The sequence below is a fragment of the Kitasatospora sp. NPDC089913 genome (assembly GCF_044748625.1).
Classification (GTDB): domain Bacteria; phylum Actinomycetota; class Actinomycetes; order Streptomycetales; family Streptomycetaceae; genus Kitasatospora.
This window is the reverse complement of the sequence record NZ_JBIVGI010000016.1, coordinates 139676-194872: the sequence shown is the minus strand read 5'-3', so window position 1 is coordinate 194872 and position 55197 is coordinate 139676. Positions and strand designations below refer to the sequence as shown.

Annotated in this window: 52 protein-coding genes, 1 pseudogene and 1 riboswitch (2 of these 54 only partly in view); of the genes and pseudogenes, 20 read left to right on the top strand and 33 right to left on the bottom strand. The window is 74.4% G+C overall.

The window, feature by feature from the left end; translation table 11 throughout:
• The 3 genes and pseudogenes from ACIPYS_RS24460 to ACIPYS_RS24450 form a co-directional block, all read left to right on the top strand.
• Nucleotides 1-1471, top strand: partial view of an FAD-binding and (Fe-S)-binding domain-containing protein gene (locus ACIPYS_RS24460; RefSeq protein ID WP_400749465.1) — the 3' end only. 1481 nt of this gene lie to the left of the window's left edge; 1471 of the gene's 2952 nt are visible here — the last part of the coding sequence; the start codon falls outside the window, past its left edge; the stop codon is at nucleotides 1469-1471.
• A 121-nt stretch (nucleotides 1472-1592) separates the two neighbouring features.
• On the top strand, nucleotides 1593-2003 hold the full coding sequence (locus ACIPYS_RS24455) for a PaaI family thioesterase (RefSeq protein WP_093863152.1): 411 nt from the start codon (nucleotides 1593-1595) through the stop codon (nucleotides 2001-2003).
• A 115-nt stretch (nucleotides 2004-2118) separates the two neighbouring features.
• Nucleotides 2119-3396: pseudogene (locus tag ACIPYS_RS24450) on the top strand (SulP family inorganic anion transporter); the annotation flags it as partial.
• Between the two features lie 103 nt (nucleotides 3397-3499).
• On the opposite strand, the gene ACIPYS_RS24445 reads toward ACIPYS_RS24450, so the two are convergent.
• The 3 genes from ACIPYS_RS24445 to ACIPYS_RS24435 all read right to left on the bottom strand — a co-directional run bounded on the left by ACIPYS_RS24445 (nucleotide 3500) and on the right by ACIPYS_RS24435 (nucleotide 6531).
• Nucleotides 3500-4606, bottom strand: a complete 1107-nt coding sequence (locus tag ACIPYS_RS24445) for a hypothetical protein (protein ID WP_400749461.1) — start codon at nucleotides 4604-4606, stop codon at nucleotides 3500-3502.
• Nucleotides 4607-4982: 376 nt separating this feature from the next.
• Complete coding sequence (locus ACIPYS_RS24440; RefSeq protein WP_093863149.1) at nucleotides 4983-5450, bottom strand: CBS domain-containing protein; 468 nt, start codon at nucleotides 5448-5450, stop codon at nucleotides 4983-4985.
• A 31-nt stretch (nucleotides 5451-5481) separates the two neighbouring features.
• Nucleotides 5482-6531, bottom strand: coding sequence for a slipin family protein (locus tag ACIPYS_RS24435; RefSeq protein WP_400749515.1), 1050 nt, complete (start codon nucleotides 6529-6531; stop codon nucleotides 5482-5484).
• A 136-nt stretch (nucleotides 6532-6667) separates the two neighbouring features.
• Here ACIPYS_RS24435 and ACIPYS_RS24430 point away from each other — a divergent pair, with 136 nt between their 5' ends.
• A complete protein-coding gene (locus ACIPYS_RS24430; RefSeq protein WP_400749457.1) occupies nucleotides 6668-7456 on the top strand; it encodes a uracil-DNA glycosylase in 789 nt (262 codons plus the stop codon).
• 35 nt (nucleotides 7457-7491) lie between these two features.
• Here ACIPYS_RS24430 and ACIPYS_RS24425 read toward each other — a convergent pair whose 3' ends face one another.
• The 3 genes from ACIPYS_RS24425 to ACIPYS_RS24415 form a co-directional block, all read right to left on the bottom strand.
• Nucleotides 7492-8370, bottom strand: coding sequence for a CHAD domain-containing protein (locus ACIPYS_RS24425; protein WP_093863146.1), 879 nt, complete (start codon nucleotides 8368-8370; stop codon nucleotides 7492-7494).
• Between the two features lie 136 nt (nucleotides 8371-8506).
• Complete coding sequence (locus ACIPYS_RS24420) at nucleotides 8507-8893, bottom strand: hypothetical protein (RefSeq protein WP_400749452.1); 387 nt, start codon at nucleotides 8891-8893, stop codon at nucleotides 8507-8509.
• Entirely contained in the window at nucleotides 8890-9081 is a 192-nt protein-coding gene (locus tag ACIPYS_RS24415; RefSeq protein WP_093863144.1) for a hypothetical protein, read from the bottom strand. Before ACIPYS_RS24415 ends, ACIPYS_RS24420 begins: the two co-directional genes overlap by 4 nt.
• A gap of 734 nt (nucleotides 9082-9815) precedes the next feature.
• Here ACIPYS_RS24415 and ACIPYS_RS24410 point away from each other — a divergent pair.
• The 3 genes from ACIPYS_RS24410 to ACIPYS_RS24400 all read left to right on the top strand — a co-directional run bounded on the left by ACIPYS_RS24410 (nucleotide 9816) and on the right by ACIPYS_RS24400 (nucleotide 12254).
• Nucleotides 9816-10493, top strand: coding sequence for a hypothetical protein (locus ACIPYS_RS24410; RefSeq protein WP_400749449.1), 678 nt, complete (start codon nucleotides 9816-9818; stop codon nucleotides 10491-10493).
• Between the two features lie 195 nt (nucleotides 10494-10688).
• Nucleotides 10689-11513 (top strand): thioredoxin domain-containing protein, encoded by an 825-nt coding sequence (locus ACIPYS_RS24405; protein ID WP_093863141.1) that lies wholly within the window; start codon nucleotides 10689-10691, stop codon nucleotides 11511-11513.
• 63 nt (nucleotides 11514-11576) lie between these two features.
• A complete protein-coding gene (locus ACIPYS_RS24400) occupies nucleotides 11577-12254 on the top strand; it encodes a vitamin K epoxide reductase family protein (protein ID WP_093863140.1) in 678 nt (225 codons plus the stop codon).
• Nucleotides 12255-12291: 37 nt separating this feature from the next.
• On the opposite strand, the gene ACIPYS_RS24395 is transcribed toward ACIPYS_RS24400, so the two are convergent.
• The 3 genes from ACIPYS_RS24395 to ACIPYS_RS24385 form a co-directional block, all read right to left on the bottom strand.
• Nucleotides 12292-13434: a serine hydrolase domain-containing protein gene (locus ACIPYS_RS24395; protein ID WP_400749445.1), complete on the bottom strand. Its 1143-nt coding sequence runs from the start codon at nucleotides 13432-13434 to the stop codon at nucleotides 12292-12294.
• 100 nt (nucleotides 13435-13534) lie between these two features.
• The gene (locus ACIPYS_RS24390; protein ID WP_400749442.1) at nucleotides 13535-14077 is read right to left on the bottom strand and encodes a GNAT family N-acetyltransferase; all 543 of its coding nucleotides are present in this window, start codon (nucleotides 14075-14077) and stop codon (nucleotides 13535-13537) included.
• 24 nt (nucleotides 14078-14101) lie between these two features.
• A complete protein-coding gene (locus ACIPYS_RS24385) occupies nucleotides 14102-14506 on the bottom strand; it encodes an ankyrin repeat domain-containing protein (RefSeq protein WP_093863137.1) in 405 nt (134 codons plus the stop codon).
• Nucleotides 14507-14861: 355 nt separating this feature from the next.
• On the opposite strand from ACIPYS_RS24385, the gene ACIPYS_RS24380 reads away from it, so the two are divergent.
• From ACIPYS_RS24380 to ACIPYS_RS24370, 3 genes are all read left to right on the top strand, one after another.
• Complete coding sequence (locus ACIPYS_RS24380; RefSeq protein ID WP_030306123.1) at nucleotides 14862-15056, top strand: hypothetical protein; 195 nt, start codon at nucleotides 14862-14864, stop codon at nucleotides 15054-15056.
• A 177-nt stretch (nucleotides 15057-15233) separates the two neighbouring features.
• Nucleotides 15234-16871, top strand: a complete 1638-nt coding sequence (locus ACIPYS_RS24375) for a hypothetical protein (protein WP_400749439.1) — start codon at nucleotides 15234-15236, stop codon at nucleotides 16869-16871.
• Nucleotides 16872-17159: 288 nt separating this feature from the next.
• A complete protein-coding gene (locus ACIPYS_RS24370) occupies nucleotides 17160-17534 on the top strand; it encodes an RNA polymerase-binding protein RbpA (protein ID WP_030396357.1) in 375 nt (124 codons plus the stop codon).
• Between the two features lie 213 nt (nucleotides 17535-17747).
• On the opposite strand, the gene fxsA is transcribed toward ACIPYS_RS24370, so the two are convergent.
• The 5 genes from fxsA to ACIPYS_RS24345 all read right to left on the bottom strand — a co-directional run bounded on the left by fxsA (nucleotide 17748) and on the right by ACIPYS_RS24345 (nucleotide 23085).
• The gene (gene fxsA / locus ACIPYS_RS24365) at nucleotides 17748-18329 is read right to left on the bottom strand and encodes an FxsA family membrane protein (protein WP_093863136.1); all 582 of its coding nucleotides are present in this window, start codon (nucleotides 18327-18329) and stop codon (nucleotides 17748-17750) included.
• Between the two features lie 129 nt (nucleotides 18330-18458).
• Nucleotides 18459-20111 (bottom strand): apolipoprotein N-acyltransferase, encoded by a 1653-nt coding sequence (lnt, locus tag ACIPYS_RS24360; protein WP_400749435.1) that lies wholly within the window; start codon nucleotides 20109-20111, stop codon nucleotides 18459-18461.
• 201 nt (nucleotides 20112-20312) lie between these two features.
• Entirely contained in the window at nucleotides 20313-20771 is a 459-nt protein-coding gene (locus ACIPYS_RS24355) for an N-acetyltransferase (RefSeq protein WP_400749432.1), read from the bottom strand.
• Nucleotides 20772-20967: 196 nt separating this feature from the next.
• A complete protein-coding gene (locus tag ACIPYS_RS24350; RefSeq protein WP_400749429.1) occupies nucleotides 20968-22614 on the bottom strand; it encodes an amidohydrolase in 1647 nt (548 codons plus the stop codon).
• Nucleotides 22615-22644: 30 nt separating this feature from the next.
• Entirely contained in the window at nucleotides 22645-23085 is a 441-nt protein-coding gene (locus ACIPYS_RS24345) for an Lrp/AsnC family transcriptional regulator (RefSeq protein ID WP_030396362.1), read from the bottom strand.
• 276 nt (nucleotides 23086-23361) lie between these two features.
• On the opposite strand from ACIPYS_RS24345, the gene ACIPYS_RS24340 reads away from it, so the two are divergent.
• Nucleotides 23362-23814 carry a hypothetical protein gene (locus tag ACIPYS_RS24340; RefSeq protein WP_159425077.1) on the top strand — a complete coding sequence of 151 codons (453 nt, stop codon included), beginning with the start codon at nucleotides 23362-23364 and terminating at the stop codon, nucleotides 23812-23814.
• Between the two features lie 150 nt (nucleotides 23815-23964).
• Here ACIPYS_RS24340 and ACIPYS_RS24335 read toward each other — a convergent pair whose 3' ends face one another.
• On the bottom strand, nucleotides 23965-25128 hold the full coding sequence (locus ACIPYS_RS24335; protein WP_400749424.1) for an acyl-CoA dehydrogenase family protein: 1164 nt from the start codon (nucleotides 25126-25128) through the stop codon (nucleotides 23965-23967).
• A gap of 305 nt (nucleotides 25129-25433) precedes the next feature.
• Here ACIPYS_RS24335 and ACIPYS_RS24330 point away from each other — a divergent pair, with 305 nt between their 5' ends.
• Nucleotides 25434-26063, top strand: a complete 630-nt coding sequence (locus ACIPYS_RS24330) for a uridine kinase (protein ID WP_400749513.1) — start codon at nucleotides 25434-25436, stop codon at nucleotides 26061-26063.
• Between the two features lie 363 nt (nucleotides 26064-26426).
• The gene (locus ACIPYS_RS24325; RefSeq protein ID WP_400749511.1) at nucleotides 26427-28655 is read left to right on the top strand and encodes an AAA family ATPase; all 2229 of its coding nucleotides are present in this window, start codon (nucleotides 26427-26429) and stop codon (nucleotides 28653-28655) included.
• A gap of 79 nt (nucleotides 28656-28734) precedes the next feature.
• On the opposite strand, the gene ACIPYS_RS24320 is transcribed toward ACIPYS_RS24325, so the two are convergent.
• The 10 genes from ACIPYS_RS24320 to ACIPYS_RS24275 form a co-directional block, all read right to left on the bottom strand.
• The gene (locus ACIPYS_RS24320; protein ID WP_400749421.1) at nucleotides 28735-29718 is read right to left on the bottom strand and encodes an NAD-dependent epimerase/dehydratase family protein; all 984 of its coding nucleotides are present in this window, start codon (nucleotides 29716-29718) and stop codon (nucleotides 28735-28737) included.
• A gap of 148 nt (nucleotides 29719-29866) precedes the next feature.
• Entirely contained in the window at nucleotides 29867-30913 is a 1047-nt protein-coding gene (locus ACIPYS_RS24315) for a hemolysin family protein (RefSeq protein WP_093863129.1), read from the bottom strand.
• On the bottom strand, nucleotides 30910-32262 hold the full coding sequence (locus ACIPYS_RS24310) for a hemolysin family protein (protein WP_093863128.1): 1353 nt from the start codon (nucleotides 32260-32262) through the stop codon (nucleotides 30910-30912). Before ACIPYS_RS24310 ends, ACIPYS_RS24315 begins: the two co-directional genes overlap by 4 nt.
• A gap of 336 nt (nucleotides 32263-32598) precedes the next feature.
• A complete protein-coding gene (locus tag ACIPYS_RS24305; protein ID WP_231977941.1) occupies nucleotides 32599-33033 on the bottom strand; it encodes a PH domain-containing protein in 435 nt (144 codons plus the stop codon).
• Nucleotides 33034-33205: 172 nt separating this feature from the next.
• Nucleotides 33206-34054, bottom strand: coding sequence for an ATP phosphoribosyltransferase (hisG, locus tag ACIPYS_RS24300; RefSeq protein WP_093863126.1), 849 nt, complete (start codon nucleotides 34052-34054; stop codon nucleotides 33206-33208).
• 156 nt (nucleotides 34055-34210) lie between these two features.
• Nucleotides 34211-34483, bottom strand: coding sequence for a phosphoribosyl-ATP diphosphatase (locus ACIPYS_RS24295; RefSeq protein WP_030306151.1), 273 nt, complete (start codon nucleotides 34481-34483; stop codon nucleotides 34211-34213).
• Nucleotides 34484-34589: 106 nt separating this feature from the next.
• On the bottom strand, nucleotides 34590-35060 hold the full coding sequence (gene ribH, locus ACIPYS_RS24290; RefSeq protein ID WP_093863125.1) for a 6,7-dimethyl-8-ribityllumazine synthase: 471 nt from the start codon (nucleotides 35058-35060) through the stop codon (nucleotides 34590-34592).
• A 116-nt stretch (nucleotides 35061-35176) separates the two neighbouring features.
• Entirely contained in the window at nucleotides 35177-36490 is a 1314-nt protein-coding gene (locus ACIPYS_RS24285) for a bifunctional 3,4-dihydroxy-2-butanone-4-phosphate synthase/GTP cyclohydrolase II (RefSeq protein ID WP_400749415.1), read from the bottom strand.
• Nucleotides 36487-37143 carry a nicotinamide mononucleotide transporter family protein gene (locus ACIPYS_RS24280; RefSeq protein WP_093863123.1) on the bottom strand — a complete coding sequence of 219 codons (657 nt, stop codon included), beginning with the start codon at nucleotides 37141-37143 and terminating at the stop codon, nucleotides 36487-36489. Before ACIPYS_RS24280 ends, ACIPYS_RS24285 begins: the two co-directional genes overlap by 4 nt.
• Nucleotides 37140-37889, bottom strand: coding sequence for a riboflavin synthase (locus tag ACIPYS_RS24275; protein WP_400749411.1), 750 nt, complete (start codon nucleotides 37887-37889; stop codon nucleotides 37140-37142). The genes ACIPYS_RS24280 and ACIPYS_RS24275 overlap by 4 nt, the downstream gene beginning before the upstream one ends.
• Nucleotides 37890-38109: 220 nt before the next feature.
• A riboswitch (FMN riboswitch) is annotated at nucleotides 38110-38237 on the bottom strand.
• 407 nt (nucleotides 38238-38644) lie between these two features.
• Here ACIPYS_RS24275 and ACIPYS_RS24270 point away from each other — a divergent pair.
• Complete coding sequence (locus ACIPYS_RS24270; protein ID WP_093863121.1) at nucleotides 38645-38893, top strand: SCO4226 family nickel-binding protein; 249 nt, start codon at nucleotides 38645-38647, stop codon at nucleotides 38891-38893.
• A 282-nt stretch (nucleotides 38894-39175) separates the two neighbouring features.
• Here ACIPYS_RS24270 and ACIPYS_RS24265 read toward each other — a convergent pair whose 3' ends face one another.
• Nucleotides 39176-39481 carry an antibiotic biosynthesis monooxygenase gene (locus ACIPYS_RS24265; RefSeq protein ID WP_159425076.1) on the bottom strand — a complete coding sequence of 102 codons (306 nt, stop codon included), beginning with the start codon at nucleotides 39479-39481 and terminating at the stop codon, nucleotides 39176-39178.
• 128 nt (nucleotides 39482-39609) lie between these two features.
• Between ACIPYS_RS24265 and ACIPYS_RS24260 the strand changes: the two genes are divergently transcribed.
• Entirely contained in the window at nucleotides 39610-40305 is a 696-nt protein-coding gene (locus tag ACIPYS_RS24260) for an MSMEG_1061 family FMN-dependent PPOX-type flavoprotein (protein WP_093863119.1), read from the top strand.
• Between the two features lie 161 nt (nucleotides 40306-40466).
• On the opposite strand, the gene ACIPYS_RS24255 is transcribed toward ACIPYS_RS24260, so the two are convergent.
• Nucleotides 40467-40727, bottom strand: a complete 261-nt coding sequence (locus tag ACIPYS_RS24255) for a DUF1508 domain-containing protein (protein WP_231977940.1) — start codon at nucleotides 40725-40727, stop codon at nucleotides 40467-40469.
• Nucleotides 40728-40813: 86 nt separating this feature from the next.
• Between ACIPYS_RS24255 and ACIPYS_RS24250 the strand changes: the two genes are divergently transcribed.
• Nucleotides 40814-41227 carry an HIT family protein gene (locus tag ACIPYS_RS24250; protein ID WP_093863118.1) on the top strand — a complete coding sequence of 138 codons (414 nt, stop codon included), beginning with the start codon at nucleotides 40814-40816 and terminating at the stop codon, nucleotides 41225-41227.
• 64 nt (nucleotides 41228-41291) lie between these two features.
• Here the strand turns inward: ACIPYS_RS24250 and ACIPYS_RS24245 are convergent, their stop codons facing one another.
• The gene (locus tag ACIPYS_RS24245; protein ID WP_400749508.1) at nucleotides 41292-42815 is read right to left on the bottom strand and encodes an alkaline phosphatase family protein; all 1524 of its coding nucleotides are present in this window, start codon (nucleotides 42813-42815) and stop codon (nucleotides 41292-41294) included.
• 255 nt (nucleotides 42816-43070) lie between these two features.
• Nucleotides 43071-43844 (bottom strand): GntR family transcriptional regulator, encoded by a 774-nt coding sequence (locus tag ACIPYS_RS24240; protein WP_093863117.1) that lies wholly within the window; start codon nucleotides 43842-43844, stop codon nucleotides 43071-43073.
• Nucleotides 43845-44221: 377 nt separating this feature from the next.
• On the opposite strand from ACIPYS_RS24240, the gene ACIPYS_RS24235 reads away from it, so the two are divergent.
• From ACIPYS_RS24235 to ACIPYS_RS24225, 3 genes are all read left to right on the top strand, one after another.
• Nucleotides 44222-45139 (top strand): glycoside hydrolase family 19 protein, encoded by a 918-nt coding sequence (locus tag ACIPYS_RS24235; protein ID WP_093863116.1) that lies wholly within the window; start codon nucleotides 44222-44224, stop codon nucleotides 45137-45139.
• 106 nt (nucleotides 45140-45245) lie between these two features.
• A complete protein-coding gene (locus tag ACIPYS_RS24230; RefSeq protein ID WP_400749403.1) occupies nucleotides 45246-46421 on the top strand; it encodes a serine hydrolase domain-containing protein in 1176 nt (391 codons plus the stop codon).
• 517 nt (nucleotides 46422-46938) lie between these two features.
• Complete coding sequence (locus ACIPYS_RS24225; RefSeq protein ID WP_093863114.1) at nucleotides 46939-50667, top strand: SpoIIE family protein phosphatase; 3729 nt, start codon at nucleotides 46939-46941, stop codon at nucleotides 50665-50667.
• 44 nt (nucleotides 50668-50711) lie between these two features.
• On the opposite strand, the gene ACIPYS_RS24220 is transcribed toward ACIPYS_RS24225, so the two are convergent.
• The 4 genes from ACIPYS_RS24220 to ACIPYS_RS24205 form a co-directional block, all read right to left on the bottom strand.
• The gene (locus tag ACIPYS_RS24220) at nucleotides 50712-51128 is read right to left on the bottom strand and encodes a peptidoglycan-binding protein (RefSeq protein ID WP_093863113.1); all 417 of its coding nucleotides are present in this window, start codon (nucleotides 51126-51128) and stop codon (nucleotides 50712-50714) included.
• Nucleotides 51129-51202: 74 nt separating this feature from the next.
• A complete protein-coding gene (locus ACIPYS_RS24215) occupies nucleotides 51203-51694 on the bottom strand; it encodes a MarR family winged helix-turn-helix transcriptional regulator (RefSeq protein ID WP_400749398.1) in 492 nt (163 codons plus the stop codon).
• Nucleotides 51691-53469, bottom strand: a complete 1779-nt coding sequence (locus tag ACIPYS_RS24210) for an MFS transporter (RefSeq protein ID WP_231977938.1) — start codon at nucleotides 53467-53469, stop codon at nucleotides 51691-51693. Before ACIPYS_RS24210 ends, ACIPYS_RS24215 begins: the two co-directional genes overlap by 4 nt.
• A gap of 111 nt (nucleotides 53470-53580) precedes the next feature.
• Entirely contained in the window at nucleotides 53581-54522 is a 942-nt protein-coding gene (locus ACIPYS_RS24205) for a pseudouridine synthase (RefSeq protein WP_093863111.1), read from the bottom strand.
• A gap of 321 nt (nucleotides 54523-54843) precedes the next feature.
• Between ACIPYS_RS24205 and ACIPYS_RS24200 the strand changes: the two genes are divergently transcribed.
• Nucleotides 54844-55197, top strand: the 5' portion of a protein-coding gene (locus ACIPYS_RS24200) for a PP2C family protein-serine/threonine phosphatase (protein ID WP_400749393.1). Its footprint extends 762 nt past the window's final position; 354 of the gene's 1116 nt are visible here — the first part of the coding sequence; its start codon is at nucleotides 54844-54846; its stop codon lies beyond the right edge, outside the window.

The following is a 55197-nucleotide window of genomic DNA, read 5'->3' as shown; positions in this document are numbered from 1 at the left end:
GCTGCCGCGCATGTACCCGCCCGAAGTCATCGACCTGTTCCGCGAGTTCAAGCACATCTGGGACCCGGAGAACCTGCTCAACCCCGGCACCGCGGTCGACCCGCGTCCGCTGGACACCGACCTCCGCTTCGGCGGGCGGCCGGTGCGCGAGCTGCCGCTCGCCCTGCCGTACGAGCGGGACGACGGCAGCCTCGCCAAGGCGGTCCGCCGCTGCGTGGGGGTCGGCAAGTGCGTCGACCCGACCACTGGCGTGATGTGCCCGAGCTACATGGCCACCGGCGAGGAGCGGCACTCGACCCGCGGGCGGGCCCGGCTGCTCGCCGAGATGCTGCGCGGCGCCGGGGAACGCCCCGGTGCCGGGGCCGCGATCACGGACGGCTGGCGGTCCGCCGAGGTCCGTGAGGCACTGGACCTCTGCCTGGGCTGCAAGGGCTGCGCGAGCGACTGCCCGGTCCAGGTCGACATGGCCACCTACCGGAGCGAGTTCCTGTACCAGCACTACCGGCACCGGCCGAGGCCCGCCGCGCACTACGCGATGGGCCGGCTGCCGCTGTGGCTGCGCGGCGCCGCGCTCGCACCCGGCCTGGTGAACGCGATCACCCGCTCACCGGCCGCCCCGCTGCTCAAGCGGCTCGGCGGCATCGACGGACGCCGGGCACTGCCGGTCCTGCCGCCGGAGACCTTCACCCGCTGGTTCCGGCGGCACCGCGCCGGGCACCCGGCCCCGGCGGGCGCCCGGCCCGTCCTGCTCTGGCCGGACACCTTCTCGGACCACCTCCAGCCGGAGGTCCTGCGCGCGGCCGTCGAGGTCCTGGAACACCTGGGCTTCGACGTCCGGCTCCCGTCCGGCCCGGTCTGCTGCGGTCTGACCTGGTACTCCACCGGCCAACTCCCGGGCGCCCGGCGGACGATGCGCCGGAGCCTGGCCTCGCTCGCCGCCACCGGCCTGCCCGCCGCCACACCCGTCGTCGGGATGGACCCGAGCTGCACCGCCACCCTGCGCGAGGAGGTGCCGCGCCTGCTCGGCGCCGAGGGCCGCCCGCTGGCCGAACGCACCCGCACCTTCGCCGAGTTCGTCGACGAGTACGCGCCGGACGCGCCGCTGCCGCGGCTGCGGGTGGACGCCGTCACCCAGACCCACTGCCACCAGCACGCGGTGCTCGGCAGTGCGGCGGACCGCCGGATCGAGCGGCGGATGGGCGTCGAGAACCGGGTCCTGGACTCCGGGTGCTGCGGGCTCGCGGGCAACTTCGGCTTCGAGCGCGGGCACTACGAGATCTCGGCGGCGATCGCCGAGCGGGTGCTGCTGCCGGAGGTCCGGGCCGCCGGACCGGACACCGTGGTCCTCGCGGACGGCTTCAGCTGCCGCACCCAGATCGCCCAACTGGCCGACGGCCGACGGGCCCTGCACCTGGCGGAGCTGATGGCCCGGGCCTTGCGGGAGCGGCCGGACGGGCCCTCGGCGCGGTAGCCGGCGCGCCGTCCTCCGCCGCCCGGGTGCGTCGTCCGCCGCCGCCCGGGCGCGCCGTCCTCAGCCGCCCCGACTCCCCGACACCGCTGACACCGCCCGCGGTGGCCACCACAATGACGGCATGACCCTCACCACCGCCGAGGCGGACAAGATCCTGGCCGACAACTTCGCTCCCTGGGTGCAGGCGCTCGGCCTGTCGGTGACCGCGACCGGGGAGCGCCACGCCGTGCTCCGGCTGCCGTGGTCCGACCAGCTCGCCCGGGAGGGCGGCGGCCTGTCCGGCCAGGCGCTGATGGCGGCGGCGGACACCGCCAGCGTGATCGCGGTGTCCGCCGCCCGGGGCGGCTTCGGCCCGATGACCACCGTCCAGCAGTCCACCAGCTTCCAGCGCGCCGTCGTCGGACAGGACGTCCTGGTGCACGCCCGGGTCACCAAGCTGGGCCGGCGGATCGCCTTCCTGGACATCACCCTCACCGCCGAGGGCGAGGAGGAGCCGGCCGCCCACGCCACCACGGTCTACGCCCTGGCCTGAGCCCCCGCCCGGTCCCGCGACCGGTCCCGGCCCTGCTCCCGGCCCGGTGACCGGCCCGGGAGCAGGGCCGGGAGCAGGGTCGGGAGCAGGGCCGGGCCTTGGCGGGATGCCGTCCGCAATGATCTCGGCCGCCACCGGCGCGGTGGCGCTGGTGATCGGGCCGCTCAACCGCGAGCACGGGTTCGGGTACCTGGTGGCCGCCGTCGTCCTGGCCGGCGTGTTCCAGATCGCGCTGGGCGCGCTGGGGGTGGCGAAGCTGCTGCGGTTCGTGCCGCGCGCGGTGATGGTCGGCTTCGTCAACTCCCTCGCGATCCTGGTGTTCGTCGCGCAGCTGCCGGAACTCGGGCGGGTGCCGTGGGCCGTGTACCCGCTGTTCGCGGGCGGTGTGGCGCTGCTGGTGCTGCTGCCGCGGGTGAGCACGGTGGTGCCGGCGCCGCTGGTGTCGATCGCCGTCCTGACCGCGATCACCCTGGGCGCCGGGATCGCGGTGCCGACCGTCGGCGACAAGGGCGCGCTGCCGACCTCCCTTCCGGTGCCGGGACTCCCCGACGTGCCGTTCACGCTCGGGACGCTGACCACGATCGCGCCCTACGCGCTGGCGATGGCACTGGTGGGCCTGATGGAGTCGCTGATGACCGCCAAGCTGGTCGACGACATCACCGACACCCGCTCGAACAAGACCCGGGAGTCGATCGGGCAGGGCATCGCCAACATCGTCACCGGGCTGTTCGGCGGCATGGGCGACTGCGCGATGATCGGGCAGACCATGATCAACGTCAAGGTGTCCGGGGCCCGCACCCGCCTGTCGACGTTCCTGTCGGGCGCCCTGCTCATGGTGCTGTGCGTCGTCCTCGGGCCGGTGGTGTCGGACATCCCGATGGCGGCGCTGGTCGCCGTGATGGTGATGGTGTCCTTCGCGAGCTTCGACTAGCACTCGATCGCCCCCGCGGCGCTGCGCCGGATGCCGCTCGGCGAGATCGCGGTCATGGTGATCACGGTCGTCTGCGTGGTCGCCACCCACAACCTCGCGATCGGGGTCGTCGTCGGCTCGGTCACCGCCATGATGGTCTTCGCCCGGCGGGTGGCCCGGCACGCGGACGTCACCGCCGTCACCGACCCGGACGGGACGCAGGTGGTGTACGCCGTGACCGGGGAGCTGTTCTTCGCCTCCAGCAACGAGCTGGTCGGGCGGTTCGACTACGCGAACGATCCGGACGACGTGGTCGTCGACCTCAGCGGCGCGCACGTCTGGGACGCCTCCTCGGTCGCGGTCCTGGACACCGTGACGGCCAAGTACGCCCAGCGCGGCAAGACCGTCCGGATCACCGGCCTCAACGAGCCCAGCGCCGAACTCCACGGCCGCCTCACCGGCGAACTCGTCGCCGGCCACTGACCCGCCCCCTGGCAGGCCCTGCCCCGGGGGGCCCGGGCATGACCGCTGCCCCACTCACTCACGGACTTCGGGCGGCCGGCCCGAGCGCGCCGCCCGGGCCCGGCTACACCATCGAGCCCTGTCCCTGCTCCATCGCGACCCAGGCGCGGGCGATCGCCTGCACGCAGATCTCGCGCATCCGGTCGAAGGCCCCCAGCGGATCGTCGTAGTCGCGCCACGGGCCGTCCACCTCCCGGCCCATCACCTGGAACAGCTCCAACGCGTCCACCGTCCGGGCATTCATGACGAGCCCCCAGGCCGCCCAGCCCCGGGCCTGCTGGAGCCGCGGATGTGCCGGGTCGGCCTGCGCCAGGTCGGCCAGCAGGGCGTCCACGGCCGCAGTGAACTCCGGCGTCCGGTAGGCGGCGGCCGGTGCCTTGTCCCGGGAGACCTTTTCGAGAAACGCCCGTATCCGCAGAACGGGCAGCAGGCTGCCGGCCGGCGCGCCGGCGAGCGCGGTGTCCACGAAGGCGTGCATCAGCTCGTGGCTGCCGTGCCACTTGGCGCACCAGTACTGCAGCGCACCCTCGTGCGCCCCCAGGTGGTGCGGGTCACGGGCCACCACCTCGGCCCAGAGACTGCCGAAGTCCTCGCGCGACCAGCTCATGCCCATGGCGATGGCGATCTGCGCCACCCAGGGGTTGGGGTCCTCGGCCGGCGCCGTGTCGACGGCCTGCTGCGCGACCTGCTCCGCCTCGCGCAGTACCTGGCGGAACCCCCGGAACTGCTCCTCGCTCACCTCCGAGGCGAACTTGCTGGTGCGGATCTCCCAGGCACGATCGACCAGTACCAGGCTCTGCACCAGAGCGGCCGCCGCACTGCGCGGGTCCTCCTCGCGCCACTGCCGCAGCCAGCGGTCGTCCTCGGCCGCCACCTTGCACCAGGGCCCCAGCCGCGCCCAGCGCCAGGACGCGTCGGGGTAGCCACCGACCTCGGCCAGGTACCCGGCCGCCGGACGCCAGTCACCGGCCCGGGCCGCGTCGAGCGCGGCGGCCAGCTCGGCGGGCGGTTCCTCACCCTTCAGCACGAGCTGCTCGCGCGGGACGAGGGTCGCCCGCAGCTCATCCTCCCGGCGGCTCTGCCGCCCCTTGGCGAGCAGCGGCGGAACGACTTTGACCGCACCGGCGACCACGAGCACGACAGCGGTCAGAAGGACGGAAACGAGGATCATGAACTGCTTTCCTGGCCGGCGAGGCAACGACAAACCGTCCGGATCCGGGCGGTCACGGGTGGGCACCGGGCGCGGCGAGGGACATCGTGCGGACGCGCCGCGCCAGCCCTGGCCCTCGCACCCGTGTGCACGGCGAGGAGGATCGTACCGGCACCACGCGGCGCCCTCCCGACCGAGGCCGGACCTGCCCTGACCGGCCGACAGGTTCGTCCCCTTCGGCCGGACATGTCCTCGGCCCAGCGAGCGTCCGATGCCGATCCGGGCCACCGTGGACCCCACCGGGTCGGCCCGGGGCGTGGCCCCGGGCCGACCCGCACCCCCGCCGCTCCCTCGTGCACCTGCCCCGCCCCGCACCCCCTCGCTTTCCCCTCCCCCGTCACACGCCCTGCGGCGTGTCCAGTACCTCCTTCGAGCGGGGCGGGTCCTCGGCGCAGACCGCCGTCACGAACTCCGCCAGCCGCGTCTGCGGCATGCCGCGCGCGATGTCCGCCTCGCTGATCATTCCGACCAGCTCGTGCTCCGGGTGGTTGATCACCGGCAGTCGCCGCACCCGGTACTGCTCCATCACCCGCAGCACCTGTTCGACGTCCTCGTCCGCCTCCACCGTCATCGGCCGCCCCTGGGCCACCTCGCCCGCCGTGACCTGCTCCGGGTCGAGGCCCTCCGCGACGCACTTCAGCACGATGTCCCGGTCGGTGAGGATCCCCAGGAGCTTCTGCCGCTCACCGCAGATCGGCAGCGCCCCGACGTCGCGTTCCTTCATGAGCCGGGCCGCGGTGGCGAGCGTCTCGTGCTCGCGCACGCACTCGGCCCCCTGATGCATGATGTCGCCCGCACTGGTCATGATCGGCCTCCTGACCTGCCTGCCACTCCCGTCACTCCATCGTGGTCCGGCCGCCGGGGCCCCGCCACCGGGCCTGCGCGGCGGCTCCCCGCCCACCCCCGGGGCCCTCCGACGACTCGGCCGGGTCGTCGGCCGGAACCTCGCCCGGCACGTCGAGCGGCGAGCTCTCCAACACCTCTTCCAACGGCGGGAGCTCGTGCACCTCGGCAGCACGCACCGGAGGGGTCCCGCCCTCCGCACCCGGGACCTCGGCCGACTCCCCGGCCCCCGACTCCCCCGGTCCCGCGCCGGCGGCCGTGCCCGCGGCCCGCCGATGGGTCTCCGCCGCGCTGTCCAGGAACCGCAACAGCTCCACCGGGAACGGCAGCACCAGCGTCGAGTTCTTCTCCGCCGCGACCTCCACCACCGTCTGCAGCAGCCGCAGCTGGAGCGCCGCCGGGGTCGCGCTCATCACCGCCGCCGCCTCCGACAGCCGCGCCGACGCCTGGTACTCGCCGTCGGCCGTGATGATCCGCGCCCGCCGCTCCCGCTCGGCCTCCGCCTGCCGCGACATCGAGCGCTTCATCGACTCCGGCAGGGCGACGTCCTTGATCTCCACCCGGTCGATCTCGATGCCCCAGCCGAGGGCCGGGCTGTCGATCATCAGCTCCAGCCCCTGGTTGATCGGTTCGCGGTTGGCCAGCAGGTCGTCCAGCTCGCTCTTGCCGATGATCGACCGCAACGAGGTCTGCGCGACCTGGGAGATGGCGAAGTTGTAGTCCTGCACATTGATGATCGCCTTCACCGGGTCCTCCACCCGGAAGTACACGACCGCGTCCACCCGGACGGTCACGTTGTCACGGGTGATGCCCTCCTGCGCCGGGATCGGCAGCGTCACGATCTGCACGTTCACCCGGCGCAGCCTGTCCGCGACGGGTATCAGCGTGACCAGCCCCGGCCCGCGCACCTCGTCGCGCACCCGGCCGAACCGGAAGACCACACCCTGCTGGAACTGCTGCACCACGCGGACGCTCAGCCCCGCCACCACGGCCGTCAGCATCAGCACGACGACGACCACCGCTATCACCACATCGACGACCATCACGGCCTCCTCGCGCGGCAGCGAGCCCCGGCCGTCGCCGACCCAGCCGGCCGACGGCAGCCGGAACAGCTGGTTCCACGCTACGCCTGCCCCGTCCTGGCCGGGACGAACCCCGCGCAGCCCTAGGATCGTCGCCATGCCGCAGCCCCCCGACGAGTACGCGGACACCCCGGACCACCCGCGGCACCCCGCCGCGGCCGCCGCCCGGGCGCCCGACCTCGCCGCCCTCGACCGCGTCGTCACCGGCTGCCGGGCCTGCCCCCGGCTGGTCGAGTGGCGCGAGGAGACGGCCCGGGTCAAACGCCGCGCCTACCTGGACTGGGACTACTGGGCCCGCCCGATCCCCGGTTTCGGCCCGCCCGACGCCCCGCTCGTCCTGGTCGGCCTCGCCCCCGCCGCGCACGGCGCCAACCGCACCGGCCGGATCTTCACCGGCGACCCCTCCGGCGACCTGCTCTACGCGGCCCTGCACCGCCTGGGCCTCGCCAATCGCGCGCTCTCCGTCCGGCACGGCGACGGCCTCGCGCTGCACGGTGTGCGGATCACCGACCCGGTGCGCTGCGCGCCGCCCGACAACCGGCCGAGCACCGCCGAACGCGACACCTGCCGGCCCTGGATCGCCCGCGAGTTCGAGCTGCTCCGCCCCACCGTGCGCAGCGTGGTGGCGCTCGGCGGGTTCGCGTGGCAGACGCTGCTCCCGGTGCTCGACGCGGCGGGCTGGACCGTTCCGCGTCCCCGGCCGCGGTTCGGCCACGGCGCGCACGTCACCCTGGCCGCCCGTGACGGCGGGCCGCCGCTGGAGCTGTACGGCTGCTACCACGTCAGTCCGCGCAATACGAACACCGGCCGGCTCAGCACCGTGATGCTGCGCGAGCTGCTCCGCACCGCCGCCCGTTCCGCCGGGCTCGACCCGGCGGAGGAGTGACGGCGCGGAGCGTCGGTCGTGCTCCGGGCCTCGGCTCAGCCGAAGCGGGCCAGCTTCGGCCGGGCCGCCCGCTCCCACACCTCCGGCAGTGCGCGCCGCGCCCGCTCCGCCTCGGCCAACTGCTGTCCGTACAGCACGCCGTAGCCGAAGGGCTCCTTCGAGGCCCGTGCCTGCTCGCGCAGCGCGGTCGAGGCCACCACGGCGTCCTGGTGCTCGCCGAGGACCTCCTGGACGGCCTTCATCCGGGAGACGTACCGCTCGGCCGCCCGGCCCGCCACCGGCAGCGCCGTCTCGCCCGCGTACCGGGCGCGTTTGGCGGCCTTGCGGGCCTCGTGCAGCGCGATGTCCTGTTCCGTGCCCTCGTCGGCCAGCGCGGTGCGGATCCGGTCGGCGGTGCGCCGCTGTTCCTTCGCCGCGACGCGGCTCAGCTCGGGGCCGGCCGCCCGGTCCGCCCGGCCGCGCAAGGGCGGGTCGGTGAGCAGTGCGGCGAGTCCGTCGGCGAGTGCCCGGCGGCGCGGGCTGTCCAGGGCGGCGACGACCTCCGGCCAGACGCGGCGGTACTCGGTCTTCCCCCGGCGTTCCAGTTCGGCGGCGACCTGTTCGGGTCCGCATTCCGCGGGCAGTTCGCGGGCCCGCGCCGCCAGCCGTTCGCCGAGGACCTCCTGGTCGCGGGCCCGGCCCAGCGCGGCCGCGAGCCAGCGCAGCTCGGCCACCAGTTCGTCGGTCGCTCCGGGGGCCAGCAGTCGCCGGTAGGTCCGGAACGCGCTGCGCAGGCGTCGACAGGCGACCCGCATCCGGTGCACGGCGTCCGGTTCGTCGGCGCGGACGGCGTCGTCCAGTCCGGCCAGTACCTCCGTCTGCGCCCGGATCCGTCCGAGCACCACCTCACCCACGGTGACCATGTCATCGGCCATCCGTCTGCACCCCCTTCCGGGGCGTCCGGGAATCGCTCCCCAGGCTAGCCCGCACCCCGGCCCGGGGCAGCGCACCTTTGCGCCACCCGCCGCACCCGTCCCGGCCCCCGCCCCCACCGCCGCAGCGCGGCGGCGCTCAGGGGCGCAGCTGGATGGCGAGGCACAGGGTGTAGCCGACGAGGGCGGCGAAAAAGACGACAGCTGTGGTGTAGCGGGGGACGAAGGGGAGGCCGGCGAGGGCGGGGTAGAGGAGGACGGCGATGCCGGCGGCGACGTCGGCGAGGTAGAGGCCGCGGGGCGGCAGGACGCCGGTGCTGCGGGCGGCCCAGCCGGTGGCGACGAGGAAGCCGGTGAGCAGCATGAAGCCGGAGAGCAGGCCGGAACCGATGCTGGAGAGGACGGGGTGGGGCTCGGGCGGGAGTTCGCCCTCGGGGACGGCGGGGCGCAGTCGGTGGGCGATGGCCAGGGCACCGACGGCGAGGGTCACGCAGGCGGCGGCGCTGAGCAGGGGGAGGGGGTTCATCGGCGGCTCCGGGAGCTGGTGCGGTGGTGGCCGAGGGCTGCGGCGAGCGCGGCCGGGACGAGGACGGTGAGGAGGAGGACGGTCGTCCAGGTGGTGGGGTCGAGGCCGGCGGTCGGGGGCGCGGCGGGGGGCGGGGGTGCGGCGACGACGGCGGTGAGGGTGGCGGTCGGAGCGGGGGGCGGCGGCATGGGCGGGGGCTGCGCCGTCCAGTCGGGCGGAGCCTGTGGGTGCGGGCCCTGTGGGTGCGGGGGCGAGGGGTGTGCTCCGGGTCCCGGCCGGAGGGTGACGGGGCCGTGCGGCGGGAGCGGTGGCGGGGCGGGTTTCGCGGGCTGCCGGGTGACGGCCGGGGCTGCGGGGTCGGTCCGCACGGGCGACGGCGCGGACAGTTCGGGGGCGGCGGAAGGCTCGGGGTGTGCGGTCGCGGCCGGGGTCGGGACGGGCGACGGTACGGCCGGCACCGACGGGGACGGCGAGGGAGGGAAGGTCGGCGCGGGCGTGGGCGTCGGCAGCGGGGTGGCGGAAGGCGAAGGCGACGGACAGGGCGTCGCGGAGTGCGAAGGGTGCGGGGGATGCGAGGGGTGCGGGGGCTGCGGGGTGTGCGGCGGGAACCACGGCCATGGCGGCCACGGCGGCGACGGCACCGCGGGCGCCCCCGGCACCTCCGGCCCCTCCGGCACATCGGGCGCCCCCGGCCCCGGGCCATGGGCATAGTCCATCGCCCGATTGTCGGACCGTCCCACCGCCCCGTCAGCCGCTGACGGCCCCTCACCCGCCGCCGCGCCGTCAAACCCATCGCCCCGGTGAACTCCCCGCCCCCGGACCGCGAACGAACGACCGATGCGGGACAATCTGTGCGCCGATCCGGCCGCCGGCCCCGACGCACCCTCGTGCCCGGCGTAAGGGCCGTGACATACTCCCGAGCGTGACGACCTCCACCCACGCGACGAGGGCCCTGCGGGCCGCGGTGTTCACCGCGCTCGCCGTGCCGCTGTCCGCGCTGGGCCAGGTGGTGATCACCGGTCGCCCGCTGCCGCTCACGCTGGTGGCGGTCGCGACCGCCGTCGTGTTCCTGGTCGCGGCCGCGCTGGCCGGCGGGGAACGACGGTTGACGCAGATCGCGGCCGTGATGGTCCCGGTCGAACTGCTGCTCAACACGACGTTCAACCTGGGCCAGACCAGTTGTGGTCCGGTCCTCGGCGCCGACCTCCCCGCCCGCGGCATGAACCTGCTGGTCTGCGGCGGCGGCTCGGTGGACGGGTCGTCGTTGCTCTACGGCCAGTTGGGGCACTCCGGGCGGCTGGCGCCCGCGGCCACCCAACTGCTGCTCCTGCTGGTGCACCTGGTGATCGCGCTGGCCGCCGCGGCCTGGCTGCGGCTGGGTGACGCGGCGCTGTCCGGCCTGGTGCGGGCGCTGCGCGCGCTGCGCCTGGCGGTCGCGGCGCCGCTGCGCGCGCTGGTCGCGCTGCTGGTCCCGGCGCCGGTCCGACCGGTGCTGCGGGTGCCGCTGCCGGTTCCGGACCGTCGCCGCCCGCGCCGCGAGGACGTGGTGCTGAGTCCGGCGCCGCGCCGCGGTCCGCCGCTGCCGGCGCCTGCCTGCTGACGACGTCCTGAGGACCGCCCCGTAACGGGCTCCCGGGTGTCCGGCGGGCGGTGCGCGACTCCGCCCCCGTCCAGCAGTCCCCTCCGGCCCGTACCTTGCGCCGGCGCCCCCGCGCGCCCGTGCCGTACGCCGCGTGCCGGGGTGGGGACACCTCCGCGCGCCCCTCGGCGCGCCCCATTACGGAGTTGGTCCGACATGACTCACCCCAACCAGAAGCCGTCCCGCAAGCAGGCCCAGAAGATCAGCGCCCGTGAGCGCATCCAGGAGGCGCAGCGTCTGGAGAAGCAGGCGAACGCGCGCCGTCGGCGGATCGTCGTCGGTGTCTCGCTGGCCGTCGGTCTCGCCCTGGTCGGCGGCACCGCGCTGGCGATCAGCACGGCCGGCGACAGCAAGTCCTCGTCGGCGGACGCGGTCGAGCCGACCGCGATGGTCGTGCCGGCGAACACCTCGGGTGCGGACGGCACGGTCATCACGTACGGCAAGGCGGACGCCGCGCACACCCTGCAGGTGTTCGAGGACTTCCGTTGCCCGGTGTGCAAGAACTTCGAGGCGGCGAACGGTGACGCGGTCCGCAAGCTGACGGAGGACGGCACGGTCAAGGTCGAGTACCACCTGGCCGCGTTCCTGGACAAGAACCTCGGCGGCAAGGGTTCGCGCACGGCGCTGGCGGCGATCGGCGCCGCGGTGAACGAGGGCGTGGACAAGTTCAAGGCGTACCACGACGTGCTGTACGCCAACCAGCCGGACGAGCGCGAGGACGCCTTCGGCGACGTCAACCACCTGCTGGAGCTGGCCGACAAGGTGCCGGGGCTGAAGACGGACGCCTTCGTCAAGGCGGTCACGGACCGGACGTACGCGCCGTGGGCGAAGAAGGTCGCGGACGCGTTCAACGACAGCGGGGTGACCGGTACGCCGACGGTGAAGGTGGACGGCAAGCCGCTCACGCTGTTCAGCGGCAACAAGGCGCTGACGGCGGAGCAGTTCACCGCGCAGGTGAAGCAGGCCGCGGGCTTGCAGTGAGCACCACCGGCCCGGCCGATTCCCGGCCGGGCCGGCCCTTCCTCACCCACGGAGTGCTCTGCCATGACCGCATCGACCGCTCTGCCGTCCCACTCCTCCTCCCGTCCCGGCGCCGCGGGTCCCGCCGGTGCGTCCGGGCCCGCTCCCGGGCCGGTCGGCGCGGGCCGCGCGTTCTCGCTGTTCGTCCTGCTGGCCGCGCTGGTCGGGCTGGCCGCCTCGGCGGTGCTGACCTTCGACAAGCTGCGGATCCTGGAGGATCCTTCCTACATACCGAGCTGCAACATCAATCCGGTGATCAGCTGCGGTTCGGTGATGCGCACCGCGCAGGCCGAGGTGTTCGGCTTCCCCAACCCGCTGCTCGGGCTGGCCGCGTTCGGTGCGCTGGCGGCGGTGGGCGCGGGTCTGCTGGCGGGGGCCGCGTACCGGCGCTGGTTCTGGCTGGGGCTGCAGGCCGGGACGTTGTTCGGGGTGGGGTTCACGCACTGGCTGATCGTGCAGGCGCTGTACGACATCGGTGCGCTGTGCCCGTACTGCATGGTGGTGTGGGTGACGGTGGTGGCGCTGTTCTGGTACACGACGCTGCACAATCTGCGGTCGGGGGTGGTCCCGGTGGGGCCCCGGCTGCGGCCGGTGGTCCGGGAGGCCGCCCGCTACCACTGGGCGTTGCCGGTGCTGTGGGCGGCGGTGATCGCGCTGCTGGTCCTGAACCGCTTCTGGTCGTACTGGTCGACGCTGATCTGACGCCCGGCACCGCCGCGCGCACGCCCCCGCCGGGCCGTCAGCCGAGGACGGCCCGGCGGAAGGCGTTGCGCAGGTCGGTGAGCGGCTGGAAGTCGCGGTCGTAGTGGACCTTGTTGGTGAGCAGCAGTGCCCAGCGGCCGCGGCGGCGGGAGACCCAGATGCCGGTGCCGGTGAAGCCGTAGTGGACAAAGGTGCCGGCGGCGGGGTCGGTGCCGGCGGCGCAGAGCCAGGAGAGGCCGCGGGCGGGGGCGAGTCCGCCGGTGTGGACGCGCAGGGACTCGGTGATCCACGGTTCGCCCCAGGGGAGTCCGGTGGGCGGGGCGAGCAAGGCGGTGAGGAAGCGTTCCAGGTCGTGGGCGGTGGAGAAGGCGCCGGCATTGCCGGAGACGCCGCCGAGCAGCCGGGCCGAGGGGTCGTGGACGGTGCCGCACAGGATGCCGTCGGCGCTGCGCTCGTACTCGGTGGGCGCGGTGCGGTGGGCGGTGTCCGGGCCGAGCGGGCCGTAGCAGGTGTCGGTCATGCCGAGCGGCTGCCAGACCTGCCGGGCGGCGAGCCGGTCGAGCGGTGCGCCGGCGAGGTCCTCGACGAGGTGGCCGAGCAGGACGGCGGCCCGGTCGGTGTATTCGACGGCGAGGCCGGGCGGGCGGTGCAGCGGCGCGGCGAGGACGCCGGCCCGGATCGCCGCCGGGTCGTCGCCGTAGAGTTCGGCGAATCGGGTGCGCAGCGGCAGCCCTGCGGTGTGGGTGAGGAGTTGACGGGCCGTCACCGTGCCGACGGGGTGCCGGGCGGCCGGAGCCCAGTAGTCGGCGAGGGGGCGGTCGAGGGAGAGCCGGCCGGCCTGCCGGAGGGCTCCGGCGCACGGCCAGAGGGCGACGATCTTGGTGATGCTGGCCAGGTCGAGGAGGGTGTCGTGGTCCATCTCCGTTGCGGCCCAGGGGCCTTGGCCGAGGGGGCCGGTCCGGCCGCGGGCCCGGACGCCGCCGGCGTCGCCGACCGACCAGACGCCGCCGGTCCCGGCGGTGCGCAGGCCCCCGGTGACCAGTCGGGCCAACGGGCCGTCCGGGTCGGCGAGTTCCCCGAGTCCGGCGGGCCCGGCAGGACCGGCGGGGTCGGCAGGACCAGCGCGTCCGTCAGGTGCGGCGCGTCCGGCAGGCGCGGCGGGCAGTACCGGTCCGGTCATCCGCGGTTCTCCCCCGCCCGTCGCCGGCCGTCGTCGGCCGGCGCCCCTCCCGAGGGGTCCGGTCGGTCCCCCTCGGGAGGCTACCCGGCCCGGGCGCGGGTCAGGCGGCGGACGCGCCGTCGAACTCCTTGCCCAGGCAGATGCTCTGCGGGTGCTCGCGGTAGATGCCGAACTTCTCGATCGCCGCGTAGCCCTCGGAGGCGTACAGGGCGATGGCCTCGGGCTGCTCGGTGCCGGTCTCCAGGACGAACCTGGTCCGGCCGGCGTCGGCGGCGGTCCGTTCCAGGTGGCGCAGCAGTGTGCGGGCCAGGCCGCGGCCGCGCGCCTCGGGGCGGACGAACATCCGCTTCAGCTCGGCGTCGCCGTCGCGGATGCCGAACGGGGCCGCCGACTTGGCGCGCCAGCCGCCGCAGGCGACCGGCCGGCCGTCCAGGTACGCGATGACGAAGAGGCCCGCGGGCGGCTCGAAGTGGTCGGGGTGCAGGTGGGTGATGTCGCCCTCGCCGTAGCGGACGACGTACTCCTGCTGGACCTCGGCCGCGAGGAGCTGGGCGTCGGGGTGTCCGAAGCCGGTGACGCGCAGCTCGACGCGGTCGCCCTTGCGGTCGTGTGCGAAGGTTCCGCCGGTGGTGGTGCTCTCCATGGTCGTCAAGCCTACGGCGCCCGCTCAGCCCGCCTCCGGTCGGCCCTCGAACCGTGCGACCAGTGCCGTCTTCTCGAACATCCGGGCGGTGTCGACGGCGGACGGGGTGCCGGCGGCGGGGTCGGCGCCGCCGGCGAGCAGGGCGTCGAGGACGTCGTCGTTGCCCTTGAAGACGGCGCCGGCGAGCGGGGTCTGACCGCGGTCGTTGGCCCTGTTCGGGTCGGCGCCGCGCTCCAGCAGGGCGGTGACCGCGACGGCGTGGCCGTGGTAGGCGGCGAGCATCAGCAGGGTGTCGCCGCGGTCGTTGGTGAGGTCGGCCGGGGCGCCGGCGTCGACGTAGGCGGCGAGGACGGCGGAGTCGCCGGCCCGGGCGGCGTCGAAGAGCTTGCCGGCCAGGGCGATCACGTCGGCGTCGGGGGTGTCGGTCATGTCTCGGCCTTTCTCCACGGCGCGGCCCGGGTCGGGGCCGTGCCGGTGCGGTCGGTGGTCGCGCCGGACGCACCGTAGCGCACGACACGGGGGCGGGAAGGTTGCGCGCCCGTTCGGGGGAACTTCTCCCCACCCCGGGAAACTTCCCGCCCGGGCGGCGGGAATGGCTCGGCACGCCGGAAATGCGGCACCCACGGGCCCCGGCGGGCTCGGTTCGCACACCGCCGTCCGGGTCACGGAATGGCGCATCTCCGAAGATCCACCCATTTGCACCGTTCCATCATCTATTACTTTTTGTCACGATTGTGGCACTTTCCGTGACACTGTCCCCGTCCCCTCCTCCGAGGAGCAGAACGTGATCCTCTCGATTTCCGGCATCGTCCTGTTCGGCACCATCACCTTCCTCTTCTTCCGCAGGGACGGACTCAAGGTCTCCCATGCGATCGTCTGCGCCCTCCTCGGTTTCTACATCGCCGGCTCCTCGATCGCGCCGAGCATCACCGCGGGCGGCGCGACCCTCGCCAGCCTGCTCGGCGGCATCAAGTTCTAGCGGGCCTCCCCCGCCCCACGGGCCCGGGTGCGGATCCCACCGCCCCGGGCCCGGTCGTTCCCGCCCCACCCGGCCGTTCCCGCCCGACCCGGCCGTTCCCGCCGGAGCCGCCACCGGACCGGCCGCCGCCGCGAAACCCGTTCCACCCGACCGTCCCACTCGCCCGGGGAGCCAGGAATGCCGCTCAACCGCCACCACCTCACCAAGGGCCGCGACCTCGTCCGCACGGCCGGCGACCACGCCTCCGACATGTTCGCGCCGCTCACCGTCGTCGGCCGGGGGCTGCGCCACCACGCCGGCTGGGCCAGGGACCGCTGGCAGGCCACCCCGAAGGAGCGGCGCGGGCCGACGGTGTTCCTGGTCGCCGCGATGCTGGTCGGGATCTTCCTGCTGCCGCACGGCCTGCTGTTCGCCCTGGTCGCGCTGATGGCCAGCGCCGCCTGGGCCGGTCGCGCGCCCAAGGCCCCGCCGGCCCCGCCCGAGCCGGACGTCGCCGAGGTCAAGCTCACCGCCCTGTACGCGGCCCTCACCCCGTACCTGGCCGGACCGGACGAGCTCGTGCCGCTCTACCGCCACGAGGGTGACTGGAAGAACGTCTTCTCCGGCTGGGAGTTCGACACCGGGGGCCGGCTCTCCCGACTGGAGATCGCCTACCCCGCGTACTTCACCGACACCGAGCCGGCCGCCCGGGCCCGGATCGAGCAGGTCGTCCAGGGCAAGGCCGGCCGGGCCCGCGAGTACCGCTTCGACTGGGACGAGGAGTCCAACCGGCTCCGGATCGCCGCCCTGGCCCCGCTGCCCACCGACATCGCCGCCCAGCGCTTCGTGGCCGCGCCCGGCGAGATCGTGCTCGGCTTCACCGACGAGGACGGCAGCGCCAGGACCATCCCGGTACAGCAGGGCGGCGCGCCCGCCCAGCAGCCGCCGGTGGTCTGGCGGACCGGTCCGCGCTCGGCCGAGCCGCACCTGCTGGCGCTCGGCGTCAGCGGCTACGGCACCTCCAGCCTGATCCGCTCGATCGCCCTCCAGGTCCTGCCGTACGCCGATCTGATGGTGATCGACGGCGCCGGTACCGGCGAGCACGCCTGCCTGGTCAACCGGCCCGGCGTGCACACCGTGGAGACCAGCCTGCACGGCGCGCTGGCCGCGCTGCACTGGGCGGCCCAGGAGACCGAGCGCCGGCTCACCGCGCTGAACGCGGCCCGGCACGCCGGCACCGCGCCGCCCGCCGACGTCACCCGGCCGCTGTGGCTGCTGCTCGACCACCCGACCGAGCTGACCGAACTGGCCCACGCCGAGGGCCGCCCGGACCCGCAGGACCTGCTGGAGCTGCCGCTGCGGCACGGCCGCGCCGCCCGGGTCACCGTGGTGGTCGCCGACGACATCGAGGCCCGGGACCGGATCTCGCCGAGCGTCCGGGCCACCGCCCGGGCCCGGGTCGTGCTCGGCCCGGCCGGTCCGGAGGAGAGCCACGCCGCCCTCGGGGTGCCGCTGGACATCGTGCCCGCCGCGCACGCCCCGGCCGGGCGCGGCTACGCCCGGATCGGCACCGGCGCCCCGGTCCGGCTCCAGCTGCCGGCCACCGTCGACCCCCTGGACGAGGAGGCGCCGGCCGCGCTTCGGGACGCCGTGATCGCCCTGCTGCCGCACCGCGACACCCGCACCGAGGCGCCCGCGCCGGTCCCGTCGGCGCAGCCGCTGCCCGCGCACCAGGACGGCACTCCGACCGTCCCGGTGGAGCTCGGTCCGGCCGCGCACGCCGGGGTGGACCTCGCCAAGGGCCCGGCCGCGCTACGCTTCCGCCCACTCGCCTGACCGGCGGCCATGCATCCGAAGGGGAGGGGCGGCTCCCACCGTCGAATCCCGGCCCGGTACGCTCGTCCGGGAAAGGCCGACCGATCACCAGATGTGAAATAGGTGACACCTGGGGTGATATCACCGGCCAGATGTGACAAATCGGGCGCCGGTGGGTACAAACAGGGACGGCACAACAGACGACGCATGTCCCGGGACGGGAATCTTCGTCGGAGGCCGCGCGTTGACCGAACGACGAAGAACAGCGACCACTAGTCCTGTGGGCCATAAGCCCGGGAGGCACGATTCATGAGCGAGCGAGCTCTCCGCGGCACGCGACTCGGGGCCACTAGCTACGAGACCGACCGCGGTATCGATCTGGCTCCCCGCCAGACCGTCGAGTACGCATGTCAGAACGGACACCGATTCGAGGTTCCTTTCTCGGTCGAGGCCGAGATCCCCTCCGCCTGGGAATGCCGCTTCTGCGGCCAGGAGGCGGTACTCCTCGACGGTGACGAGCCCGAGGAGAAGAAGACCAAGCCGACGCGTACCCATTGGGACATGCTGATGGAGCGCCGGACCCGTGAGGAGTTGGAGGAGGTGCTGGCCGAGCGGCTGGCCGTGCTCCGCTCCGGTGGGATGAACCTCGCGGTGCACCCGCGGGACACCCGCAAGAGCGCCTGACCCCGCTCCCGCCGGCCGGCGGGGGCACGCGAAAAGGGACCCTGGTCACCAGGGTCCCTTTCGCGTTCCCGCTCGCTCCGGGGCCGGGCGGAGACGGCTTCGGCCCGGCCGACACGCCCGGCCGACAGGAGCCGCCGACAGGAGCGGCTTCCGCCCGCGGGCCCGCCCCACCCGGTCGGGAGGGACGGGCCCGGTCCGCCGTCGGCGCGCGGGTCAGCCGTTGAGGGGCGGGCGGTAGCCGGTGTCCGGGCCCTGCGGTCCGGCGGCCGGACCGGCGCCCGGCTCGACCACCTCGCCCTGGATCACCTTGCCGTCCGGGCGGTGGATCCGCAGCTGCTCCTGCAGCCGCATCGCGTCCGCCAGCGGGTCGGCTCCCACGGTCGCGGTGGAGCGCAGCACCTTGTCGGCCGCCCGGCGCCCGGCCGCCCGCCACAGCGCGCGGGTCGGCGGGAACAGCAGGGTCAGCGCCACCGCGTCGGAGAGGAAGCCCGGCAGGATCAGCAGCAGGCCGGCCAGCACGGTCAGGCTGGTCCCGGTCTGCGGCTGCTCGGGCCGCGGGTCGCGGGTCTGCTCGAAGGCCGCCGACAGGGCGCGCGCGCCGGCCCGCTTGATCAGCGAGCCGCCGATCAGCGCGCCCGCGATCAGCAGCAGCACCACGGTCAGGCCGCCCAGCCAGGAGCCCACCTGCACCAGCAGCCAGATCTCCAGTACCAGCCAGGCGGTCAGCAGCAGCGGCAGCGCGCGCCGCAGCTTCGAGCGCGGGGCCGGACGGGTGGGGGTGTCTTGCCGGGTCACGGTACGAATCCACTCCAGGCGGTGCTCTGCGCGCCGCACGGGAGGTCCGGGCCGGCTACGGCACCACCTGGTCCAACGGCCGGCCGGCGGCCGGTGTTCCGCCGGGCGCGGGCCGGGCGGAACACCGGGTCACTCGCCCGGGGCGGGCGGGCCGCCGGGAGCGGTGGCGCCGGCGTCCGCGGGGGCCGTCGCGCGGCGGCGGGCCAGCAGCACGCCCCCGGCGCAGGCCAGCAGGCCGGCCACCGCGAGCGTCCACTCGGGGGCGGCACCGACCCGGTCGGCGACGGTGGTGCCGTCGCGCAGCGGGACGGTCGCGGTCAGCTCGGCGGCGGTCAGCTCCTCGGTGCGCTGGACGACCGTGCCGTCCGGGGCGATCACCGCGCTGATGCCGCTGGTCGCGGCGATCAGCACCGCGCGGCCGTGCTCGACGGCGCGCAGCCGGCTCATCGCGAGCTGCTGCTCCGGCTGCCCGGTCTTGGCGTAGGTGGCGTTGTTGGTCTGCACGACGAGGACCCGGGCGCCCTGGTCGACGGTGTCGCGGACGATCTCGTCGTAGGCGACCTCGAAGCAGATGACGTCGCCGATCCGGGCCGGGCCGAGCTGCATGACGCCGTTGTGGTCGCCGGGGTAGAAGTCCCGGGCGACCCGCTGGAGACGGGTGATGACCTTGGAGAGCTGGTCGCGGAAGGGCACGTACTCGCCGAACGGCACCGGGTGCTGCTTGGTGTAGGAGGCGCCGGGGCCGGTCTTCGGGTCCCAGACGATGCCCTCGTTCTGCACGTGCTGCTCGTCCGGGCCGTCGACGAGGGTGCCGACCAGGGTGGGCACGCCGATCGCGCGGACGGCCTGGTCGATCCGCCGGTAGGCGGCCGGGTCGGAGAACGGGTCGAGGTCGGAGGAGTTCTCCGGCCAGATCACGATGTCCGGCCGCTCGGCCCGGCCCGCCCTGATGTCGTCGGCGAGCTTCTCGGTGGCGGAGGCGTGGTTGTTGAGGACCATCATCGGGCGGCCGAGGAAGTCCATGCCGGGGTTGGGCACGTTGCCCTGGATGACGGCGACCTTGACGGTGTCGGCGGCCGCGGTGGGCACCGGCACCAGGAACCCGGCGAGCATGGTGGCGACGGCGCCGAGCGCGGCGAGGGCGGCCGCGACCGGGCGGCGGTCGGCGCCGCGGCCGGTGGCCCGCACGACGGACCAGGCCAGCAGGGTGCCGGAGATGGCGACGGCGAAGGTCACCAGCGGGGCGCCGCCGAGCGCGGCCAACGGGGTGTACGGGGTGGCGGTGTTGGCGAAGGCCAGCCGGCCCCAGGGGAAGCCGCCGAGCGGCAGCCGGTCGCGGGCCCACTCCTGGGTGATCCACAGGCAGGCGCCCCAGAGCGGCCAGCCGGGCAGCCGGGAGGTGACGGCGAGGCCGGAGCCCAGGGCGGCCAGGAAGAGCGCCTCGACGACGGACAGGCCGACGGTGGCGTCCCAGCCGACCACCCGCAGCCAGCTGAGCAGCATCAGGAAGAACGGCAGGCCGAAGGCGAAGCCGGTCCAGGCCGCCTGGCGGGCGGTGCGGCCCCGGGTCAGCAGGGACAGCGCGGCGACGCCGAGCAGGGACAGCGGCCACAGGTCGAACGGCGGGAAGGCCAGCGCGAGCAGCAGCCCGGCGAGCGCGGCCAGTCCGGTGCGGGGCAGGCCGGCCCGGATCCTGGCGAGGGCCCGGGCCACGCGGCCGGGGCCGGGTGCCTCGTCGGGGGTTTCGGGTGCGGTACCGGACCGCTCCTGGGTGACGGGCATGACCACCGTCGCACCATCTCTCTCGACGCCGTCCCGCTGTGGTGTACGGGGACGGCTGTTCGGACGCTGTCCGAAGAAGGTACCCCGACCGGACACCCCGCCGTGAGCTGAGGGTCGCTTTGCGCCGTCCCGGCGGGGACGGTCGGCGCGGTCGACGCGGTCGGCGCGGGGACGGCGGCGGGCGCGGACCGCCGCGGCCGATCAGCGCGGGGCGTAGGTCGCCTCGGCGAACGGCCAGGTGGTGGCCGGCCAGTCGGAGACGGCGCGGTACAGCGGGGCGTCCAGCCCGGCCCGGTCGGCCCGGACCCAGGAGCTGACCGCGGCGACGCCGGGCCGCTCGCGGTCCGGGTAGACGTAGACGCAGCCGACGACCGCGTCGCCGGGGACAGCGAGCACGCTGTAGGTGAAGCCCCGGCGGGCCTCGAAGTCGGCCGCGTGGCGGCGCAGGTCGGCGAGGTTGCGGTCGGGGTCCATGCCCTCGGCCGGGGGCCAGGTGCCGTGCCCGAAGCCGGGGGTGGCGCGGATGTGGGCGATGCTGCCGGTCCAGGCGGCGTGGTCGGCCTCGTTGTGCTGCTCGCCGAGGGGTTCCAGGCGGAACCCCTCGGCGTCGAGCGCACGGGGGACGGTGAAGTCGGCGGGAACGAACGGCTGGTCGGTCATGGGGCCGACCTAGGGGTTATCTGACAATTCCCGCCGCGCGCGCGACGCCGGGCATCCCGCCTGGACGCACCGCCGAATCGTCCAAGTACGTCCAGTACGAGGACGCTTCGGCGGCACGCCCAGCCGGGCGCCCAACGCCGCGCGCTGATGCGACGCGAATTGTCAGACAACCCCTAGGGCCGCCGGCCCGCGCCGGTCACTCGGTTTCCGCGGGGGCCGGGGCGGCGGCCCCGGCCAGGTGCACGGTGCGGCCGCGGACGACGGTGCGCAGGCAGGTGGGCAGCGGGTGGCCCGGGGTGAGGTCCGGCAGGCCGGGGGTGCCGGAGCGCGGGTCGGTGGACCAGCCGGCCACCCGGTCGTCCGGGGCCTGGACGACCAGGTCGGTCGCGGCCCAGATCGCGTAGCTGGCGACCGCGCCGGGGACGAGGACGCCGTCCTGGTCGCGGCCGACCGCCCGCCAGCCGCCGCGGGTGTGGGCGGTGAACGCGGCCCGGACCGAGATCCGGTGCTCGGGGGTGCGGTGGAAGGCGGCGGCCCGGACGGTGCCCCAGGGGTCGAGCGGGGTGACCGGGGCGTCCGAGCCGAAGGCCAGCGGGACACCGGAGCGCAGCAGCGCGGCGAACGGGTTGAGCGCGGCGGCCCGCTCGGCGCCCAGACGACGGGCGTACATGCCGTCCGGACCGCCCCAGGCGGCGTCGAAGGCGGGCTGCACGGAGGCGGTGAGGCCGAGTTCGGCGAAGGCGGCGACGGTCTTGTCGTCGAGGGCCTCGGCGTGCTCGACCCGGTGGCGCAGCGCCCGGACCCGGTCGGCGCCGATCCGGTCGCCGGCCGCCCGGACGCCCTCCAGCACGGCGGCGACCGCGGCGTCCCCGATGGCGTGGAAGCCGGCCTGGAGGCCGGCCTCGGTGCAGGCGGTGACGTGGTCGGCGATCTGGGCGGCGGTGAGGTAGGAGGTGCCGGTGTGCGCGGCGTCGGCGTAGTCGTGGTGCAGGCAGGCGGTGTGCGAGCCGAGCGCGCCGTCGACGAAGAGGTCGCCGCCGGCGCCGACGGCGCCGAGCCGGCGGGCGGTGTCGACGCCGCCGCGCTCGGCGAGCTCGCCCCAGTAGCCGAACACCTCGGGGCCGTCGCCCTCGGCGGCCAGCTCGAGCAGGGCGGTGAGGTCCTGCTCGGAGGAGATCTCGGGGCCGGCGCACTCGTGCAGGGCGCCGATGCCGAGTTCGGCGGCGCGGGCGAGGGCGGCGCGCTGGGCGTGGCGGCGCTGGGCGGGGGTGAGTCGGGCCAGCGCGGTCGCGCGGACGGCGTGGTGGGCGTCGCGGGTGAGCGGGCCGTCGGGGTGGAAGCCGGGCCGGTCGGCGAGGCCGTCGGTGAGGGCGCGCAGCGCGGTGGTGGCGAGCCCGGAGTGCACGTCGGTGCGGGAGAGGTAGACGGCGGCGCCGCCGGCGGCGGCGTCCAGCTCGGCGAGGGTCGGCGGGCGGCCCTCGGGCCAGCCGGTCTCGTCCCAGCCGTGGCCGATGAGGACACCGCCGGGCTGCTCGCGGGCGGTGAAGGCGGTGACGGCGGCCAGGGCGGCGGCCAGCGAGGGGGTTCCGGTGAGGTCGAGGCCGGTGAGCGCGAGGCCGGTGGCGGTGGCGTGCGCGTGGGCGTCGACGAAGGCCGGGGTGACCAGGGCGCCGTCGAGTTCGACGATCTCGTCGGCGGTCCGCGCGTAGGCCTCGGCGGCGCCGTCGCTGCCGACCCAGGCGACGTGCTCGCCCTCGACGAGCATGGCGGTGGCGAAGGGGTCGGCGGGGCTGTAGACGGCGCCGCCGCGCAGCAGGACGGTCCGGGAGTTGCGTTCGGTCATGGGCCAAGTCTGCACCCCCCGGAGGGCCGGTCAGAGCCTCGGGGGGCGGGCCTCGTAGGGGGTGGACAGGACGACGGTGGTGCGGGTGGAGACGCCGGCGGCGCTGCGGATGCGTGCCAGCAGGTCCTCCAGGTCGCCGGGGGCGCCGACGCGGACCTTGAGGATGTAGTTCTCCTCGCCGGCGACGCTGTGGCAGGCCTCGATCTCGGGCAGGTCGGCCAGTCTCTCGGGTGTGTCGTCGGGGGCGCTGGGGTCGAAGGGTTTGACCGAGATGAACGCGGTGAGCGCGAGGTCGACGGCGTCGGGGTCGATGATCGCGGTGTAGCCGCGGATCACTCCGCGCTGTTCGAGGCGGCGCACCCGCTGGTGCACCGCCGAGGTGGACAGGCCGGTGGCCTTGCCCAGGTCCGTGTAGCTCATCCGGCCGTCCTGGAGGAGCAGTCGGACGATGCGTTGATCGAGATCCTCCACAAGGCGCAAACCTACCCTCTCGGGGGCGCGCGGATCGCCGCGGCGGGGGGCGCGGACGGCGTCGGGCCGGGGGCGCACGCGGGACCGGCAGGGGGGCGCGGAGACGCGTCCGGCGCGCCCCGGGGTGCCGTACGGGCACATGCCGGACGAATGTGGCGAAGGACACACCCGGTGCATCACAGTGCGCCGAACTGCAGGGTTATGAGTCCGCGTCGGCGGGAAGTGCTGGTTGTGGCCCCGGGCGACCACGCCGGGCCCGATCCGAGGGGGATCACCATGCGCGTTACCGACCAGCGCCCGACGGGCGCGGACGACGCCCACGATACGACCGACCGCGAGGACCTCGCGGTCCCCTACGACGCCGCGCCGGGGGTGGATCCGGGCGAGGCCGAGCCGTGGGAGACCGTCCGGGTCGACTGCCCGTCCTGCCGGCGTCCGATCGCCCTGGTGGGCGACGAGGAGCGGCTGCCGCAGCACGCCGTGCTGCCCCGGGCCTGGCACCCCTTCTCCCCCACCCTGTGCCCGGGCTCGGGCACCCCGACGGACGACCTGGCCGAGGTGGAGTGCGCCGAGGAGGCCGACTCGGCCGGCCTGGCCGCGCTGCTCGCGCTGCCGGGCGAGCACGACTGGCGCACCCAGCCGTTCTCGCACGCGCTGGTGCACCGCCCGGTCCGCTCGGGCTCCGTCCCGGCCATCCCCGAGCAGCGCAGCCGGTTCTCCCGGCGCTGAGCGCCGGCCGCGCGCCAGGGCATCGCGCGTCGGCCCCGACGATCGGCGGCACGGCCCCCGGTCCCGCTCCGTACCCAGGAGCGGCACCGGGGGCCGTTCGCGTGCCGCCCGCCGGGCCCGCGCCGGGGACGGCGGCGGGCCGGGCGGCGGTCAGCCCTTGGTGAGGTGGCGGCCGATCACCAGGCGCTGGATCTGGTTGGTGCCCTCGACGATCTGCAGCACCTTGGCCTCGCGCATGTAGCGCTCGGCCGGGAAGTCCTGGGTGTAGCCGTAGCCGCCGAGCACCTGGACGGCGTCGGTGGTCACCCGCATCGCGGCGTCGGTGCAGAACAGCTTCGCCATCGCCGCCTCCTTGGAGAACGCCTGGCCGGCGTCGCGGCGGCGGGCGGCGGACAGGTAGAGCGCGCGGCCGGCCTCGATCTGGGTGGCCATGTCGGCGAGCATGAAGGACAGGCCCTGGAAGTCGGCGATCGGCTGGCCGAACTGGTGGCGGCCGCGCGCGTAGTCGACGGCGGTGTCGAGCGCGGCCTGGGCGACGCCGATCGCGCAGGCGGCGATGCCGAGCCGGCCGGAGTCCAGCGCGGCGAGCGCGATCTGGAAGCCCTGGCCCTCGCTGCCGATCAGCCGGTCCCGGGAGACCCGGGCGCCGTCGAAGTGCAGCTGGGCGGTGGGCGAGGACTTCATGCCCATCTTGTGCTCCGGCGGGGCGGCCGACAGGCCGGGCTGGGTGCCGGGCACCAGCAGGCAGCTGATCCCCCGGGCGCCCTCCCCACCGGTGCGCACCAGCGCGCTGTAGAAGTCGGCCTCGCCGCCGTGGGTGATCCAGGCCTTGGTGCCGCCGACGACGTACTCCTCGCCGTCCAGGTCGGCCCGGGTGCGCAGGGCGGCGGCGTCGGAGCCGGACTGCGGCTCGGACAGGCAGTAGGCGCCGAGCTGCTCGCCGGAGAGCATCCCGGGCAGCCAGCGGCCGCGCTGCTCGTCGGTGCCGAAGGTGGCGAGCGCGTGGCAGGAGAGGGTGTGCACGCTGACGCCCAGGCCGACGGCCAGCCAGCCGGACGCCAGTTCCTCCAGCACCTGGAGGTAGACCTCGTAGGGCTGCTCGCCGCCGCCGTAGGCCTCGTCGTACGGGAGGGAGAGCAGACCGGCCTCGCCGAGCGTGCGGAAGACCTCGCGCGGGAAGCGGCCGGCGGCCTCGTCCTCCGCGGCGCGCGGCTTCAGCTCGCGCTGGACGAGGTCCCGGGTGAGGTTCAGGAGCTCGCGGGCCTCCTCGCTGGGCAGCTGGCGGTCCACGGACTTCGCGGGGGAGGTGGTCATGGCGGCTGGTCGCCTCCTCGGTCGTGCGCCGGGCCCCGGGGTGTGGTCGGGCCCGCGCGGGGTGTGGCAGCCTCGGCCGGGCGGCACCGGATTGCGGTGAACGGCCGTTCACAGGCATGGCGATGCGAGTATGCCTGATCGGGACGCCGCCGTCACGGGTAGCACTCGAACACTGTCCGGACCGGCGCGGAGTCCGCCGTAGGGTTGACGTTGTGGCTTCTTCCAAGACTTCCGCCGCCCCGGTAGTGGGGCCCGGCGCACGGCCGAGCGCCCGGCCGGGCGCGCGGCCCGGCCCGGGCGGGCCGGTGCGGACCCCGGCGGCCGCCGGCGCGTTGGCCGCCCTCGCTGCCGAACTGCGGGCGCTGCCGCCGTCCTGCGGCCCGGTGCGCCTGGTCGCGGTGGACGGCCACGCGGGCTCGGGCAAGACGACCTTCGCCGCCCGGCTGGCGGCCGCGCTCGGCGGCGCCCCCGTGGTGCACCTGGACGACCTGGCGACGCACGCCGAGCCGTTCGGCTGGACCGGGCGGCTGCGCGACCAGGTGCTGGAGCCGCTGGCGGCGGGCCGGGACGCGGAGTACGAGGTGTACGACTGGACGCTGCGCCGGTTCGCCGGGACGGCGGCGGTGCCGCTCGCGCCGGTGGTCCTGGTCGAGGGGGTCGGCGCCGGGCGGCGCGCGGTGCGGCCGGAGCTGGCCCGGCTGGTGTGGATGGAACTGGACGCGGCGGCGGCCCGGCGGCGGGGCGAGGAGCGGGACGGTCCCGCGCTGGCGGAGTTCTGGGCCGGCTGGGCACTGGCCGAATCGGCACATTTCGCCGCGGACCCGAGCCGCCCGCACGCCGGGACCCTGGTCGACGGGGTGACCGGACGGATCGCGCCGGGCACCGTCGGTGAACCTTCAACAATGACCTTGACCTGCGACGTCACCAGGAAATAGGTTCTCTCTCGTTCGCGGAATTGTTGATTCCGCAACTTCGGACCCGGCATCCCCGGCTTGTTCCCCCGTGAGCCGGGGGTGCCGTCCGACTCCCCCACCCCGGGGCCGGCCACCCCTCAACGGCCGCCCGCCCGATCGCTTTTGACATCGTGCGACACCCTTCCGGATCAGCGCCGCGCCGGTACGATTCCAGGCAGGCGCAGATGCGCCCCGGGGGCGGACGACCACCGGCGGGTCCGCACACCGCCGCACCGGTCGGGCCCCGAGCCACATCGCGGGGGGCGTTGAGTGGAGAGTTCCAACAGCAACACCGCGGGCGGACCGGCTCCGAACCGGCTCGCCGACCGGGCCTGGCTGCGTGCCATGGACGCCTACACGGCCGGGGCGTACACCCGGGCCGAGGAGGAGTTCCGCGCCGCCGTCCGGCTCGACCCCGGCATGGCCGACGCCTGGCTCGGCCTGCACGCGCTGCGCAGTGACACCTCCGGCGCGCTGCTCGCGATGCACCGGCACCGGGAGCGGTTCGGCGAGCAGCGCCGACGGCACGGACGCCCGCTCAGTTCCTGGTACTGGCTGGGCTGGTGGGTGCAGCCGGTGCTGGAGACCGCCCGGGACCTCGCCCTCGCGCACGCCTCGCACTGGCTGGACGGCCGCCATCTCACCGAGCTGGACCACGCCCTGGAGCAGTGCCCGGCCCCCGCCGAGGACCCGTCCGCGCGTTTCCTGCACGCCTGCCGCTCCTACCTCCTCAAGGACTGGGAGCAACTGATCCGGGACACCGACCGGCTGCTCGACGATCCGCTGCTCGGCATCGAGGCCGGGCTGTTCGCCGGTATGGCCCGGGTCCGGCTGGACATGTGCGCGCAGGCCCAGCCGCCGCTCGCCGCCTCACTGGCCCGCTGCCGCTCCGAGCAGCCGCAGCGCAAGGAGCTGCGGTACTGGCTGGCCCGCGCCTACGAGGGCGCCGGGCGCAGCGCGGCCGCGCTGCCGCTGTACCGGGCCGTGCACCGGGCCGACCCGGCGTTCATGGACACCGCCGCCCGGCTGGCGGCGATCTCGGCGGAGGACGGCCTCGCGGACGCCCTGCTGGACGGTGCCGGGATCGGCGGCCGGGACGCGGGGCGCGGGGCGGAGGACGACGCGATCGACGCGGCGCTGCTGGACGCGGCGGTCCTGGAGCAGGCGGGTTTCGAGGCGCTCGGGGCCGGATCGGAGTTCGGGGCGGGCGCGGAGTTCGGGGCGGAGCAGGCGGCGGAGTTCGGGGCGGGTACGGAGTTCGGGGCGGAGCAGGCGGCGACGGAGTCCGGGGTCGAGTTCGGCGCGGAGTTCGCCACCGAACAGGCGTCGGCCCTCGCGGGCGCCGAGCCGTCGGGCGCGGAGCTGCCGACCGGAGCCGGTGCGTTCGGCGGGCCCGGCGGCGCGGACCCCTTCGGGAACCCGGGCCCGGGCGGTCCGGCCGGGACCGACGACGAGGCGGAGGACGGCCACCCGAGCGTGCCGACCCCGGCCGGACCGGGCAGCACCGGCGGTACCGGCGGTACCGGCGGAACCGGCGGAACCGGGAACAGGCCCGGTGGCGGGGCGGGCGCACCGCCACCGCTGGTGACCAACGGACGCGCCGGCTCGACCGCCCCGCAGCCTGCCGCCGCCTCCCCCGCCGCCCCCGCGGCGGCGCGCGCCGAAACCGCTCCGGCCCACGTGGCGAGCATCAGTTCGACCCCTGAACACGAGGACCACCGCGCCGAGTTGGACGCCGCGCTGGCCGAACTCTCCCGGATGGTCGGCCTGGAGCCGGTCAAGCGGCAGGTGCGGGCGCTCTCGGCGCAGCTACGGATGGCCCGGCTGCGCGCCGAGCAGGGCCTGCCGGTCCAGCCGCCCAAGCGCCACTTCGTCTTCTCCGGGCCGTCCGGCACCGGCAAGACCACCGTCGCCCGGATCCTCGGCCGGGTCTTCCACGCCCTCGGCCTGCTCTCCGGGGACCATCTGGTGGAGGCTCAACGAGCCGACCTGGTCGGTGAGTTCCTCGGCCAGACGGCGGTGAAGGCGAACGAGCTGATCGACTCCGCACTGGACGGCGTGCTCTTCATCGACGAGGCCTACAGCCTCTCCAACTCCGGTTACAGCAAGGGCGACGCGTACGGCGACGAGGCACTGCAGGTGCTGCTCAAGCGGGCCGAGGACAACCGGGACCGGCTGGTGGTGATCCTGGCCGGCTACCCGGAGGGCATGAACCGGCTGCTGGCCACCAACCCCGGGCTCAACTCCCGCTTCACCAGCCGGGTCGACTTCCCGAGCTACCGCCCCGGCGAGCTGACCGCGATCGGCGCGGCGCTCGCCGGGCAGGACGGCGACGGCTGGGACGAGGACGCGGCCGAGGAACTCGCCTCGATCTGCACCCATGTGGTCCGCGAGGGCTGGATCGACGAGCTCGGCAACGGCCGCTTCATCCGCACCCTGTACGAGAAGTCCTGCGCCTACCGGGACCTGCGGCTCAGCCTGCTGCGCGAGCCGCCCGGCCGGGAGGACCTCGCCACGCTGCGACTGCCGGACCTGGTGCAGGCGTATGGCGAACTGATCGACGGCCGGGGCTGAGGCGGGGCCGGCGCCGGACCGACCCGCTCGGCCCCGCCCGGCCCGGCCCCGCCCCCGCGTCGGGCGCGGGCGCGGGGCGTCAGCCGGCCAGCGCCGCGGCCTCCAGCTCCGGGTCCAGGCCGACGGTCGGCCGGTCCGGGCGCTGCGGCGCCACGCCGCCGATCGATTGCAGCCACGCCCAGGTGTCGGCGACCGTCTCCGCCACCGGCCGGCAGCGCAGCCCGGCGGCCAGCGCCTTGCTCACGTCCGCGCCGTGCACGGTGTCGTACAGCTCGCCCGGCGGGACCCAGAACGGCAGCTGGACCCACGGCGCGATGCCGGCCCGGGCGATCGCCCCGGGCTCCGTCCAGCGCAGCTCGGGCTCGGCGCCGGTGGCCTTCGCGCAGGCCTCCAGCAGTTCGCCCATGGTGGTGTGCCCGCGCGGGCCGACCAGGTCGAAGGGGCCGCCGAGGCCGGCCTCGACCGCGTCGAGGGTCCAGGCCGCGAGGTCGCGGACGTCGATGAACTGCACCGCGAGGTCGCGCGGACCGGGGGCGAGCACCGGGCCGCCGCGGGCGATCCGGTCGAGCCACCAGGGCAGGCGGCCGATGTTCTCGTACGGTCCGACGATCAGCCCGGCCCGGATCAGCAGCGCCCGGTCGCCGAAGGCGTCCAGCGCCGCCAGCTCGCCGCCGCGCTTGGACTCGGCGTAGGGCATCTCGCCGTCGTCCGGCGAGCCCTCGACCAGCGGAGCGCTCTCGTCCGCGCCGGCCGCCGTCGGGTACGCGTACACCGACCGGCTGGACACGTACGCGTAGCGGCCGACCCGGCCGGCCAGCAGGCGGGCGCTGTCGCGCACCACCGACGGGGCGGCGGACCAGGTGTCCACCACCGCGTCCCACTCCCCCGCGGCCAGGGCCGCGAGCCCGCCCTCGGCCGTCCGGTCCCCGTGCAGCACCCGGGCCCCCTCCGGCGCGGCGTGCGTACCCCGGTGGAAGACCGTCACCTCCCAGCCCCGCTCCAGTGCCGCCTCCGCGACGGCCCGCCCCACGAATTCCGTCCCACCCAGCAGGAGAAGTCTCATGCCGACCACCCTGCCCGGCGACGATCGGCAGGGGAACCGTCCCACGCTCAGAGCGGAATCGCCGAGAGCGAAGGGGCCCCGGGAACCCCGGGCGGAACGGGGTTCCCGGGGCCTCCCGGGGTGTACTGGCCGTGGCGCGGGCCGCGCGTTACGCGGCCGAGCGGTGGTCCGGGTCGTGCACCTCGCCGACCAGCTCCTCCAGCACGTCCTCCAGCATCACCACGCCGAGCGTCCGCCCGTCCTGGTCGAGCACGGCCGCGAGGTGGCAGGTGGCCCTGCGCATCGCGCCGAGCGCGTCGTCCAGCGGCAGGGTGCCCCGGAGCACGGTGATCGGCCGCCACAACCGGGCCGGGACGGGCACCGACGGGTCGTCGACCTCCAGGATGTCCTTGAGGTGCAGGTACCCCAGGTAGCCGTGGCCGGCCGGGTCGCCGTCGGTGACCGGGAAGCGCGAGAAGCCGGTGCGCAGCGCCAGCTCCTCGACCTGGGCGGCGGTCACCTTGGTGTCCACGGTGACCAGCTGCTCGGGGGTGAGCAGCACCTCGGTCAGCGGGCGGCGGCCCAGCTCGAGGGCGTCCTCCAGCCGCTCCTGTCGGTCCTTCGCCAGCAGTCCGGCGTCACCGGAGTCGGCGAGCAGGTAGATCAGCTGCTCGGTGGTGAAGACCGACTCGACCTCGTCCTTGCCCTCGACCTTGAACAGCCGCAGCACACCGTTGGCGAAGGCGTTGAGGAAGGCGATCACCGGGGCCAGCCAGCGGGCCAGCCGGTCCAGCGGCGGGCCGAGCCAGAGCGCGGCCTTCTCCGGGCCCGCCAGCGCCATGTTCTTGGGCACCATCTCGCCCATGACCATGTGCAGGTAGACCACGACGGCCAGCGCGATCCCGTACGAGAGCGGGTGCATCAGGCCGGTCGGGACGCCGAGCGCGTGGAACGGCCCCTCCAGCAGGTGGGCGATGGTCGGCTCGGCGAGCGCGCCCAGGCCCAGCGAGCAGACGGTGATGCCGAGTTGGGCGGCGGCGAGCATCGCGGAGACGTTGGACAGTGCGTGCAGCACGGTGCGGGCGCGCTTGTTGCCGGCCTCGGCGAGCGGTTCGATCTGGCTGCGCCGGACCGAGACCACGGCGAACTCGGCGCCGACGAAGAAGGCGTTGCCGAGCAGCAGCAGGAGTGCGACGGCGAGTTGGAGCACGGTCATCGGGTCCGGTCCTCGTCCTCGGTGCCGTCGTACGGGTGGTCGTGCCCGGAGGTGCGTTCCACCCGGACCCTGCTGGTCCGGTGCCGGTCCACGGCCTCGACGGTGAACCGCCAGCCGGGCAGTTCGGCCCGGTCGCCGGGAGCGGGCAGCCGGCCGAGCAGGTCGGTGACCAGTCCGGCCAGCGTCTCGTAGGGGCCCTCCGGGGCGTGCAGGCCGATGGCCTCCAGCTGGTCGAGCCGGGCCCGGCCGTCGGCCGCCCAGACGGGCTGTCCGTCGACCGGCGGCAACGGCAGCAGTTCGGGGCCGTCGGCCGGGTCGTGCTCGTCCTGCACCTCGCCGACGATCTCCTCGACGATGTCCTCGACGGTGACCACGCCGGCGGTGCCGCCGTACTCGTCGACCACGATGGCCATCGGCTGGAGGCGGCGCAGCTGGTCGAGCAGCCGCTCGGCGGGGAGGCTCTCGGGCACCAGCAGCGGCGGGACGGCGAGGTCGCCGACCCGGACGGTGCCGCGCCGGGCGGCGGGGACGGCCAGCGCGTCCTTGAGGGTGACGGTGCCGGTGACCTCGTCCAGGGTGTCGGTGTACACCGGGAAGCGGGACAGCCCGGTGGCCCGGGTGAGGTTGAGGACGTCGGCGGCGCTGGCGTCCCGCTGGAGCGCGGAGACGTCCACGCGGGGGGTCATCACGGACTCGGCGGTGAGGTCGCCGAGTCCGAGGGTCCGCACGAACAGGGTGGCCGACTCCTCGTCTATGGCGCCGGCCCGGGCGGAGTGCCGGGCGAGCGAGACCAGTTCGGCCGGGGTGCGGGCGTGGTCCAGCTCCTCCTGCGGCTCGATGCCGAAGGCGCGAACAGTGCGGTCGGCCGAGCCGTTCAGGACCCGGATCAGCGGGCGGCAGGCCCGGGAGAACGCCATGTGCGGGGCGGCGACCGCGCGGGCCACCTGGAGCGGGCGGGAGATCGCCCAGTTCTTCGGGACCAGTTCGCCGATCACCATCTGGACGACGGTGGCGAGCAGCATGCCGATGACCACGGAGGCGCCGCGGGAGGCACCGTCGGGGAGGCCGACGGCACCGAACAGGGGCTTCAGCAGGGTCGACAGGGCGGGCTCGGCGAGCATGCCGACGACCAGCGAGGTGACGGTGATGCCGAGCTGGGCGCCGGAGAGTTCGAAGGAGAGGTGGCGCAGGGCGCGGGAGACCCGGCCGGCCTTGGCGTCCCCGGTTCCGGCGGCGCGCTCGACGGCGCCGCGCTCCACGGTCACGAAGGCGAACTCGGCGGCCACGAAGAGGCCGTTGGCGAGGATGAGCAGGAGGGCCGCGAGAAGCAGCAGCCAGGCCGTGATCACAGTGCCGCCTGCCGTCCGTCGGTCGGATGGTGGGCGGCGCAGGTACTACCGGACGGATCGTCCATGGACGGGGAGTGTCACTCCTCAGGTCGATTTCGGGCAGGGCAATGCCTTTGCCCCGCTTTTGCCAGCGTAGACCATACCCGTGCGACCGTAGGATTCACGTTCGGGCGCGGCCGGGCGTCGGATTCCGGTCACCGGGCGCCGGGTAGCGGGCGCCCGGTAGCGGGTGCGGGATGGCGGCGCCGGGCGGGTGTGCCGGTGGGCGTGCCGGTGGGTGTCGTCGGCCGGGCCGTTCGGCCGAGGCCGTTCGGTCCGGGGGGGGTTGGGCGGGCGTCAGCCGCCGTGGCGCGCGACCAGGTCGCGCAGGGCGCGGGCGTCGGCGATCGCCTGGTTCCGGCCCACACCGGGCTGGATGCCGACGGCGGCCAGCGAGGTGCCGTCGGCGAGGTCGAGGGTGGCCCACGGGTCGCCCTGGCGGAAGTTCACTCCGACGATCTCCGCCCAGGCCAGCCGGCGGCGGCGGACGAAGTTGACCACGGTCACGCCCTCGGCGTCGGCGCTGACCCGCGGCCGCGCCAGCATCAGGCCGACGGAGGCGAACAGCACACCGCTGACCATCATCATGATCCGGTCGTTGAGCTGCCAGTTGGCCGGAAGAGCGACCGCGATCACGGCGAACAGCACGACCAGCACGACGCAGACCGGCAGCAGCACGGCGCGGGTGCGGCGCGGGGCCCAGGTGACGGGGAACTCGGCGGGGGTGGACACGAGGGGCTCCGGGGTGGTTCGAGGGTCGGACGGTCGGGCGGGCGAGTGAGCGGTCGGTCGGGCGAGCGGGCCGGCGGTCGGGCGGTCGGCGAACGGGAGTCGGCCAACGGAAACGGGGTGGGGCGCCGACGGCGGCCCCACCCCATTCAACCGGTGCTTATGCCGGCACCGCTCAGAGGCGGCAGGCGTGGATGTTGGTGACCAGGATCGCCCGGGCGCCGATGCCCCACAGATCGTCCATGATCTGCTGGGCCTCCTTGCGGAGCACCATGGAGCGGACGGCCACCCAGCCCTCGGTGTGCAGCGGCGAGACGGTCGGCGACTCCAGGCCCGGGGTCAGGGCGACGGCGGCACCGACCTGCTCGGCGCGGATGTCGTAGTCCATCAGCACGTAGCGGCGGGCCACCAGCACGCCCTGCAGCCGGCGCAGGAACTGGTCGACGCGCGGGTCCTCGCCGGCGCCCTTGGGGCGGATCACCACGGAGTCGGAGATCAGGATCGGCTCGCCGAACACCTCCAGGCCCGCGTTGCGCAGGCTGGTGCCGGTCTCCACCACGTCCGCGATCACATCGGCGACGCCCAGCTGCACCGCGGTCTCCACCGCGCCGTCCAGCTTGGTGACGGTCGCCTTCACACCCCGGTCGGCCAGGTGCTGCTCCACCAGGCCGGTGTAGGAGGTGGCGATCCGCAGACCCTCCAGGTCCGAGACGTCCTCGACGGCCGCGCCGACCGGGCGGGCGAAGCGGAAGGTCGAGCCGGCGAAGCCGAGCGCGAGCACCTCCTCGGCGTTGGAGTGCGAGTCCAGCAGCAGGTCGCGGCCGGTGATGCCGACGTCCAGGCGGCCGGAGCCGACGTAGACGGCGATGTCGCGCGGGCGCAGGAAGAAGAACTCGACCTGGTTGCCCGGGTCGACCAGCACCAGTTCCTTGGAGTCCTTGCGCTGCCGGTAGCCGGCCTCATGGAGCATCTCCGCCGCGGGACCCGAGAGCGAACCCTTGTTGGGCACGGCGATGCGCAGCATGGAGGTCAGTTCCTTACTCGTTCGGTGTGGGTGGGGTTTCCGGGGCCGGGACGGTCCGGGATCGGAGGTCCGTCGGTCCGGAGATCCGTCGCTCCGGAGGTCCGTCGCTCCGGAGGTCCGTCGCCCGGGAGGTCGTCGGTCCGGAGGTCCGTCGGTCTAGAGGTACTTGTAGACGTCGTCGAGCGTCAGCCCGCGGGCGACCATCATCACCTGAAGGTGGTAGAGGAGCTGCGAGATCTCCTCGGCGGTCTGCTCGTCGGACTGGAACTCGGCGGCCATCCAGACCTCGGCGGCCTCCTCGACGACCTTCTTGCCGATCGCATGGACGCCCTGCTGGACGAGCTGCGCGGTACGGGAGGACGAGGGGTCGCCGGTGGCGGCCTTCTGCTGGAGCTCGGTGAAGAGCTCCTCGAATGTCTTCGAAGCCATGATGGGACTCACCATACGGCGTGCGGGCTGACGGGCGGTAAACGGTTCCGGACCGTGGACAGTCCGGTGGACGTCCACGGTCCGGGGTGCGCTCCGGCCGGTCGGGTCAGAGCGAGCGCAGCGCGACGGCCGTGGCGACGGCCGCGGTGACCGCCTCGTGGCCCTTGTCCTCGCTGGAGCCGGGCAGGCCCGCGCGGTCCACGGCCTGCTGCTCGTTGTCGCAGGTCAGCACACCGAAACCGACCGGCACGCCGGTGTCGACGGAAACCTGGGTGAGGCCCGCGGTGGCGGCCTGGCAGACGTAGTCGAAGTGCGGGGTGCCGCCCCGGATGACCACGCCGAGGGCGATCACTGCGTCGTAGCCGCGGTCGGCGAGGCGCTTGGCGGCCACCGGCAGCTCGAAGGTGCCGGGGACGCGCAGGACGGTCGGCTCGGCGACGCCCAGCTCCTTGAGGGCGCGGTGGGCGCCGTCGAGCAGGCCGTTCATCACCTGATCGTGCCACTGGGCGGCGATCACGGCGACCTTGAGGTCGGCGGCGTTGTCGATGGTCAGCTCGGGGGCTCCGTGGCCGCTCATGTGCGGTGCCTTTCGGTGGTTCGGGGTGCAGGGTGCAGGGTTCGGGGTGCGCGGTGTGTCGGGCTGTACGGGGTGCGCGGTGTGCGAGGTCCGGGTGTGCGAGGCCCGGGTGCGGGTCAGCCGTCGAGGCCGGGCAGGTCGTGGCCCATCCGGTCGCGCTTGGTCCGCAGGTAGCGCGCGTTGTGCTCGCCGGCCGGGATCTCGACCGGCTCGCGGCCCTTGACCTTGAGCCCGTGCTCGGTGAGCGCGGTGAGCTTGTCCGGGTTGTTGGTCAGCAGGGTCAGCGAGCGGACGCCGAGGTCGCCGAGCATCTGGGCGCCGATGCTGTAGTCGCGGGCGTCCGCGGGCAGGCCGAGGTCGAGGTTCGCGTCCACGGTGTCCCGGCCGCGCTCCTGGAGCTCGTAGGCGCGCAGCTTGTGCGCCAGGCCGATGCCCCGGCCCTCGTGGCCGCGCAGGTAGAGCACCACGCCCCGGCCGGCCTCGGCGACCCGCCGCAGCGAGGCCTGGAGCTGGGGGCCGCAGTCGCAGCGCAGCGAGCCGAGCACATCACCGGTCAGGCACTCGGAGTGGACCCGGACCAGCACGTCCTCGCCGTCGGGGAGCCGGCCGTCCTGGGCCAGTCCGCCGGCGACCAGCGCGATGTGCTCGACACCGTCGAGGGTGCCCCGGTAGCCGACGGCGGTGAACTCACCGTACGCGGTCGGCAGGGAGGTGACGGCGGCGCGGTCGACGTGCAGCTCGGTGCGGCGGCGGTAGGCGATGAGGTCCTCGATGGAGATGATCGCCAGGTTGTGCTCACGGGCGAAGGCCACCAGCTCGGGCAGCCGGGCCATGGTGCCGTCGTCGTTGACCACCTCGGCGATCGCGCCCGCCGGCGGCAGACCGGCCAGCCGGGCCAGGTCGACCGCGGCCTCGGTGTGGCCGGGCCGGACCAGCACGCCGCCCTCGACCGCGCGCAGCGGGAAGACGTGCCCCGGCCGGGCGAGGTCGCCGGACCCGGTGCCGGGCGAGGCGAGCAGGCGCACGGTGCGGGCCCGGTCGGCGGCCGAGATGCCGGTGTCGACGCCCTCCCTGGCGTCCACCGAGACGGCGTAGGCGGTGCCCTTGCGGTCCTCGTTGACCTGGGTCATCGGCGGGAGCTTGAGCCGGTCCAGTTCGGCGCCGGTCATCGGGGCGCAGATGACGCCGGAGCTGTAGCGGACGGTGAAGGCCATCAGCTCGGGGGTGGCGGCGGAGGCGGCGAAGACGATGTCGCCCTCGTTCTCGCGGTCCTCGTTGTCCACGACGATCACGGCGCGGCCGAGCGCGATGTCGGCGACGGCCCGCTCGACCGGGTCGAGGACGAACTCGCCGACCGGGGTCGCGACGGGGCCTCCGGCCGGGGTCGCGACGGGGTTCTCTGCCGGACGCGGGGCGGGGTTCTCGGTCATGCGGAGGCTCCCTGGAGGACGGGGTCGGTCACGGAGTGTGCGGTGCGGCCGCGGAGCCACCAGGCGCGCAGGCCGAGCAGGACCAGGACGAAGTACACGGAGTAGGTGAAGCCGGAGAAGACCAGGCCGTTGTTGAAGGCGAGCGGCACGCCGACCAGGTCGACGGCGATCCAGGCGAACCAGAACTCGACCCAGCCGCGGGCCTGGGCGACCATCGCGGCCAGGGTTCCGACGAAGATGTAGGCGTCCGGCCAGGCGTCCCAGGACAGTTGCGGGACGGCGGTGAAGAGCGTGCCGACCGCCAGGGTGCCGAGCGCGGTGCCGCCGATCAGTACGGCGCGCTCGCGGCCGGTGGCGAAGCGGACGGCGATGTCGCCGTTGCCGCCACCGTCGCCCCGCGCGGCGCGCTGCCATCGGGTCCAGCCCCACACGGCGGCCGTGATCACGACTATCTGCTTGCCGACGCCTCCGCTGAGATGGGCGCTCCAGTAGGCGCCGACCAGGACCAGGCCGGAGAGCAGTTGGACCGGCCAGGTCAGCCGGGAGCGCTGCCAGCCGAGGGCCAGGGCGGCGAGGCCGAGCAGGTTGCCGATGATGTCGGAGCGGTAGACGTCCTGGCCGAGCAGGTGAACGGTGCCGTTGAGCCAGTTCACCGCTGCTCCCCCGGGGTGTCGTCGACCGGGTCCGCCGAGTTCGTCGCGTTCGTCGCGTTCGTCGCGTCCACGGCGTTGGCCGCGTGGGGTGCGTCGACTCCGGGCAGGGGCGGGAGGGTGCGGGCCTCCAGCAGCCGCTCGACGTACTTGGCGAGGACGTCGACCTCCAGGTTGACGCTCTCGCCGACGGCCCTGGTGCCGAGGGTGGTCAGCGCGAGGGTGGCCGGGATGAGGCTGACGGTGAAGCTGTCGCGGGCGGCCTCGACCACGGTGAGGCTGACGCCGTCGACGGTGATCGAGCCCTTCTCCACCAGGTAGCGCGAGACGGAGTCGGGCAGCGAGAACCGCAGCACCTCCCAGCGGAGCTCGCCGGCCGCGTCGCGTTCCCCCGGTTCGCGACTCAACAGCCGCCCGGTGGCGTCGACATGACCCTGCACCAGATGCCCTCCGAGTCGGGCTCCGAGCGCCATCGCGCGCTCCAGGTTGACCCGCCCGCCGGGCTTCAAATCGCCCAGGCTGGAACGGTGGAGCGTCTCGGCCATCACATCGGCACTGAACTCACCGGTGCCGAGAGCGAGTTCCTCGGGGGTGTCGACGACGGTCAGGCAGACGCCGTTGACCGCGATGGAGTCGCCGTGCCGCGCGCCCTCGCAGACCACCGGGCCGCGCAGACGGATACGCGAGGATTCGCCGATCTCCTCGATCGACACGACCTCGCCGAGCTCTTCGATGATGCCGGTGAACACCCGGGTTCTCCTCGCGCTTGGGGCGCGGACTCCGGGGTGTGGCACGGGAGAGGGACACGGACACGTGTGGGCACGGGGGTACGCGGGCCGCCGGACGACAACGGGACCCGTTGCCGGGCTGCCGCCGAACCGGGCGCCGGAACGAGGAGATCCCCGTCCGTCGCCGCACATCGCCTCCCGAGGTCCACCGGGGGACCACGGGCCCTGCTCACTCGTCCGCCGCGCACGCCTCCCATCCGGACTTTAACCGTCGGTCCAGGAATTTCACCTGGTCAACCGGCCGCTGGCTACGGACGGGTCGCGGACTGTAACCGCCGGTTCGGATTTTCACCGACCCCGGAGTGCGCTGAACGTCACTGCTACTTCTGCCGTCATTCTGCCATGATCCGCGCGGAGCAAGGGAGAGGTGTCCACTGTGGCCTCTTTCACTCGGCCCCGGGGAATGGCGGCACGGGTTGCCGGAGCGCCGCTGTCGCCGTCGCCGTCGGGCGGGGCGGGGTGGGGCGCTGCGGGGGTGGTCGGGGTGGAGCGGGGTTGTCGGTGGCGCATTCGACGACCTGGCCACGGGAGTCCGGAACTGTCCGGCGGGGTGCGCCTCGGGGCGTCGTCCGGGACGTCGTCCGGGGCGTCCTCCGGTGAGCGCCGGGAACGTCGACCGGGTGTCCGGTGGCGGCCCGGGGTGCGTCGGGCGCAGGCTGGTGGTACCGGGGCGGCGACACCCGCCGTCGCGGGCGACCGCGGGAGGTGCGGGAGCTATGGCCAAGTTCATGGACGTCCACCACGGGATGGCCGGCATCACCGAGGAGCAGTTGCGAATGGCACACCAGGCGGACCTGGCGATTCAGGCCGAGGAGGGCGTGACCTTCGAGCAGGCCTGGGCCGATCCGGAGTCGGGCCACGTCTACTGCCTGTCCGAGGCTCCGTCGAAGGAGGCCGTGCAGCGGATCCACGAGCGCACCGGGCATCCGGCGGCCGAGGTGCACCCCGTTCCGCTGATCGTCTGACCGCTCGGCTGTACAGCTGGCCAATTGCCGGTTGGCCGCTTGCCCAACCATCTTATTGGCCCTCTGCCCAATTAATCGGCCATACTGTTGTGCGGCCGCCCAACTGCACTCTTGGTCGGCTGCCCAACTGGCCGATCGCCCCATTGGGCAGTTGCCCAACTGCATAGTTGGGCATTTGACCAATAGCTGTTGTTCAGCCGCCCAATTGCCCGGCCGCCGAACCCGGCCGGGCGGCGGGGCTCGACGGAGGCCCGACGGTGGAACTCGGCGGAGCAGGCCGGGTCAGGACGCGGGGACCGGCGTGAAGTGGGTGACCTCCGGCGGGTGGGCCAGGTACCGGAGTTCGCCCTCCGACCAGACCGGCCGGATCCGCCACATCGGCCCCGCGTAGCCGAGCAGTGCCGCCTCGTCGCGCCACCGGCTGACCACGAGCACCCGGTGCCCGCCCTCGGTGACGGAGCGCAGCAGCTCGCCGCCGAGGCAGCCGTCGGTGCGCCCGAGTTGTGGCAGCACCCTGCTGGTCAGCACCTCGCAGAACTCCTCGATGTGCCCGGCCATGACCTGGCCGGCCCAGATTCTGATGATCACCGCGACCACCTGCCCCGAAAGCGTCCTGGCCCCATTATCGACGCGAAATCGCTGGTGGCGAGGGGTTCGGGCAGGATTTCCGGGCGGCGGACGGCCGCTCGGACTCGGCCACGGCTACCTTCATCGGTATGACCAGCACACCGGAGACCGTCGTTCCGTCAACCCCCGGGCCGGATCGGCCCACCGGCCTGTTCGAGGCACTCGCCGCCGCCTCGGTCCGCGACCCGGCCGTGCTGCGGGAGGTCTACGAGCAGCCCGGGGACCACGCCCGCCGCAAGCAGGTGGACCGCATCCACGAGGTCGCCCGGCAACTGATCGCCTGCTCCTCGCTGGTCCTCCTGGCCAGCGCGGACGCCGAGGGGCGCTGCGACGTGTCCCCGCGCGGCGGCCCGGCCGGACTCGTGTCGGTGCTCGACGAGTTCACCCTGGCGATCCCGGACGCGACCGGCAACAAGCGGCTGGACACCCTCCACAACATCGTCGAGACCGGCCGGATCGGGCTGCTGTTCGTCGTGCCCGGCCGGGACACCACCCTGCGCGTCAACGGGCGGGCCTGCGTCTCCACCGACCCCCGGCTGCTGGAGCAGTTGACGGCGGTCGGCAAGCCGCCGCGCAGCGCGATCGTGGTCGCGGTCGAGGAGGTGTTCGCGCACTGCCCGAAGGCGTTCCTGCGCGCCTCGGCGTGGAAACCGGAGAACTGGCTCGGCAAGGACGCCCAGCCGAGTTCGGCGCAGGTCACGCTCTCGCACCTGGCGGACCCGTCGCTGACCCTCGAGGCGATCGAGCAGACCGAGCGGGAGGCTCTGCTGTACCGCTACGAGTAGCGGCGGGGGTTCACCGGGAGCCGGCTCGCGGTCGGAGGATGCGGAGGCAGAGGCGGCGGGCGGCACGGAGCCGGAACAGCGGTGCGGGGCCAGAACGGCGGTGCGGGGCCGGAACGGGGCACTCGTAGCGCCCCGGGCCGGCCCCGCACGGACCGCCGGGATCAGGCCGCGGCCCCGGACTTGGCGACGTCCACCACGCTCGCCCCGCTCGCCGCCCGCTGGACGGCCTCGACGCCCTTGTGGGCGGCGTCCTTGCTCGCGTAACCCTGGCCGGTGGCGACGATCTCGCCGTTGCCCGCCTTGAGCCGGAACCGGTACTTGCCGCCGGCGTCCTCGTACACCTCGAACTTGCCCGCCATCCGGGCCACCTCCTCGTCGACGGGACGCGCCGCGCGCCCCACCTGCACGGTGCGCCCGGCCACCGCGGGCCCGCACCCGCTCGGGGTCCGGACGGGTGACCCGGGCGGGAGCGGGTGCCGGGGCGGCCCGGGGCCGGTTGAATGGACGGATGGACTGCGTCTTCTGCGCGGTGGTCGCCGGCACGGAGCCCGCGCACCGGGTGCTGGACGACGAGGTGGCGGTCGCCTTCCTGGACCGTCGGCCGCTCTTCCCCGGCCATGTGCTGGTCGTCCCCCGCGACCACCGCCGCACCCTCACGGACCTGCCCCCGTCGGCGGTGGGCCCGTTCTTCCTGCGGGTGCAGCGGGTGGCCGCGGCGGTCGAAACCGCGCTCGGGGCGGCGGGGAGCTTCGTCGCGGCGAACAACCGGGTCAGCCAGTCGGTGCCGCACCTGCACGTCCACGTGGTGCCGCGCAACCCGAAGGACGGGCTGCGCGGCTTCTTCTGGCCGCGCCGGGCGTACTCCGACGAGGCGGACGCGGCACTGGTCGCCGAACGGCTGCGGGCCGCGCTCGCCCCCTGAACCCCGGCCGGGCCACCCGGATCGCGCCCGCGCGGCGCCGGCCCGGCCCGCGGGCGGTCCGGGCTCAGCCGACCCGGACCCCGTCCACGACCCAGTACCAGTTGTTGCTGCCGGTGTACCGGAAGCGCAGCCGCAGCCGGCCGGCGCCCGCCGGGACGGCCAGGTCCAGCCGCTGACGCCCGTTGGTGTCGGCGGTGAAGCTCTTCACCTCGACCGGCGCGCCGCCGTCCCAGACCGCGAGCACCCGGGCGGTCTGGACGCCCTCCGGCCGGTAGAAGGTGTTGAAGGTGACCGGGACACTGCTCCGGCCCGCCACCGGGTACTCGGGGCTGACCAGGGTGGAGTCGTAGTTCCCCTGGAAGGTCTTGTCGGCCCACTCGTCGGAGTCGGCGACGGCGAAGACGTTGCGGGAGCGGACGTTGAGCTCGCGGTTCTGGTCCCGCTGGGCCTTGGTCCAGAACTCGTCGGTGGTGAACGACCAGCCGCGCCACTCGGTGACGCCGCCGGTGCCCATCGCCGAGTTGTCGACGGACCAGCCGGCCGGCGCGGTGCGGGTGAAGCCGAGGACGCCGGCGGCGATGCCGGTCTCGTCGACCCGGCCGGTGAGCTGCGGGCGCAGCGCGTCGAAGTCGTCCGGGACCAGGGCCGGGATCGGGGTGCCGTCGAGGCCCCAGGCGGGGTCGGTGGCGATGCCGAGGTGGGCCAGGGCGGTGGGCGCGATGTCGACCATCCGCACGTCGTGGCGGACCGAACCGGCCGGGAACGCCGAGCCGTTGGCGATCACGAAGGTCTGCCGCTCCTCCCAGGTGGAGCCGCCGTGGCCGCCGGTGGGGGTGTGGCCGTGGTCGGCGGTGATCATCACCAGCCAGTCCTCCTGGGCGTATCCGGCCCGGCCGCGGACGGCGGTGAGGATCTGGCCGACCTGGGCGTCCACGCCCCGGATCGCGTCCAGGTAGGCCTTGCTGGCGGAGCCGCTGCTGTGGCCGGCGTGGTCGACGTTGTCGAGCTGGACGAAGACCGCGTCGGGGTTGCCGTCGCGCAGCCGGGCGACGGCGCGGGCGGTGGTGCCGGTGTCGTACTCGGCGGACGGGGTGGCGACGCGGGTGTCGACCCGGCCGGAGTAGATGGTGTCGGCGATCGGCGCCCAGGACGCGACCACGTAGGTGGAGAGCGCGGGGTTCGCCGTCTCGACCCGGGTCAGGAAGTCCGGGTAGGCGGCGAAGGCGGGGGCGGTGAAGTCGTTGTCGCGGACGTTGTGCTTGTCCGGCCAGACGCCGGTGGCGATGGTGGACCAGCCGGGGCCGGAGGAGGTGCCGGCCATCGGGGCGGTGTAGAGGCTGCTCGCGGCGGTGAGGCCGCCGGCCATCAGGGCGGCGAGGTTCGGGGCGCCGGAGTCCTTGACGCGGGTGACCATGGTGCCGTCCAGGCCGATGACCAGGACCTTGGGGGTGCGGGCGGCGGCGGCGGTCGCGGGGCCGGTGGCCGTCGCGGGGGCGGTCGCGGGGGCGGCGGTGGCGGCCGTGGCCGCGCGGGCGGCGGTGGCGGCCAGCGGGCCGGCGGCGAGGGCCGCGGCGGCGCCGAGGAGCATGCCTCGGCGCGACAGGCCGGGGGCGGTGGGGCTCTGCGGGGTGGCGTGGGTCTGCTGTGCGGCGGGGATCCGGCGGTTCACGTCGTCCTCCTGATGCGTCGTCATGGCACGGAGCGGGGCGGTGACTACGGTCGGAGCAGCGGATGGCCGGAGGTCGCCGGGTTTCCGACCCGGGTGTGAACAACGCCCGAATTCGGTCCAGACCCGTTATCTTTCTGTGATCAAACCCGACCCGCGGAGGGGATCGGGGGAAGGTCAGTCCGCCTCGAGCCGGGTGGTGAAGCTGAAGCGGTCGCCCCGGTAGAGCGAGCGGACCCGCTCCACCGGCCGGTCGGCGGAGTCCCTGGTCAGACGGTGCAGCAGCAGCATCGGGAGCGCGGGCGGGGTGCCGATCAGCAGCGCCTCGCGCGGGGTCGCCAGCACCGTCTCGATCCGCTCGTCCGCGGCGCCCAGGGAGATGCCCACCTTCTCGCCGAGGTACGCGTACAGCGAGGACCCGGGGTCGAACTCCTCCTCCAGCCCCGGCACCCGCCCGACCGCCAGATAGGTGCTCTCCAGGCCCACCCGTTCACCGTCCGCGAGCAGCACGCGCTCCAGGTGCCAGACCGGATCCCCGGGGTCCATCCGCAACTGCCCGGCCAACTGGGGGTCCGCGCCGATTCGTTCGAGCCCGATCAGGGTCCGGCCGGGCACCCGGCCCTGGCGCCGCACGCCCTCGGTGTAGCTGGCCAGCGAGAGCGGCTGCTCCAGCTTGGGGCCGGCCACCACCGTGCTGCGGCCCCGCCGCCGGACCCGGCCCTGGATCAGCAGTTCGCGCAGGGCCTGCCGGAGGGTCTCCCGGGCCACCTCGAAGCGGGCGGCGAGCTCACGCTCGGTCGGCAGCACACCCCCCTCGCCGAGCTCGTCCAGCAGCGCCTCCAGCTGGCCCTTGACGGCGTAGTACTTGGGCACCCGGCCGTGTTCCGGGATGCCCGACCTGATCGGGGCGCCGGGGCCCGACCTGGCGTCGGCGTCGGGGGTCTGATCCACCCGGACATCCTCCCAGACCCGGGGACCGGGCCATGACAGGCCGCCGGGCACCGCCGGACGCCGCCGGGCACCGCCGTCGCCGGCGCCGCGGTCACGCCCCGACCGCCACGACCCGGCCGACCCGATCCGCCCCGACCGCCCACGGGCCGCCGGACCTCGCCTCCCCGGCGCACCACCGGCCGCGTTCCGGGCGATTCGCCCCGACCCCCTTGACAGGTATAGACCACTCCGCTTGAGTCTGGAACAGCCCCGCACCCGGCCCGCACCCCGGTCGGCCCGTCCCCCACGACGCGCCCCCACCGCGGGGCCCCGGCTCCCCTGCCCCGACGTCCCTTCCTCCACGACCGTGCGGCCCCCACCGCACAAGGGGTGATCAAGTGTCCACGAAACGCCTGCTCGCACTGCTCTCCGCCGTTCTCACGGCGCTCGCGGTGATCCTGTTGCTGCCCGCCGCCAACGCCAGCGCCGCCGCCTGCGCGACGCCCTGGAACTCCTCCGCCGTCTACACCGGCGGGGCCACCGTCTCGTACAACGGCCACAACTGGCTCGCCAAGTGGTGGACCCAGAACGAGCCGCCCAGCACCGGCGGTTCGGGCGTCTGGTCCGACCAGGGCGGCTGCGGCACCGGCCCGAACCCGACCGGCACGCCCACCCCCACGGGCACCGTGAACCCGGGCGGATTCCCGGTCAGCCAGGCGCAGTTCAACCAGATGTTCCCGAACCGGAACCCCTTCTACACCTACCAGGGCCTGATCGACGCCCTCTCCGCGTACCCCGCGTTCGCCGCCACCGGCACCGACACCGTCCGCAAGCAGGAAGCCGCGGCGTTCCTCGCCAACGTCAACCACGAGACCGGCGCACTGGTCTACGTGGTGGAGCAGAACACCGCCAACTACCCGCACTACTGCGACACTTCCCAGCCCTACGGCTGCCCGGCCGGACAGGCCGCCTACTACGGGCGCGGGCCGATCCAGCTGAGCTGGAACTTCAACTACAAGGCCGCCGGCGACGCCCTCGGCATCGACCTGCTGCGCAACCCCAACCTGGTGCAGACCGACCCGGCCGTGGCCTGGAAGACCGCGCTCTGGTACTGGAACACCCAGAACGGGCCCGGCACCATGACCCCCCACAACGCCATGGTCAACGGCGCGGGCTTCGGCGAGACCATCCGCAGCATCAACGGCTCGCTGGAGTGCAACGGCGGCAACCCCGCGCAGGTGCAGAGCCGGATCAACGCCTACCAGCGCTTCACCCAGCTGCTCGGCACCGTCCCCGGCAACAACCTGAGCTGCTGACGGAGCGGCGGGACGGCGGGCGTACCTCCCGCGGACGAGCGGCGGGTGCCGAAATCGTCGTCGCGGTGGACGCCACCACCGTCCCGCCCCTCCTAGGCTCGTACTCATGAACGATCTTGGCAGCCTCGTCCAGCAGACCGCCGACCGCCTCGCCGGCCAACAGGTCGGCGCGGTGGTCGCCGGTCTCGCCCGCGGCGCGGTGGAGATCCGCGGCGCCGGACGCACCGGGCCCGGGGCCGCCGGTGGTCCCCCCGGCCCCGACACGCTCTTCGAGATCGGCTCGGTGACCAAGGTCTTCACCTCGCTCGCGCTCGCCCGGCTGACGCTGGCGGGCACCGTCACCCTCGACGACCCGCTCGCCGAGGTACTCGCCGACGCCCTCCCCTCCGGCGTCACCGTCCCCGCCAAGGGCCCGGAACCGCTCGCCCTGCGCCACCTCGCCACCCACACCTCCGGCCTGCCGAGGCTGCCCTCCGGCATGCTGCTGTCCTCCCTCCTCAGCCCCAACAAGCCCGACCCGTACGCGCACTGCACCGCGCAGTCCCTGCTGACCGGCCTCGGCCGGACCAGGCTCCGGGCCGCCCCCGGCCGCAGCTTCCGCTACTCCAACCTCGGCGCCGGACTGCTCGGCCTCGCCCTCGCCCACCGGGCCGGCGTCGGCTACGGGGAGCTCGTCCGGCGGGAGATCTGCGAACCGCTCGGTCTGAAGGACACCGTCCTGGAGCCCTCCCCCGAGCAGACGGCACGCCTCGCCCCCGGCCACACCACTCGCGGACGGCCGGTCCCGGCCTGGCACCTCGCCGACCTCGCCGGCGCGGGCGGCCTCCGCTCCACGGCGGCCGACCTGGCGGTACTGCTGCGGGCCCAGCTGGCGGCGGCGCCCGAGGCGTCCGGTGCCGGGACGACGATGTCGGCGGCGCCCGAGGCGTCCGGCGAGGCGCTCGCCACGGCGGTGGCCGCGCCCGAGCGGTCCGGCGAGGCGGCGCCCAGTACGGTGCTGGCGCCCGCGATCGCGCTCACCCGGGAGGTCCGGCACCGGGTCAACCCGGTCGCCTGGATGCACCTCGGCTGGCTCGGCCACCGCCTGCACGACCGCCAGGGCGGCCACCTCCAGATCTGGCACAACGGCGGCACGGGCGGCTACCGCTCGTTCGTCGCGTTCGACCCGGAGCGCCAGGTCGGGGTGATCGTCCTCGCCAACACCCGCCGCTCCGTCGACGCCCCCGGCGTCCGCCTCCTGCGCACCCTCCAGACCACCCGCGCCACCTTCCCGGGGCGGTAGGGGTCCGGGACTGCACTTTGCAAAGTCCGGACTTTGCAAAGTGCAGCCTGCAGCCCGAGCTCCGGGCCGACAGGATCGGCCCGGAGCGCACCTGTTGCTCCGCCGATACGCGTTGGCACAAGGGCCCCAGCGGCGCCGGTGGCACCCCGGGGGCCACCGGCGCCACCTCTCCCGGGCGGTGGAGAAAAACTTTGCAAAGAGTCGGGGCCACTTTGCAAAGTGCACTTTGCAAAGTGGCCCCGGGAGAGCCGCCGGACGTCGCGCGCGGGTCTCCCGGCCGCCGCGGAAGCGGCGACCGGGGCACCGAACGGACCGCCCGCCGGCCACGGCATGGAGGCACACGGGACGCAGCGGTCGCGGGGAGCGGGCCGGGCCCGCCGGTCGCCCCGTTCGCCGGGCGCGACCGCGCCGCCGGCCGGGCGGGCGGGCGTGCCGCGCGGGGGTGGTGGGGTGCGTGGGAGGATGGCAGGGCTGGTGGAGACGATCTCCGGGCGGTGCTGGCCCATGGTGACCGAGCATGGTGAACGAGCGTCGTGAGAGTGAGGCCGGCGGGCCCGGGCGGGTGCCGTCCGGCCCTGTGCCGCGGCCGGAGCCGGCCGAGGGCCCGGACGCGCTGCTGATGGTGCCGATCGCCACGGCGCTGATCGAGGCCGACGGCCGGATCCTGCACTGGAGCAGTGATGCCGAGGCGCTGCTCGGCTACTCCGCGGCCGAGGCGATCGGTGCGCGGGCCGCGCAGTTGCTGGCCTCGGAGGAGCAGCGGCCGGGCGTGCTGGAGCTGTTCCAGAAGATCGTGGACGGCCGCGGCTGGTCCGGTGTGTTCCCGGTGCGTCACCGGGACGGGCACCACGTCAATCTGGAGTTCCGCACTCATCCGATCGCCGGTCCGGCGGGCAGCCCGCTGGTGCTCGCGGTGGCCTCGGACGTGACCACGCTGCGTCGGATCCAGGCGGACCTGGCGGTGCTGGACGGCTTCTTCTCGCAGTCCCCGGTCGGGATGGCCGTCTACGACGCGCAGCTCGCGTTCGTGCGGATCAACGAGGCGCTGGCCCGGGTCAACGGGCTGCCGGTCGCGCGGCACCTCGGGCACCGGTTGACCGAGTTGCTGCCGGGCATCAACGGTGCGGAGAGCGAGGCCGTGATGCGCCGGGTGCTGGAGACCGGCGAACCGGTGCTGGACGCCCGTTCGCACGGCCGCACCCCGGGGGATCCGACGCACGACCACGCCTGGTCCGCGTCCTACTTCCGGCTGGAGGAGCCGGGCGGGCGGGTGCTGGGCGTGAGTTCGACCATCATCGACATCACCGAGCGTTTCCGGGCCGACGCCCGGGCCGCCCGCGCGCAGGAGCGGCTGGCCCTGCTGGTCGAGGCCACCGCCTCCATCGGCACCACGCTGGACCTGCGGCAGACCGCCCGGGAGCTGGCCGACGCCATGGTGCCCAAGGTGGCCGACATCAGCGGTGTCTTCGCGCTGGAGGCGCTGGCGGCCGGCCGGAACGTCGAGCCGCTGGACCCGGCGGCGCCGCAGCACGTGCGCCGGCTGGCCCTGGCGACCTCCGATCCGCTGTACCCGGCCGAGGCGCTGCCGGTGGACACCGTGTACGAGGTGACCCCGGACACCCCGTACGCGCGGGCGCTGGCCACCGGGCGGACGGTGGTGGTGCCGTCGTGGGAGCTGCCGCCGTTGAGCGACGCGATCACCGAGAGCCGCCGGCAGGCGTTCCTGGGCGACCGTCCGCGTTCGGTGCGGATCACGCCGCTGGTGGCGCGCGGCACCACGCTCGGCATGATCGTCTACTCCCGGCGCGGCGAACGGGAGTCCTTCGCCGAGGCCGACATCACGCTCGGTGACGAGTTGGCCTCGCGGGCCGCCGTGGCGATCGACAACGCCCGGCTCTACCTGCGCCAGCACCAGATCGTGCTCGCCCGCCAGCAGGCGCTGCGCGAGGCGAAGGCCGCGCAGGAGCGTCTGGCGCTGGTCAACGTGGCGTCCGCCCGGATCGGCACCACTCTCGACCTGACCCAGACCGCCGAGGAGCTGGCCGCCGTGGCGACGCCCCGGCTGGCGGACACGGTGGTGGTCGAGGTGCTGGACGACCTGGTGCGCGGCGAGCGCGAGGCGCGGCCGTCCGGCGACGGTTCGGCGGTGCTGCGGCGGATGGCCTTCCATTCGGCGGACCGCTCCACCCTGCGGCCGATCGACCGGAGCGGCGGGGTGCACCGGTTCCCGGCCTCCTCCCCGTACGCGTGGGCGCTCCGCCACCGCCGTCCGGTGCTGGTGCCGCGGATGGACGAGGCCGGGATGGCCTGGTTCCGGGACGATCCGGTGCGCGCCGCGGCGGTGCACGAGCAGCAGGTCCGCGCGTTCATGGTGGTGCCGCTGATCGCGCGCGGTTCGCCGGTCGGCGTCGCGGCGTTCTACCGGACGGTGGTGGAGCGCCCGTACGAGGACGACGACCTCGCGCTGGCCGGGGAGTTGGCGGTGCGGGCGGCCGTGTCGATCGACAACGCGCTGCTCTTCACCCGGGAGCGGGACGCGGCGGCGGCGCGGCAGCGCGCGCTGGACGAGGCGTGGGCCGCGCAGCAGCGGTTGTCGTTGCTCAACGAGGCGTCCAACCGGATCGGCACCACCCTCGATCTCTACCGCACCGCCCACGAGTTGATCGAGGTGGTGATTCCGCGGTTCGCCGACTTCGTGACCGTCGACCTGCGCGAGGCGGTGCTCGGCGGTGAGGACCCGGCGCCCGTGCCGCCGGACGGCTCGGTGCTGATGCGGGCGGTGGCGGTCGGCGAGCTGGACGCCGACGGGCTGATGTCGGACGCGGCGGACGCGGTCGGCGAGACCTCGCAGTCGGCCCAGGTGTACGCGGAGAGCCTGCGCAGCGGGCGGTCCATCCTGGTGTCGGAGGTCGACGAGGCCGCGCTGCGGCGGATCGTCGCGTCCGAGGACCGGGTGCAGCCGGGCCTGGACGCGGGTGTGCACTCGTACCTGATGGTGCCGTTGCTGGCGCGCGGACTGGTGCTGGGCGGCGCAGAGTTCATCCGTACCCGCAATCCGCTGTCGTTCGGTCCGGCGGACCGGGCGCTGGCCGAGGAGCTGGTCGGCCGCACCGCGCTGGCGATCGACAACGGCCGGCTCTACCGGCGGGAGCGGGAGACGGCGCTGACCCTCCAGCGCAGCCTGCTGCCGCAGGAGATCCACCGCACGCTGGGGTTGGAGATCGCCTACCGCTATCTGCCGAGCAGTGTGGTGAGCGAGGTCGGCGGGGACTGGTTCGACGTCGTGCCGCTCTCCTCGGGCCGGGTCGCGCTGGTGGTCGGCGACGTCATGGGGCACGGCATCAGGGCGGCCGCGACCATGGGGCAGCTCCGTACGGTGGCACGGACGTTGATCACCCTGGAGCTGGCGCCGGACCGGGTGATGCAGCGGCTGGACGAGGCCACCACGGCGATCGGCGAGGGCCAGTTCGCCACGTGTGTCTGTGTCGTGTACGACCCCGTCGACCGGAGCTGCACCGCCGCCTGTGCGGGCCACCTGCCGCCGGTGGTGGCCGACACGGACGGGAACGCCCGGTTGGTCGAGCTGCCGCCCGGCGCGCCGCTCGGGGTCGGCGGAGTCCCGTTCGAGAGTGTCGGGTTCACCCTCCCGGAGGACGGTCTGCTGGCGCTGTACACCGACGGTCTGGTCGAACGGCGCGGCCGCGACCTGGACGAGGGGCTGCAGTTGCTGTGCCGCACCATCGCGGACCGGCGCGGCTCGCTGGAGCAGACCTGCGACGCGGTGCTCTCCGAACTCACCGGCCGCAGCAGCGAGGACGACATCGCGGTCATCATGGCGCAGGCCCGGCCGGCCGGTTCGGACCGGATCGCCACCCTCGCGCTCGACGACGACCACGCGATGGTGGCCCACTCGCGCCGGTTCACCCGGGAGACGCTGACGGGCTGGGGGCTGGCGCCGCTGGCCGACTGGGCCGAGCTGCTGACCAGCGAGCTGATCACCAACGCGCTGGTGCACGCGGGTTCGCCGACCCGGCTGCGGCTGCTGTGCAACCGCACGCTGACCGTGGAGGTGGCCGACCGGGACGCCGGCTCGCCCCGGATGCGGCGCGCGGCCGAGGAGGACGAGGGCGGGCGCGGCATCCACCTGGTGAACGAACTCGCCCACCGGTGGGGCACCCGGCAGACGCCGGACGGCAAGGTGGTGTGGTTCGAACTGGAGCTGCCGCCGGGGCTGTCGGAGCGGTGAGTACCCGGCGGGACGGGCCCGGGGACCGTCCCGCCGAGGGGTGGTCAGTTGAGGACGACGGTGTACGACGGCACGTAGTGGCCGCAGTTGGACGCCTTCTCGAAGCTGTCGACCAGCCAGGGGTGGTACTTGACGCGTTCCAGCACGGCCTGGCCGGTGGCCTTGCCGAAGACGCCGTCGACCACGAGCGGGGCGGCGGCCCAATCGGTGCTTGCCAGCTTCTGGATCCGCCGGATCCCGAGATCGGTCTCGGGCCCGAACCGGCCGTCCTCCAGGATGTGCACGTCGGTGAGCTGGTTCACGTAGTACTGGATGCAGCGGACGGTGTGGGACCAGTTCGGGTACCCGTAGCCGGTGTTGGGGAGACCGGGGTCGGCGTGGGCGGTGACCGCGCCGGAGCCCAGCAGGGCAGTGGCGGCCAGGACGGTCGCGCCGCGCCGGAGGAGACGGGTGAGTCGCATGGGACCTCTTTCCGGATGATCATCCGATCGGACGGTGGATCATATCCGGGCGATGCGAGGGCCAGGGATCGAGGTCAGGCGTCCTCGGCCGCCAGCAGGTGTTCCAGCACCGGCAGGGCCGCGAGCAGCAGCCCCTGCTCCTCCGGGGTGAGCGCCTCCGCCCGGCGGGCGAGGTGTTCGGAGCGCTGTCGGCGGATGCCCGCGAGCAGTTCGGCGCCGGCCGGGGCGACGGCGACCAGGAAGGACCGTCCGTCGGTGGGGTCGGGGAGCCGTTCGACCACGCCGGAGGTCACCAGCGGGCCGACGGTGCGGGTCATGGAGGGTGCGGACACCCCTTCCAGGGCGGCGAGTTCGCCGAGCCGCAGTGGTCCGTGCTGCTCGATCCTGGCGATCGCGGACTGCTGGGCGAAGGTGAACTCCTGACCGGCGGAGGACTGCGCGAGCCGGCGGTGCAGCCGGGCGATCACCAGCCGCAGCCGGGCGACGGCCGCCGCGTCCAGCGGGCCCGGTCGCGCTCCCCCGGCCTCCGGCCCGGGCGCCGGTCCGGCCTGCTCCGGGGCGGTCACGAGCCCGCCCCCCGGGTCGCCGCCCTGGCCTTGCCGGCACCGTCAGCACCGTTGCCGGCACCACCGTCACCGCCGTCGTCGCCGCTACCGTCGCCCGTCCCCGCCGCGGCGGCCGCCCGTCCGGCGCGCCCGCGCAGCAGCGAGGCGACGGCGGCGACGAGCGACATCGCGATGGCGAGCGAGAACACCACCACCAGGCCGTCGTGGAACGGCCCGGAGATCAGGTGGGGGAAGAACTCCCGGCCGGTGAGCGTCCCGGCGTCGGCGGCGGGCACCTGGGCGAGGACCTGCGGGCCGAGCAGTTCGCGGATCGGGTTGTAGCCCAGGAACGCCGCGAACAGCGTGCCGACCGGTGGCAGTTGGGCGACGGTGTGGGCGTCCGCGGCGGGCACGCCCTGGGCGGTGAGCCCGTCGGAGAGGGTCTGCGGCAGCGAACCGGCCAGGCCGGCGACCATGAGCGAGAAGAACACGCCGATGGAGAGCACCATGCCGGCGTTCTGGAAGGTGGCCCGCATGCCGGAGGCGGCACCCCGGTCGGCGGCGGGCACGCTGGACATCACCAGGGCGGTGTTGGGCGCGGCGAACAGGCCGCCGCCGAGGCCGTTGAGGAAGACCAGCAGCGCGAACACCGGGTACCCGAAGTCGGTGGGCAGGGCGAGCAGGCCGGCGAAGGAGACGGCCATCACCAGCAGGCCGCCCGCGGCGAAGAGCCTGGCCCCGAACCGGTCGGACAGGTACCCGGCGACCGGCCCGGCGGCGAGGAAGCCCACGGTGAGCGGGACGAGGTAGATGCCCGCCCAGAGCGGGGTGTCGGCGTAGTCGTACCCGTGCAGCGGCAGCCAGATGCCCTGGAGCCAGACGATCAGCATGAACTGGAGCCCGCCCCGGGCGACCGAACCCAGCAGGGTGGCGAGGTTGCCGCCGGTGAACACCGGGTCGCGGAAGAGCCGCAGCGGGAACATGGGTTCGGCGACCCGGCTCTCGACCAGGCCGAACACTCCGAGCACGGCGGCGCCGCCGAGCAGCCCGGCCAGCACCCACGGGTTCGTCCAGCCCATGGTGTGCCCGCCGTAGGGCTGGATACCGTACGTGATCGCGGCGAGCAGGGCGGTCAGGCCGACGGCGAAGGTGATGTTGCCCCACCAGTCGATGCGGCCCGGGCGGCGGACCCCGGTCTCGCGCAGCGAGCGGTAGGCCCAGACGGTGCCGATCACGCCGATCGGCACGTTCACCCAGAAGATGGACCGCCAGTTCCACTCGGCGAGCAGTCCGCCGAGGACGAGCCCGACGAAGGACCCGGCGATCGCGGCGACCATGTTGACGCCCAGGGCCATGCCGCGCTGCCGGGCGGGGAAGGCGTCGGTGATGATCGCGGCGGAGTTCGCCATCAGCATCGCGCCGCCGACCGCCTGCACCACGCGCCAGCCGATCAGCCAGAGCGCGCCGCCCCCGCCCTGGAGCGGGTCGAGGGAGAGGACGACCGAGGTGAGGGTGAAGATCAGGAAGCCGGCGTTGTAGATCCGCACCCGGCCCCAGATGTCGCCGAGCCGGCCGAGGGTGACCACGAGCACGGCCGTGACCAGCATGTAGCCCATCAGCATCCACAGCAGGTAGCCGACGTTGCCGGGCCGGAGCGGGTCCAGGCGGATGCCGTTGAAGATCGCGGGCAGCGAGATCAGCACGATCGACGAGTTGATCGTCGCGATCAGCATGCCGAGTGTGGTGTTGGAGAGTGCCACCCATTTGTAGCGCGGGTGGTCCGTGTCCACGTCCATCGCCCCGTCCTCCCCCGGATGGGCCGGGCCCGGCCGGGCCCGGGAATATTTAGCTGAGGTCAACTAAATTACTCCGTCCGTGGCCGCGGGAGAAGACCCCCACGGGCACGGCTACCAGGACTCCGGGTCCGACCAGGCCGCCAGGGTCCGGCGGCTCTCGAAGCGGCACGGACGGCCGGTCAGCGGATCGGTGAACTCCATCGCGGCGGAGAGCAGTTGCAGCGGCCGGCGGAAGTCGTCCGGGGCCGGCTCCGGCAGCACCACCGGGTACACCGGGTCGCCCAGGATCGGAAGGCCCAGCCCGCTCATGTGCAGCCGCAGCTGGTGCGTGCGGCCGGTGGACGGTCGCAGCAGGTAGTGGCCGAGCCCGCCGCGCCGCTCCAGCAGCGCGATCCGGCTCTCGCTGTTCGGCGGCGCGTCCAGCTCCCGGGCGGCGATCACCCCGCGCTCCTTCACGATGTGGCTGCGCACGGTGCGCGGCAGCTGCACCGCCGGGTCGAACGCCGCCACCGCCCGGTACTCCTTGCGGACCAGCCGGTCCCGGAACAGCGACTGGTAGGCGCCCCGGTCCTGCGGCCGCACCACGAACATCGCCAGCCCCGCCGTCAACCGGTCCAGCCGGTGCGCCGGGCTGAGCGCGGGCAGGGCCAGCGTGTGCCGCAGCCGGCTCAGCGCCGTCTCCACGACGTGCCGCCCGCGCGGGGTGGTGGCCAGGAAGTGCGGCTTGTCGACCACCACCAGGTGCTCGTCCCGGTGCAGCACCTCCAGCTCGAACGGGACCGGCACCTCGGCCGGCAGCTCCCGGTAGAACCACAGGTGGGCTCCCGGCCGGAACGGGTCGGCCGGACCGACGGACCTGCCGTCCTCGCCGACCACCTCCCCAGCCCGCAGCAGACCGTCCACCCGCTCCGCCGCGACCGCCGGCAACCGCTCGCCCAGGTACTCCCGCACGGTCTCCCACGGGCCGCCGGTGACCGGCAGCCGCAGATGCACCGGATCGACCCCCTGCCGCTGGGGCAGGGGGGAGGTCGGGGCCGCGCTCCTTCGTCTCATCGCGTCCGTCAGCCTAGTTCGTCCCGGACGGCGGACGGACGGCCCACCGGCTGCGGACGGCGGGCGGGCTGCGGACGGCCCACCGGCGGGGGACGGCGGGCGGGCGCGGGACGGCGCACGGGCGGGGGACGGCGCACGGACCCCGCTCGACCGCCGGGATGCCGGTGCGGCGGTCGGCGGTGGAGAGTGGACGAAGGGGGCGGAGTCGACGAAAGGGGACGGAGTGGACGGCGGGGGCGGCATCCCGGCGGGTGCCGCCCCCGGGCGGAGTGGTCCGGCCGTCGAGCGGTCGGACCCGTCGAGCGGCCTGGAGGCGGGTGCGTGAGCGCGAGCGGCGAGGACCCCGAGGGTGCCGCGGCACCGTCCGCCGTGCCGCCGCCCCGGCTGCCGCGGCGGACCAGGCTGCTGCTCGGCGGCGCCTTCCTGCTGCTGGTCGCGGCCGTGGTGACGGACCTGCTGACCGGCCCGGGCAGCACCCTCTCCCCCGTGCTCGCCGCCGCGCCCGTCCTGGTCGGGGCCACCACCCGCCGGGCCCGGGTACCGCTCGCCACCGGCGCGGCCGCCGTGGTCGTGGCCGGCCTGCTGGAGGACCTCAACTCCCAGCTGCCCGCCTCCGTCCACCTCGTCTCGCTGGTCACCATCACCGCCACCACCCTCGCCAGTACCGCCAACGTC

Coding starts and splice junctions, on each gene's coding strand:
- ACIPYS_RS24445 (WP_400749461.1), bottom strand. CDS start 4,606: ATGATCCTCGTTTCCGTCCTTCTGACCGCTGTCGTGCTCGTGGTCGCC.
- ACIPYS_RS24320 (WP_400749421.1), bottom strand. CDS start 29,718: ATGAGACTTCTCCTGCTGGGTGGGACGGAATTCGTGGGGCGGGCCGTC.
- ACIPYS_RS24210 (WP_231977938.1), bottom strand. CDS start 53,469: ATGGACGTGGACACGGACCACCCGCGCTACAAATGGGTGGCACTCTCC.
- ACIPYS_RS24355 (WP_400749432.1), bottom strand. CDS start 20,771: ATGACCGACCAGCCGTTCGTTCCCGCCGACTTCACCGTCCCCCGTGCG.
- ACIPYS_RS24375 (WP_400749439.1), top strand. CDS start 15,234: ATGCCGCTCAACCGCCACCACCTCACCAAGGGCCGCGACCTCGTCCGC.
- ACIPYS_RS24420 (WP_400749452.1), bottom strand. CDS start 8,893: ATGAACCCCCTCCCCCTGCTCAGCGCCGCCGCCTGCGTGACCCTCGCC.
- ACIPYS_RS24270 (WP_093863121.1), top strand. CDS start 38,645: ATGGCCAAGTTCATGGACGTCCACCACGGGATGGCCGGCATCACCGAG.
- ACIPYS_RS24230 (WP_400749403.1), top strand. CDS start 45,246: ATGAACGATCTTGGCAGCCTCGTCCAGCAGACCGCCGACCGCCTCGCC.
- ACIPYS_RS24315 (WP_093863129.1), bottom strand. CDS start 30,913: ATGACCGTGCTCCAACTCGCCGTCGCACTCCTGCTGCTGCTCGGCAAC.
- ACIPYS_RS24260 (WP_093863119.1), top strand. CDS start 39,610: ATGACCAGCACACCGGAGACCGTCGTTCCGTCAACCCCCGGGCCGGAT.
- ACIPYS_RS24325 (WP_400749511.1), top strand. CDS start 26,427: ATGGACGCCTACACGGCCGGGGCGTACACCCGGGCCGAGGAGGAGTTC.
- ACIPYS_RS24435 (WP_400749515.1), bottom strand. CDS start 6,531: ATGGTCGTCGATGTGGTGATAGCGGTGGTCGTCGTCGTGCTGATGCTG.
- ACIPYS_RS24395 (WP_400749445.1), bottom strand. CDS start 13,434: ATGACCGGACCGGTACTGCCCGCCGCGCCTGCCGGACGCGCCGCACCT.
- ACIPYS_RS24225 (WP_093863114.1), top strand. CDS start 46,939: ATGGTGAACGAGCGTCGTGAGAGTGAGGCCGGCGGGCCCGGGCGGGTG.
- ACIPYS_RS24245 (WP_400749508.1), bottom strand. CDS start 42,815: ATGCTCCTCGGCGCCGCCGCGGCCCTCGCCGCCGGCCCGCTGGCCGCC.
- ACIPYS_RS24400 (WP_093863140.1), top strand. CDS start 11,577: ATGACCGCATCGACCGCTCTGCCGTCCCACTCCTCCTCCCGTCCCGGC.
- ACIPYS_RS24415 (WP_093863144.1), bottom strand. CDS start 9,081: ATGCCGCCGCCCCCCGCTCCGACCGCCACCCTCACCGCCGTCGTCGCC.
- ACIPYS_RS24370 (WP_030396357.1), top strand. CDS start 17,160: ATGAGCGAGCGAGCTCTCCGCGGCACGCGACTCGGGGCCACTAGCTAC.
- ACIPYS_RS24430 (WP_400749457.1), top strand. CDS start 6,668: ATGCCGCAGCCCCCCGACGAGTACGCGGACACCCCGGACCACCCGCGG.
- ACIPYS_RS24295 (WP_030306151.1), bottom strand. CDS start 34,483: ATGGCTTCGAAGACATTCGAGGAGCTCTTCACCGAGCTCCAGCAGAAG.
- ACIPYS_RS24385 (WP_093863137.1), bottom strand. CDS start 14,506: ATGACCGACACCCCCGACGCCGACGTGATCGCCCTGGCCGGCAAGCTC.
- ACIPYS_RS24425 (WP_093863146.1), bottom strand. CDS start 8,370: ATGGCCGATGACATGGTCACCGTGGGTGAGGTGGTGCTCGGACGGATC.
- ACIPYS_RS24285 (WP_400749415.1), bottom strand. CDS start 36,490: ATGACCGAGAACCCCGCCCCGCGTCCGGCAGAGAACCCCGTCGCGACC.
- ACIPYS_RS24440 (WP_093863149.1), bottom strand. CDS start 5,450: ATGACCAGTGCGGGCGACATCATGCATCAGGGGGCCGAGTGCGTGCGC.
- ACIPYS_RS24405 (WP_093863141.1), top strand. CDS start 10,689: ATGACTCACCCCAACCAGAAGCCGTCCCGCAAGCAGGCCCAGAAGATC.
- hisG (WP_093863126.1), bottom strand. CDS start 34,054: ATGCTGCGCATCGCCGTGCCCAACAAGGGTTCGCTCTCGGGTCCCGCG.
- ACIPYS_RS24350 (WP_400749429.1), bottom strand. CDS start 22,614: ATGACCGAACGCAACTCCCGGACCGTCCTGCTGCGCGGCGGCGCCGTC.
- ribH (WP_093863125.1), bottom strand. CDS start 35,060: ATGAGCGGCCACGGAGCCCCCGAGCTGACCATCGACAACGCCGCCGAC.
- ACIPYS_RS24455 (WP_093863152.1), top strand. CDS start 1,593: ATGACCCTCACCACCGCCGAGGCGGACAAGATCCTGGCCGACAACTTC.
- ACIPYS_RS24205 (WP_093863111.1), bottom strand. CDS start 54,522: ATGAGACGAAGGAGCGCGGCCCCGACCTCCCCCCTGCCCCAGCGGCAG.
- lnt (WP_400749435.1), bottom strand. CDS start 20,111: ATGCCCGTCACCCAGGAGCGGTCCGGTACCGCACCCGAAACCCCCGAC.
- ACIPYS_RS24220 (WP_093863113.1), bottom strand. CDS start 51,128: ATGCGACTCACCCGTCTCCTCCGGCGCGGCGCGACCGTCCTGGCCGCC.
- ACIPYS_RS24335 (WP_400749424.1), bottom strand. CDS start 25,128: ATGACCACCTCCCCCGCGAAGTCCGTGGACCGCCAGCTGCCCAGCGAG.
- ACIPYS_RS24340 (WP_159425077.1), top strand. CDS start 23,362: ATGCGCGTTACCGACCAGCGCCCGACGGGCGCGGACGACGCCCACGAT.
- ACIPYS_RS24250 (WP_093863118.1), top strand. CDS start 40,814: ATGGACTGCGTCTTCTGCGCGGTGGTCGCCGGCACGGAGCCCGCGCAC.
- ACIPYS_RS24390 (WP_400749442.1), bottom strand. CDS start 14,077: ATGGAGAGCACCACCACCGGCGGAACCTTCGCACACGACCGCAAGGGC.